Origin of the sequence: Thermus sediminis (assembly GCF_003426945.1) — a bacterium.
GTDB classification, from domain to species: Bacteria; Deinococcota; Deinococci; order Deinococcales; family Thermaceae; genus Thermus; species Thermus sediminis.
Window position 1 is genome coordinate 1,592,523 of record NZ_QURO01000004.1, and the last position, 52,912, is coordinate 1,645,434.

The window sequence follows — 52,912 nt, forward strand, 5'->3', positions numbered from 1 at the left end:
CCTTTCCGCAAGCTCCCCCACCCGGTTGGCGAAGGCCAGGGCCTCCTGGAAGTCCTTGAAGCGGAAGGCCTTACAGAGACGCTTGGGGTTTTCCCGCTCCTCCCAGTCCATGCCCTAAGGGTAAGGGAAAACCCCCGGGCCCATGGTGCCCGGGGGAGGATTCTGGTTGCGGGGGCGGGATTTGAACCCGCGACCTTCGGGTTATGAGCCCGACGAGCTACCAGGCTGCTCCACCCCGCGCCGCCATCCCTAACTATAGCCTGGGGGAAGGGGGTATGTCAAGCACCTTGCCCGGGTTCAGGAGCCCCTCGGGGTCTAGGAGGGCCTTGAGCTTTCGCATCCATTCCAGGGCGGCCCCGTGCTCCTTGAGGAGGAACCTCTTCTTCCGGAGGCCCACCCCGTGCTCCGCGGTGCAGGTGCCCCCGAGGGCCAGGGCCCTTTCCACGAGCCTTTCCGCGTAGGCCTCCGCCTTGGGGTAGGCCTCGGGGAGGACGGGGATCAGGGTGTGGAAGTTCCCGTCCCCCACGTGGCCCAGGATGTTGCCCGCTAGGCCCATCTCCGCCATGAGCCCCTGGGCGTGGGCCGCCATCTCGGGGAGGCGGGAAAGGGGGACGGCCACGTCGGTGATGACGAACTGGTGGCCGGGGTAGAGGTGGACCAGGGCCCAGTAGGCCTGGTGCCGGGCCTCCCACTGCCTCTTCCTCTCCTCCTCCGTCTTGGCGGCCTCCACCGAAAGGGCCCCCGCCTCCCGCACGAGCTCTTGGGCCAAGGCGCTTTCCGCCCCTAGGGCCTCCTTGGTGGAGGCGTGGAACTCCAGGAAGAGGGCCGGGCGCTCGGGGAAGGCCGTTCCCAGGTAGCGGTTCAGGGCCCCCATGGCGAGCTCGTCCAGTAGCTCCAGCCTGGCCACGGGAAGCCCCGAGGCCATGACCCCCACGCTCGCCTCCACCGCCTCCCTCACCCCGGGGAAGAAGACCCTGAGGGTGTGGACGTGCTCGGGGAGGGGGTAAAGCCTTAGGGTGAGGCGGGTGATGACCCCCAGGGTGCCCTCCGAGCCGATGAAGAGGTCCTTGAGGTCGTACCCCGAGGCGGTCTTGCGCACGGGCCTCCCCAGCTCCAGCACCTCCCCACCCGCCAGGACCACCTGGAGGGCGAGGACATTGGCCCGCATCCCCCCGTAGCGCACGGTGGTGGTTCCGCTGGCGTTGGTGGCCGCCATGCCGCCTATGGAGGCGTCCGCCCCCGGGTCCACGGGGAAGAAGAGGCCCGTGCCCTTCAGGGCCTCGTTCAGGGCCTTGCGGGTGAGGCCGGGCTCCACCACGCAGAGGAAGTCCTCCGGCCTCACCTCCAGGAGGCGGTTCATGCGGGAGAGGTCCAGGCTGATGGCCTCGCGGACGGGGTAGAGGTGGCCCTCGAGGCTCGTCCCCGCCCCAAAGGGGATCACCGCCACCCCGTGCTCCCGGGCCCAGAGGAGGGCCTTCCTAACGTCCTCCACGCCCTCCGGGTAGACCACGGCCAAGACCGGCCTCGCCTCGGGGTAGCCCTCGTCCTTGCCGTGGCGCAGGCGCTCGCTCTCCGAGAGGTCCACCTTCCCCGGGAAGAGGCGCTTCAGGGCTTCCAGCTTTTCCATGCCCCTGAGTTTACGCCGCCTTCCGCCTCCCCAAAAGGGCCGCGAAGCCTAAGGAGTAGCCACCTCGCCGGGAGGAGGAGGTGAAGCCCCGCCCCAGCCAGGAACCCCACCGCTACCCGGCCCTGGGGCTTCGGGGGGCCCCAGGGGAACCTACGGGGGTCCACCCACTTCCCTCCGGCCGAGGAGGGTCCAGGCGGCCAGGGCCAGGAGGAGAAACCCAAGCCCCACTCCTAGATAGACCCCCTCCAAACCCACCTCTCTTCCCAGTATCCCTGCCAGAAGGGCACCCCAAAGTCCGGCCATACCCGCAAGGAATCTCATTCCCCCACCTGTCCGGCCCAGCAGGGCGTCCGGGGCCAGGGCCTGCCTTAGCACCACCTCTTGGACCCCCAGGAGGATGGCGCTTGTCCCCAGGAGGGCCACGAGGAGCAGGCCCAGGGGAAGGGGGGGCTTGAAGAGCAAACCCAGGATGGCCCCGGCGTCCATGAGGAAAAGGAGGCTAAGCACCCTTTGCGACCTTTTGCCTCTGATTTTCCCTGCCAAAAGCCCTCCTAAGGCCCCCCCAAGGGAGAAGGCGGCACTGAGGAGCCCATACCCTACGGGTCCGTACCCGGCTTGGAGGGACCAGAGGGGAAGGAGAGCGAAGGGCATGACCCGGAGGAAGCTGGCCCCAAGGACCATTCCGGCTAGCCGACGAAAGAAGGCTTCCTGGTACAGCCACCTCAGGCCGGCCAGCACCCCCGGGGGGGCTTTTCCAAGGGGCGGTATGGGAGGGAGCCTAGCGGCGAAGTGAAGGGCCACAAAGCCTAGCGCGCCCCCGAAGAAAAAGGGCCAGGAGGGATTCTGGACGAAGAGGAAGGCGCCCAAGGGGGCGCCCAGAAGGTCGGCAAGGAGACTTGCCGTGTAAAGATGCCCATGAGCCTTCTCCCGTTCCTGCGGCACGAGTCTAGGGACCAGGACCCGGACCTCCAGAAGAAGCTCAAGGATGTTGCCTACCAGGTAAAGGCCGAGAAAGGTCCATGGACCAATGAGGCCGAGGCTTGTTCCTAAAAGAAAGCGCAGGAGACTGCCAGAGAGAAGTCCGAAGGTTAGGGCTTTTTTGCGGTCTGTCCGATCTAGAAGGTAGCCTGTGAAGAGGGCCAAGACGGAGGCACCCCAACCGATGGCGTGTTGCAGACCCAGGTAGAAGGGGTTGTCTAAGCGAGCGAGGTAGAGGGAGGCCGCAGCACCTACGGTCCCCCCAGCGCAGCTGGCCAAAAACAGGTTCGTGGCTAATAAGAACACGCTCAGCTAAGTCAAGAAACCCTCTACTTCCCGGACTACCCCATCAGCAGAGGAGCAAACGTACATTTTCTCCAAGTCCTGAGAGAACCTTACGCAAGTAGGCATCCTTAGCCCTCTCACAACGGAAGGCTGGAAGTGATAATTGCCAGGTTGAGCGGGGTCTACTTAAAATGTCCCGAACAGTGCCCGCAGTGTGTTCGGAAACCAAAAGCCTGCCGTCTGGGGTCCACTCCATGTGGGAGGGATTCTTCAAACCCCAGGCGAAGGGCCTCACGTGGACCCGCCGCGTCCGGCCGCCGACCTTGACCTCCTGCACTTCCTTGAGCATCTCCTTCACCCCCTTCCGGGTTAGCCACAAGGTAGCACGGGGGAGGTTACGCGAGGTTACGTGGAAGGGGTTCCACGACTGGCCTCCCGCGCAACCTCGCGTAACCGTAGGCTTCCTGCGTAACCTTCCTCGTGGCACCCTGGGGGCATGAGGGGCAAGGTTCGTGGGCTTCTCCTCTTGGCCTGGTTTCTCCTCCTGGCCTGGCTTCTCCTCCTGGCCCGGCCTTCCGGGCCCGCTTGGGCCTGCTGGGACCCCGACTGCTTCCCCCCGACCTCACACCCCGTACTCCCGGCGGAGCCTCGCCACCCGGGCCCGGGCGATGGGGAGGCGGGGGTCTTCGGGGGGTAGCCTCTGGCGAGGAACAGGCCGAATCCTAGGGAAGCAGCTCTACCCCGGCCCGCCTTCGCAGCTTGCTGTCCAAAGTGGCTATCCCGGCCCCTTGCCTGCGGGCGCGGTGGGCCAAGAAGGCGTCTACCAGGCTAAGCCCTCCCTTCCCGGCCTCCTCCAGGGCGGGGCGGAGGTCCTCCTCGTCTTCCAGAAGGACCCCCTCCCGGTCCAGCAGGTCCAAGAAAGAGGGCCCCTGCCGCTTCAGCCCGCCCCACCCCGTAGAAGAAGACCAGGGTGTAGAAGGCCTCGGCCACCACTAGGGGGTGGACCACGAGGGTGTAGCGTCCTCCTCGGCCCCGCGAAACACCTCCAGGGCTTGGGCGGCAAGCTCCGGAGGGTCCCCGGTCAGGAGGCGGAGCATCAGGGAGGTGTCCAGGTAGTAGGGCTTCAAGCCCCTTCCCTCCACGCCTCCTCCTGCGCCTGCCTCTCCGCCTCTTCTCCGGGGAACCCCCGCTTGCCCTTCAGGCGCCCGAGCAGGGCCTCCAGGGGTACGCGGCGCCGGGGGCGGAGGAAGGCCCCCCCTTCCCGGAGCTCAAAGACCACCTCCTCTCCCGGGCGGAGCCCAAGGGCTTCCCGGACCGCCTTGGGGAGGGTGATTTGCCCTTTACTGCTCACCCTGGACTTTACCATTCCCTTTTCACTTTACCACAGTTCCCTTTTTGGCACCAAAGAACCGCGCTTGCCGAAGAGGCCCCTGCCAAGGGGGACCTGCCCCTTACCGCCACCTCCTTCCCGCCAAGGGGGCAAGCGCGAGGAGGAGCCCCCCGGCCAGGAGGAAGGGAAGGGAAAGCCCCACTCCGGCCAGAAGCCCCCCTAGGGCCGGCCCTAAAGGGGCGAGGAGGCCGGTGAGGAAGAGAAACCCTCCCGCCACCCGGCCCCGAAGCTCCGGGGGGGCCTGGCTCAGGCGCGCTGCGCCCGCGATGGCGGCGAAGGCGGCGCTTCCTCCGCCCAGGAGGAGGCAAAGGGCCAGGAGTAGGGGCCAGGGGGGAAGTAGGGCCGCTCCCAGGAGTCCTAGGGCGGCGAGGAGGAGGAAAAGCCTTAGCGCCTGGCCCTCCCCCAACCGGGCTAGGGCCAGGCCCACCAGAAGCCCCCCCAGGGCGCTCCCCAGGCTCAGGGCTGTTCCCAGGAGGCCCAGGACCCAGGGAGCCTCTCCCAGACCCCGCAGGACCAGGAAGGGGAGGAGGCCGGCGAAGAGGGCAAAGGCCAGGCCCAAGGCCCCTTCGGCCAGGAGAAGCCGCCTCAGAGGGGGGCTTTCCCAGAGGAAGCGGACCCCGAGGAGGCTTCCCCCCTCGGGCCGCCCCGCGGGCCTTGCGGGGAGGGGAAGCGCCCGGTAGAGCCCGGCGGCCAGGAAAAGGAGGCCACCCCCCAGGGCCGTGGGAAGCCCCCGGCTCCGGGTGAAGAGGAGGCCCGCCAGGAGGTCGGAGAGGGCGTCGGCTAGGGTGTAGACGGCATTGAGCTGGCCCCGGGCCCGGGCTAGGGCCTCCTTGGGGAGGAGGTCGGCGAAGAGGGCCCCGGCGGCCACCATCCGCACCACTTCCAGCCCGGCAAAGAGGAAACCCAGGAGGTAGAGGAAGGGGAGGCTCGTGCCCGTGAGGAAGAGGGCCAGGCTAAGCAGGCCCTGCCCCAGGGCGGCCAGGACGAGAAGCCTTGGCCGGGGCCACCGATCCGTCCAGACCCCGGCGAGGAGGGCGAGCAGGGGTTCCGCCAGGAGCCGGAGGGCCAGGGCCAGGCTGGCCCCCAAGGGACCCACCGCCCCCAGGGCCGCCAGGGCCCCGTGGGCGAAGTAGAAGAACCCTGCTCCGAAGAGGCGGAGGGCCTCGAGGGCGAGGAGGACGCCGGGCATCATCCCTACCCTAGCCGGGAAGGGGGGTGCGCCGCTCCCCTCCAGGACACCTACATCCCCCGCAGGGCCTCCAGCCGCCTGGGGCTTAGGGGGCCCAGGGCCAGGCCCAAGAGGAGGAGGAGGCCCAGGAGGGCGAGGCCCAGGGGTAGGCGGGCCCCAAGCCCCCCCAGGGCCCCGGCCAGGAGGGCACCCAGGAGGCTCCCCGCGGAGATGAGGGCGATGGCCCCCGCCTGCACCCGGCCCAAGAGGGGCTCCGGGGCAAGGCGCTGCCGGTAGGCCCGCAGGTGGACCCCGCTCAGGGCGCCGCCTGCCCCGGCGAGGAGCGTACCCAGGGCCCCGAAGGGAAAGGGCAGGAGGAGGAGGGCAAGCCCCAGGGTCCTCAACCCGTGCCCGCCCCAGATCCCGAGGGAGGGCCCGACCCTCCCTGCCAGGAGGCTTCCCAGGAAGCCCCCGAAGGAGAGGCCCAGGGGGTAGAGGCCGTAGAGGACGGGGGGCGTTCCCTGGGCCAGGGCCAGGAGGGGCAGGAGGGCCAGGGCCAGCCCCGAGAGGAAGCCCAGGGCCAGGGCGTAGAGGGTGAGGGAGAGGAGCCTCCTGTCCGCGAGCAAGAAGGCGAGCCCCGCCAGGAGGGCCCTGAAGGTGAAGCCCTCTCCCTGGGCCGCCCGTGGGGGCGGGTAGGCGGGGAGGTTCCGGAGGAGAAGGCCCTCCCCCGCGAGGAGGAGGCCGCCCAGGGCAAAGGGGAGGGGCTTGGCCAGAAGGAGGAGGGGCGGGGCCAGGAGGTCCCCCAGGCTGTCCCCGAGGAGCTGGGCGGCCTGCAGCCTTCCCCCCTCCCGCTCCAGCCGGTTCCGGGCGAGGCGGACCAGGAGGGCGTGCCAGGCGGGGAGGTCCAGGGCCAAGACGGCCTGGAAGAGGAAGGCCAGGGGGATGAGGAAGAGGGGCTCCTTGGGGAGGAGGGCGAGGAGGCCCAGGATCCCGGCCCTGAGCCAGACGCCTACGAGGAGGAGGGCCCTGCGGTCCAGCCGGTCCAGGAGGAGGCCGGCGAGGAGGTCAAAGGGCAGGGTGAGGTAGGGGAGGGCGGCCAAGAGGGCCAGGGCCCAGGGACTTCCTTCAAGGCCCAGGAGGAGCCCGAGGCCCGTGAAGGCTAGGCTCCCCCCGAAGACGCCTAGGGACTCGGCGAAAAGATACTTCGTCTGCAAGCTTGTGTCGGGTTTAATCAGCGAACCCCTCTACTTGCCAGATTGCCCCACTTTGCGGTGAACAGACGAACATTCACTAGGAGCCTTCCATTCGGGGCCCACTCCATGTGGGTGGGCGCGTGCAGGTTCCAGGCGAAGGGCCTCACGTGGACCCGCCGCGTCCGGCCGCCGACCTTGACCTCCTGCACCTCTTTAAGCATCTCCTTCACCCCCTTCCGGGTTAGCCACAAGGTAGCACGGGGGAGGTTACGCGAGGTTACGTGGAAGGGGTTCCACGACTGGCCCCCCGCGTAACCTCGCGTAACCGTAGGCTTCCTGCGTAACCTTCCTCGTGACACCCTGGAGGCATGAGGGGCAAGGTTCGTGGGCTTCTCCTCTTGGCCTGGTTTCTCCTCCTGGCCTGGCTTCTCCTCCTGGCCCGGCCTTCCGGGCCCGCTTGGGCCTGCTGGGATCCCGACTGCTTCCCCCCGGCCTCACACCCCGTACTCCCGGCGGAGCCTCGCCACCCGGGCCCGGGCGATGGGGAGGCGGGGGTCTTCGGGGGATAGCCTCTCCAAGAGGGCCTCCCAGACCTCCAGGTCCTCCCCTAGGCGCTCGGCCAGGGCGAGGAGGAGGTCCGGCCTTCCGCTGGCCAGCACCGCCCCTCTTAGGGCCTCCTCCAGCTCCAGGCGGAGGGCCTCCACCCCGGGGGCCTGGCTCCAGGGGAGGAGGGGGCCCCGGTAGAGGGCCAGGGCCTCCCCCAGGTCCCCCCGGGAGAGGGCCCGGAGGAAGGCCGAAAGGTCCGAGGGGGGAGGGGTTTCCAGGCGGTAAGGAGGGGAGGAGACCCGGAGGCCCTTTTCCCGCAGGCGGTGGAGGAGGGCCTTCAGGGCCCCCAGGTTGGGCTCCCCGTAGAGGGCCTCCGCCAGGGCCTCCCCCGGTAGGCCCTCCTCGCGGGCGAGGAGGAGGGCCAGGGCCTCGGTGCCCCTGGGGCCCAGGGAGGGGAGGGGGCTTCCCCCGAGGAGGCGCAGGAGGGGCGTCTCGGCCGGGCCCAGGAAGAAGGCCCGGGCCTCTGGGCGGAGGCCGGGCCCGAGCTGGGGGGCCAGGGGGGCTTCCACCATCACCCCCAGGGCCTTCAGGCGGGCCTCGGCCAGGAGGGCGTAGGGGGCCCCGTCCTCCCGCAAGAGGCCGTGGGCGGCGAGGAGGGAGGCCTCATCCCCCTCCCCAAGCCCCCGGGCGAGGAGGTAAAACCCCCAGGGCCAGCCCTCCTGGCGGAGGAAGGCCCGGGCCCCCTCCAGGAGGAGCCGGAGCTCAGGGGGGTCCAGGGCCAGGGCCCCGAGGACGAGGAGGCTCGCGAGCCTCTGGGGCGCCAGGAGGGGGAGGAGGCCCCGGAGGAGGTTCCCAGCCCGCCTGGGGCTTCCCCGGAGGAGGTGGGCCAGGGCCAGGGTGTGCCCCGCAAGGAGGCGCACCCCGGGGAAGGGGTGGGGCAGGAAGGGCTCCGCCTCCTCCAGGACCTCGAGGAGGAGCTTGGTGCCGAAGAGGAGCTCCAGGCGCAGGTGGTGGAGGGTGGTCCAGGGGGAGGGGTCCTTGAGGCAGGCGAGGGCGGCGTGGGCCAGGGCCTCGGGCCGGCCCAGGCGCTCCAGGGCGATGGCCAGGGCCAGGCGGAGCCGGGCCTCCCCCTGGGCGCCTCCCCGGAAGCGGAAGAGGGCCTCCTCCAGGGCCAAGGCGCCCGCCCTTGGGGGAAGGGCCAGGCCCAGGTGGTAGAGGGTAAGGGGGGTCTGGGCCCTCTGGGCGGCCTCGAGGGCCAAGGCCCGGTAGGCGCCAAAGTTCCCCTTGCGGCCCTCCACGAAGCCCAGGAGGGCCAGGCGCTCGGCCTCCAGGGGGCCCTCCCGGGGGGTGAGGAGGAGGGCTTCGGCCTCCTGGTCCTCCCCCCTTTCCAGGAGGGCGAGGGTCCGGGCGAGGGGGCTTGGGTCCATGGAGAAAGCTTAGGGGATTCCTGGGGTTGTTTATGGGAAACACCTCACCCCAGATGTCCTCCCCCTGGGGGAGGAGATGGGGGCGGTTCCTTCCCCCGGCATGGGAAGGGGGCTTTGGTTGAGGGTTCCTCGCTCACCCGCTGCGCTGGTCTTTCCCTGGCGCGTCAACACCAAGGGGAGAGCGAGCCCACCCACCTGTTCCACCTGGGTCTGGCCCCCGCGCCCTGGGCGCCCGCACGGAAACCGCGCAACGCGACGCCCCGGCCTCGAGCGGGTTTGGCCCGGGGCCCCGCCCTGGCCCGCGCCACAGTGGGGCGCCTAGGCCTCGCCCCGGAGGATGGCCTCCATCTTGGCCAGGGCCTCCTCCGGCAGGTCCACCCCTGCCGCCCCCAGGCTCTCCCGGATCTGCTCGGGCCGGGTGGCCCCGGTGATGGCGCTACTGATCCCGGGAAGCCTCAGGACCCAGGCCAGGGCGAGCTGGGCCCGGGTGAGGCCGAGCTCCTCCGCCACCTCCTTGAGCCTGAGCACCTTCCTGCGGTTCTCCTCGGTGAGGAAGCGCTCGGCGAACTGGGGGTAGCGGGCGAAGCGGCTTTCCTCGGGGATGCCCCCATCGTACCGCCCGGCGAGCATGCCCATGGCCAGGGGGCTCCAGACCACCAGGCCCATGCCGAAGCGCTCCGCCTCGGGGAGGATCTCCCCTTCCACCCTTTCGCGGTAGAGCATGGAGTACTGGGGCTGCTCCACGACGGGGGGATGGAGGCCGTTTTCCCGGGCAAAGGCCACGGCCTCGGCGATCCGGGCTGCGGGCCACTCCGAGGTACCCCAGTAGAGGGCGTACCCCTTCTCCACAATCGTGTGCATGGCGTGGACGACCTCCTCCATGGGCACCTCGGGGTCGTAGCGGTGGGCGAAGAAGAGGTCCACGTAGTCGGTCTTGAGGCGTTTCAGGCTTTTGGTGATGCTTTCCAGGAGGTGCTTGCGGCTTAGGCCCCGGTCGTTGGGGTCCTCGGACATGGGCCAAAAGGCCTTGGTGGAGAGGACCAGGGTGTGCCGGGGGTAGTCCTTCAGGACCTCCCCCATGACCTCCTCGGCCAGGCCCTTGGCGTAAACGTCGGCGTTGTCAAAGAAGTTCACGCCCCCCTCGTAGGCGATCTGGACGATCTCCCGGACCGTTTCCTTGTCCTTCACCACATCGCCGAAGGTGACCCAGGCCCCTAAGGAGATCTCGGAGACCTTCAGACCCCACCGGCCCAGCTTACGGTAACGCATCCCGCCCATAGCGGTTGGAGTCTACCCCATGTTCCCGGGGATTGACCACCGGGTCAGTCTCGGGTCAGAGAAAGGAGGGGGCCAGCCCCTCCGAGGGCCTAGAACACCGCCTTCCGCAGGATGTCGCTCACCGAGACGATGCCGATCACCTCGCCCTGGATCACCGGGGCCCGGCGGATCCCGGTGTTGGCGAAGAGGCGGGCCACGTACTCCACGGCCAAGTCGGGGTTCACGGTGATGACGGGCTTGGTCATGATCTCGTGGACCTGGACGGTGGCCGGGTCCTTGCCATAGGCGATCACCTTGTAGACGATGTCCGTCTCGGTGACGATGCCGTAGGCGTCCTCCTCGTTGCGCCTTTCCACGATGAGGGCCCGGAGGCCAGTTTCCTTCATGAGGTTGATGGCCTCCTTCACCGTGGCCGAGCCCTGGATCTTGACCACCTCGGTGGTCATGATGTCCTTGGCCTTCTTCATACCACCACCCCCTTGCCCTAGGCTTGGGCAAGCCTAGGGTATACCAGCACCGGGGCACAGGGGTAGAGGCAAAAGCCCTTGCCGGCCTAGGCCTCCTCCACCTCGAGGACCCCCCCCTCGGCCTGGAAGCCCAGGCGCTTGTGGGCTCCGTCGCAGAAGGGCTTGTTGGCCGAGCCCCCGCAGCGGCAGAGGAAGACCCGGGGCCTTTCCAGGACCTCTTCCCTGTCCCCGATCCTCAGGCGGAACCCCTTTCCCTCCAAGCGGATGGGGCCGTTTTCCAAGAACTCCAGGCGCATGGCCTTAGGGTACCAGGCAGGCGAGGAGAGCGACAGAGGAATGGTATACTCTCGGCGTCTATGAAAAGGCTCTTTAGGGGTCTGGCCTGGTCCCTTTTGGCGGCGGGGGTTCTCCTGGCCCTTCTCCTCCTCGGGGGGTTTGTGTACCTGCGCTCCTCCCTGCCCCAGGCCCAGGGAAGGATGAGCCTAAGGGGGCTTTCCGCCCCGGTGGAGGTGGTCCGGGACGGGAAGGGCGTGGTGCGGGTCCGGGCTGCCTCCTTGGGGGACCTCTTCTTCGCCCAGGGCTTCGTCCACGGCCAGGAGAGGCTCTGGCAGATGGAGTTCCAGAGGCGGGTGGGCCAGGGGCGGCTCTCGGAGGTCTTAGGGGAGGCCACGCTTCCCCAGGACCGATTCCTCCGCACCTGGGGCTTTTACCGGGCAGCGGAGGAGGCCTATAAGAGGCTCTACCCCGAGGAGAGGGAGGCCGTGGAGGCCTACGCGGCAGGGGTGAACGCCTTCTTGAGAAGCGGCCACCCCTTGCCTCCGGAGTTCCTCCTCCTGGGCTTCCGCCCCGAGCCCTGGACGGGGCCCGACGTCCTGGTCTGGGCCAAGATGATGAGTTACGACCTCTCGGGGAACTGGGAAGAGGAACTAAGGCGCCACCGCCTCCTGGCCCGGGGGGTCAGCCCGGAGAGGCTTCTGGAGCTCATTCCCCCTTACCCCGAGGACGCCCCCACCATCCTGCGCTCGGAAGACCTCCGGCTTTCCCTCAGGCGGGAGGAGGCTCCCATAGCCCTCCTCCAGATGGCCCCGCCCCGCTTCCTGGAGGCCAGCAACAACTGGGTGGTCTCGGGAAGCCGCACGGTGACGGGAAAGCCCTTCCTGGCCAATGACCCCCACCTGGGCCTCCAGGCCCCAAGCCTCTGGTTCCTCATGGCCCTCGAGGCCCCGGGCTACCGGGCCATCGGGGCTAGCCTCCCCGGGGTGCCGGGCATCGTCATCGGCCGCAACGACCGCATCGCCTGGGGGGTGACCAACGTGGGGGCGGACGTGCAGGACCTCTACCTCCTGGAGGAGGTGGCGGGGGGGTACCGCTACCGGGGCCAGGTGGTCCCCTACCGGGTCCGGGAGGAGAGGATCCGGATCAGAGGGGGTAGGGAGGAGGTCCTCGTGGTGCGGGAGACGGTCTATGGCCCCGTGATCACCGACGCCCTCCAGGACCCCCCTAAGACCCCCATGGCCCTCCGCTGGGTGAGCCTGGACCCAGAGGACCACCTCCTCATGGCCTTCCTGGGGGTGAACCGGGCGAGAAACTGGGAGGAGTTCCTGGCCGCCCTAGAGGACTACTCCGCTCCCAGCCAGAACTTCGTCTACGCCGATGTGGAGGGCAACATCGGCTACGTCGCCCCCGGTAAGTTTCCCATCCGCCGGCCGGGGCACACGGGCATGGTCCCCGTGCCTGGGGACGGGAGCTGGGACTGGCTAGGCTACAGGCGCCCGGAGGACTGGCCCCGGGCCTTCAACCCTCCCCGGGGGTACCTCGTCACCGCCAACCACCGGGTGACCCCCGAGGGCTTCCCCTACGCCCTCACCTACGACTGGGCCGAGCCCTACCGGGCGAGGCGCATAGAGGAGCTCCTCCTCGCCAAGGAAAAGCTCTCCCTGGAGGAGATAAAGGCCATCCAGCTGGACCAGAAGAGCCTCCTCTACCGGGACTTCCGCCCGGTTCTGGAAGCCCTCACACCCCTTGCCGAGAGGAGCGTCCGCTGGCGGGAGAGGCTTTTGGCCTGGGACGGCACCATGGCCGCGGGCTCGGAGGAGGCCCTGGCCTTCGCCCTCTGGTACACGGAGCTCACCCGCCTGCCCGAGAGGGAGGTGGGGGAGGCCTTCTGGGACGAGCCCCGCTACCTCCTCAAAGCCCTTAGGGAGGGGGACAGGAACTGCGACCAGCCGGAGACCGAGTACCCCGAGACCTGCCTGGACTACGCCGCCCTGGCCCTGGAGCGGGCCCTGGACCGGAAGGAGGCCCTTGGGGCCAGGGCCTGGGGGGCGGTCCACCGGGCCACTTTTCCCCACGCCGTCCTCACCCATACCCCCCTGGGGCGCCTCTCCGACCGCGCCCTTCCCTTTGGTGGGGACCGGTACACGGTGAACGTGGGCCCCTTTGACCCAAAGACCTTGCGCATGGACCAAGGCCCCAGCTACCGCCAGATCGTGGACCTCTCCGATATGGAGGGCTCGCTTTTCGTCCACCCCATGGGCCAGTCGGGCCACTTCCTCTCCCCCCACTACGCTGACCTCCTCCCCCTTTGGGCCGGGGGCAGGTACCTCCCCATGCGCTTCGCCGGAGAAGGGCGGACCCTCCTCCTGGAGCCGGGGCGTTAGACGTCCTCTCCAAAGGCCAGCGGCCGGCCCAGGCGCTTGGCCAGGGTGGAGGCTTGGCTCGCCAGGCGGATCAGGTCGTCGGCGTTGGCAGCGGCGTTCTCCGGGTGCCGGTTCCGCCGCCTTCCCCCGGACAGGCCCAAGGAGAAGCCGATGGCCACGCCCTCTAGGGTTAGCGGCGGTTGCCAGAGGGCCTCGAGGTGGGGGAGAACCGCGGCCCGGGGCTTGGGAAAGAGGAGGGCGAACTCGTCCCCCCCGTAGCGGTAGGCCTCGCCCCCAAGCCCTTGGGCGAAGGCCTTGAGCCGTTCCGCCAGGGCCTTTAGGACCTGGTCGCCAAAGGGGTGGCCGAAGCGCTTGTTGAGGTCGCCGAAGCCGTCCAGGTCCACGAAGACCAGCGTAGGGTCCAGGCCCTGGGCCAGGCGGGCCTCCAAGGCCTGGCGGAGGAGGGGAGACTGGGGAAGGCCGGTGAGGGCGTCCATGCCCTGCCCCCCATGCCCTGCCCCAGGGCGTAAAGGAGCTGGGCCTTGGTCAGGAGGCCCAGGAGGCGGCCTCCCTCCACCACCAAGAGGCGCTCCACCCCCTTTTCCTCCATGAGGCCCTTGGCCTGGAGGAGGCTCGCCTTGGGCGAGACGGTGAGGGGGGCGGTCTGGCAGACGTCGGCCACCAGGCGGTTGGGGTGGGCCCCCCGCAGGTCCCGGGAGGTGACGATCCCCAGGATGGTCCCGTCTTCCACCACCACCAGGGAGCCGATCCGCCTTTCCGCCATGATCCGGGCCGCCTCCCTGACCCCCTGCCAGGGGCCGATGGTCAGGGGGTCCTTGGCCATCACCTCTTCCACCAGGAAGGGCATCGGGGTCTACTCCAACCGCAGGGTGCGGCTAGCCCGAAGGATCACCTCCACCTGGGCCCGGATCACCTGCTCCTCGGAGAGGAGGGGGGCTAGCTCCTCCGCAAGGGTTTCCGCCAGCAGGTTGGCCTCCAGGGCCTGAAGGAGGGCCTTGCGCACCAGGAAGGCCTCCACGGGCCCCTTCTCCAAGCGTAAGAGCTCGTACTGGCCGGGGGCCAGGCTGTCCGCCATGCGCTTGGCCGCCTCCGGACCGATGGGCGCCTGCCTGCCGATGAGAAGGGCGTCCCACAGGGGAGGGATTTCAAAAGCTTGGCCACTTAAACGGAGCTCCAGCTGGCGGCGCGTTTCTTCCTTGCCCTTGGCCATGGGGCCATTCTACCGGTTTTCTTCGCTGTTCTCCAACCTCTGGAAGTTTCCCAGGGCTTCCCGCACCCGTTCGTGCACCCAGTAGGCCTTGCGGCCGAAGAGGAGCTCCACCGCCTCGTCCACCCCCTCCACGGCGTAGAGGTGGAAGACCCCCTCTTCCGCCGCCCGCACCACCTCCTCCCTTAGGGTGAGGTGGGGGAGGTTGGCCTTGGGCAAGACCACCCCTTGGGTGCCGGTGAGGCCCAGGGTCCGGCAGACCCGGTAAAACCCCTCCACCTTCTCCGCCACCCGGCCCACGGCTAGGACCCGGCCCGTCTGGTCCATGGCCCCGGTCACCGCCAGGTCCTGCCTCAGGGGGAGGCCCGCTAGGGCGGAGAGCACGGCGAGGAGCTCGGCGAGGCCCGCGGAGTCCCCCTCTATCCCTCCGTAGCTCTGCTCAAAGACCAGGCTCACGGTGGCGGAGAGGGCCCCTACCTGGGCGTAGGTGCCCCGGAGGTACCCGGCCAGGGTGAGGACCGCCTTGTGGAAGACCTGCCCCCCCAGGCCCACCTCCCGGTCAATGGAGAGGACCCCCTCCTTCCCGGGACCCGCCTGGGCGGTGATGCGTACGGGGCGGCCGGTGGCCAGGGGGCCCTCCACCACCACCAGGCCGTTCACCTCCCCCACCCGCTCCCCCTGGACCTCGAGGGCCACCACCCCCTCCCTGAGCTCCCTCAGGTACACCTCCTCCTCCAGGCCGAAGCGCTCCTCCCGGGCCCTGACCGCCTTCGCCACCGCCTCCGAGTCCACGGGGCTTTTGAGGCTCTGGGCCTCCCGGGCCAGGTCCAGGAGGCGGTAGAGCCTGGCGTCCAGCCTGTCCTTGTGCCCGGCCAGGCGGCGGGCCTCGTCCGAAAGGGCCGCCAGGCCCTCGGGGGTGAGGGTCACGCCCTCCCTTTCCAGGAAGCCTCCCAGATAGGCCACGTTCTCCTCGGTGTAGGGGATCTCGGGGCTGAACTCCACCCGGAAGGGGAAGAGCTCCAGGAACTCCTCGTCCTCCTCCAGAAGGGCGATGACCTCCGGCGGTCCCACCAGGAAGACCTGGGCCTTGAGGGGGGCGGGCTTCAACCGGGGACCTTTCACCTCGGGCCTTGGGGCCAGGGGCTCCACCTCCCCCGTGGCCAGGGCCCGCTTGAGGAGGGGGTAGCTCCCGAGCTCCAAGACCCGGTGGGCCTCGAGGACTAGCACCCCCCCGGTGGCCCGCACTAGGGCCCCGGGGCGGAGGAGGCCCAGGTGGGTGGAGAAGACCCCTTCCCTGGCCTCGTACTCCAGGTGGCCAAGAAGCCTCTCCGGGGTGGGGGTGGGCTCGTAGACCACCCGTTCCCCCCCCTCCACCAGGAGCCTTGGGAGAAGGGCTTCTAAGGGAAGTTCCTCCTCCAGGGCGGCGGCTCGGAGCAGGGTTTCCAGAATGTGGTCCAGGTAGCGCCCCGCTTGGGGGAACCGGGCCTTCAGGGCTTCGGCCTTGGGGAGGAGGAAGCGCTCGGCGAAACCCCGCCTTAGGGCGGCCACCTCCGCCTGAACCCGTTGCCGCACATCCAAGTGGGCCAGGACGGCCTCCTCCAACTTGGCCGAGAGCTCGGGGGGGAGGGTCCCCTTCCCGGAGAGCCGGAGCTGCTCCCCCTCCTCCAACAGGGCGAAGCCGTAGCTTTGGGCCTCCTCGGCGAGGGCCTTTAGGAGGGTCTCGGTCTCCCTCTCGTGGCGGGACTCCACCAGGCTCTTGGCGTAGAGGAAGCCCTTCTCCCGGAAGAGGGCCGGGGTGAACTCGGAAAGGAGCTCCTCTACCCCGTCCACCAAGGCCCTTCCCTCCCCTTCGGGAAGGAGGAGGGGGAAGGCCTCCTCCCCCAAGGGGAGGTAGACCAGCTCCTCCTTGGGGAAGGTCCGGCCTTGGAGGTAGGCGAGGAGGCGCTTGCGCTTGCCCAGGCCGCTCGGCCCCACCAGGTAGCCGTGCCCCCCTTGGCGGAAGGCGGCCTCGAGGGCCCTAAGAGCCCGCTCCTGGCCGAAGAAGGGCGGGGCGGGCCTGGGGGGGGTGGGAGGGGTGAACCAGCGCAGGGTGCGCACCCGCATCGGGCCCACTATACCCGGACCCCGGCCCCTCTCGTCTTGGGGTAAACTGGCGGCAAAGGGGGGATTTGATGGTCAAGGTGGAGGTTTTGGGCATGATCCTGGCGGGAGGGCAGGGGAGCCGCCTCTACCCCCTGACCGCCAAGCGGGCCAAACCCGCGGTGCCCTTCGGAGCCAAGTACCGCATCATCGACTTTGTCCTCAACAACTTCGTCAACTCCGGCATCTACGCCATCTACGTCCTCACCCAGTACAAGGCCCAGTCCCTCACGGAGCACATCCAGCGCTACTGGCGTTTCGGAGCCTTCTTGTCGGACCACTTCATCCTCCTGGTGCCCGCCCAGATGTACCGCTACGAGGAGCTCGGGCCCGTGTGGTACCGCGGGACCGCGGACGCCATCTACCAGAACCTCCACCTGGTCCAGAACCACGCCCCGAAGGCCGTGGCCGTCTTCGGCGGGGACCACATCTTCAAGATGAACGTCCGCCACATGGTGGACTACCACTACGAGAAGCGGGCGGACATCACCATCGCCGCCTACCCCGTACTCGTGGAGGAGGCAAGCCGTTTCGGGGTCCTGCAGGTGGATGAGGAGTGGCGCCTCACCGAGTTCCAGGAAAAGCCCAAGGCCCCCAGGCCCATCCCCGGGAAGCCCCACCTGGCCCTGGCCTCCATGGGGAACTACATCTTCCGCACCGAGGCCCTTTTGGAACTCCTGGAGGCCGACGCCAGGGACGAAGCCTCCAGCCACGATTTCGGCAAAGACGTGATCCCCCGGGCCCTCAAGGAAGGGTATAGGGTCTACGCCTACGATTTCCACCGCAACCCCATCCCGGGCCAGGAGGGCCCCAACCTCTACTGGCGGGACGTGGGCACCCTGGACGCCTACTTCGAGGCCAGCATGGACCTGGTCAAGGTCGTACCGGAGTTTGACCTCTTCAACCCCGAGTGGCCCCTCCGCACCGCCAACCTCTTCAGCCCCCCCGCCAAGTTCGTCCACGAGACGGGGGAGAGGGTGGGGCGGGCTCTGAATAGCCTCCTGGCGGGCGGGGTGATCGTGAGCGGAGGGACGGTGAGGGAGTCCGTCCTCTTCCGCCGGGTGCGGGTGAACTCCTATAGCCTGGTGGAGCGCTCCGTGCTCTTTGAGGACGTGGAGGTGGGGCGCTATTGCCGCATCCGGAACGCCATCGTGGACAAGAACGTCAAGATCCCCCCCAACACCGAGATCGGCTACGACCCGGAGCTGGACCGGGCCCGGGGGTTCACCGTGACCCCCGAGGGGGTGGTGGTGGTGCCCAAGAGCTACCGCTTCTAGCCATGGAGAAGCACCCCGGAAAGCTCTTCTACCGCCTCTCCCGCCTGAGCCCGGGGGACCAGCTTCCCCTTAAGCGCAAGCCCCGGGCTAAGGTCTACGCCAACCCTTTGGAGACCCAGGCCCTGCCTCCCTTTCGCCAAGAGGGCGGTCCTCCCCTCTTCCGGGCCATGGCCCACCTCAAGCCCCTCCTCCCCGAGGTGGGCTCGGCCCTCACCCTGAAGGACCTCTCCCAGGTCCTCTACCCTCTGGCGGAGCGGGGAGGGGGGCGGGGCTTTCCCTCGGCGGGGGGGCCTACCCCCTCGAGGCCTACCTGGTGGCCTTCCGGGTGGAGGGGGTCTTCCCCGGGGTCTACCACTACTTCCCCAGGGAGCACCAGCTCTTCCAGCTCTCGGGCAGGGCTGAGGTGGGGGCCTGGTCCGAGGCCCTCTTGGGGCTTCCCCTGGGCCAGGCTTCGGCCCTCTTGGTCCTAACCCTTTACCCCGAGCGGAGCGAGGCCTTGTTTGGAATTCGGGGCTACCGGTATGCTCTTTTGGAGGCGGGCTATGCCGTGACCCTTGCCCTTCTCGCCGCGGTGGGCCAGGGTCTGGCCGCCTATCCCGCGGAGACCTTTTACGACGAGGCCGTGGCCCGGTTGTTGGGTTTGCCCGAGGGGGAGCACCCCGGGGTGGTCTTGATCTTGGGACGCTAGGGATCCGGGGAAGCATTATGGCGCGTATCCTTCTGGTGGAGGACGACCCGCAGGTGGGAGAGCTGGTGAAGCGTTTTCTGGAGAAGGAGGGGATGGAGACCCTATGGGTACGCTCGGGGGATGAAGCCCTGGTCCGGGTCTGGGAGGGGCGGCGGCCCGATCTGGTAGTCCTGGACCGGGGCTTACCGGATAGGGAGGGGCTTGAGGTTTTGAAGGAACTCCGCCTCTTTGACCCCCTCCTTCCTGTTCTCCTCCTCACGGGGCGGGTCGACGAGGCGAGCCGGGTGGAGGGGCTTTTGGAGGGGGCGGACGACTACCTGGGCAAACCCTTCTCCCTCAAGGAGCTCTTGGCCCGCATCAAGGCCCTCCTCCGCCGGGCGGGGAAGGAGGGGAGGCGGCGCTTCGGCCCCTTGGAGCTGGACTTGGAGGCCCACCAGGCCTTCTTGGATGGGGAGCCCCTGAAGCTTTCCCCCACGGAGATGAACCTCCTCCTCACCCTAGTCCAGGCCCCGGGCCGGGTCTACACCCGGGAGGAGCTCTTGGACCGGGTCTGGGGGCCTGACTTCCCCGGATCGGAGCGGGTGGTGGACGCCTACATCCGCCTCCTCCGCAGGAAGCTAAAGGACGACCCCCAGGCCCCCCGTTTCATTGAGACCGTGGTGGGGCTGGGCTACCGCTTCCTGGGGGAGTAGTGGAAAGGGTCTTCGCCTACGGTACCCTCAAGCGGGGGGAGAGGAACCACTTCCTGGTGGTCCCTTACCTCCACCGGGTCCTCCCAGGCCGGGTATGGGGGTTTCGCCTTTTCCACCTGCCCCAGGGGGAGAAGCGCCCCTACCCCTACCCGGCTATGGTCCCGGGGGAGGGGTGGGTGGACGGGGAGGTCCTCTTCCTGGACCTCGAGGCCCTACCCCTTCTGGACGAGCTGGAGGAGGAGGGGGTGGAGTACCGGCGGGTGCAGGTCCAGGCGGAGACCCCCGAGGGGCTTATCCCCGCCTGGGCCTACCTCTACCTGGGGGACCTCGAGGGGGCAAGGCCCCTTCCCCCCGGGGCCTGGGAGGGGTAGGTACCCTGCCGGGGCTTCCGCCCCGGCGGGGGCCCCAGAAGAGGCCGGCCCACGCCAGACCCGCTATGCTTAGCCTATGCGGGTCCTCCACGTGGCCCCCGAGGCCTACCCCCTGGTGAAGGTGGGGGGGCTCGCCGACGTGGTGGGGGCCTTACCCAAGGCCCTGAAGCCCCTGGGGGTAGAGGCGGAGGTCCTCCTCCCCTGGCACGGGGGCCTCGAGGCCAGGAGGGTGGGGGAGGTGGGCTTCCCCTTCGCCGGGCGGGAGGAGGTGGCCCCCTTGGGGGAGCGGGTGGAGGGGGGGGTACGCTTCCTCCTCCTCGGGGTGGAGGGCTTCGGACGGGAGCGGGTCTACGGCTACCCCGATGACCCCGAGCGCTACCTGCGCTTCGCCCTGGCAGCGGGCCGCCTGGCCCAGGGCTACCACCTGGTCCACGCCCACGACTGGACGGCGGCCCTCCTCGCCCTCCTTTTCCCCACGGTCTACACCATCCACAACCTGGCCCACCAGGGGCTTTTGGACCCCGGGGCCTTCTTCCACTGGACCGGTTTTCCCTGGAATCTATTCCACATGGAGGCCCTAGAGTACCACGGCCGGGTCAACCTGATGAAGGGGGGGATCGTCTTCGCCCGGCGGGTGACCACGGTGAGCCCTGCTTACGCCGAGGAGATCAAGACCCCGGAGTTCGGCATGGGCCTGGACGGGGTCCTCCGCCGCCACGCCCACAAGCTCCGGGGGATCCTGAACGGCCTGGACCTCGAGGCCTTTGATCCCGCCAAGGACCCCCACCTCCCCGCCCCCTACACCCGGGAGGACCCCTCGGGAAAGGCCCTGGCCCGGGCCCTCTTTTGGGAAAAGACGGGCCTCAAGCCCCCCGTCCTGGCCTACATAGGCCGGCTGGACCCCCAAAAGGGCCTGGACCTCCTCCTCGCCGCCCTCCCCCGCCTTCTGGAACTGGGCTTTAGCCTCTACGTCCAGGGGGTGGGGGAGGAGGGGCTGGCCCGGGCTTTCCGGGAGGCGGCGGCGGCCAACCCCGATAGGGTGGCCTTCCTGGAGGCCTATCACGAGCCCATGGCCCGCCTGGCCTACGCCGGGGCCGAGGCCCTTTTGCTGCCCAGCCGCTTTGAGCCCTGCGGCCTGGCGCAGATGATCGCCCAGCGCTACGGCACGCCCCCCGTGGCCCGGGCCGTGGGCGGGCTTAAGGACACGGTGGAGGACGGGAGGACCGGGGTCCTCTTCCAGAGCTACCACCCGGAAGGCCTCCTCTACGGCGTGCTCCGCCTCTTCCGCCTGGGGGCGGAGGAGGTGGGGCTTAGGGGGATGGGGAAGGACTTCTCCTGGGAGGGGCCCGCCAGGGCCTACCACAGGGTCTACCGGGAGGCCCTAGACTAGGGAGGGATGGCGGACCCCCTGGACCACTTCCTGGCCCTCCTAAGGCGCAAGGACTATGGGGGGGCCCGGGCCTATGCCGAAGGCTTCCCCGAGGGAGAAAAGGAGCGGCTTCTTAAGGGTTTAGACCTCCTGGAGAGGGCCCCCGAGGCCCTCGAGGACCCCCTTTTCGCCGCCGAGAAGGAGGTGGTCCTAGGGGTCAAAGCGGTGCGGGAGGGCAGGCGGGAGGAGGCAGAGGCCCGCTTCCAGAAGGCCCTCACCCTGGACCCCCTGCACCATCGGGCCCTCACCAACCTGGGGTCCCTCCATTTGGAAAGGGGAGAGGAGGAGGCGGCCCTGGACCTCTACGGAAAGGCCTTGAGGCTGGCCCCCGACGACCCCCTTCTCCACGAGAACCTGGCCGCCCTCTACAAGAGGAGGGGGGACCTGGACAAGATGGTGGCCCACATGAAGCGGGCTACCCGGCTGAGGATGACCCCCCCCGCCCCCCTAGACCCCCTCACGGGGGAGCGCAAGCGCTCCATCCGGATTCCCCTTTGGGCCCTATTCCTCCTCCTCGCCCTCCTCGCCTACCTTTTCCTCTACAGGCCGTAGAGCCTGGCCAGGGCAGGCCCTGCCCCTCGGCGGGGATCCTGGGCAAAACCCCCTGGGACCCCCTGGGCTCACCGGGCGGGCCAACAAGTGGCCGTGCGGTGCGCTATGGGGGCCGCGGCCAGGTGGGGGTCAGATGCCCCGCAAGACCTCCTCCGGGGAGAGGGGCTTGGGTTCGCGAAAGGTGATTTCCTCCCCCTCCCCTTCCTCTAGGACCGCCAACCCTGGGCTCAAGGCCTCGAGGCGGGCGAGAAGCCCCTGGACCAGGTCCTCCGGGGTGCTGGCGGCGGAGGTGATGCCCACGCTCTCCACCCCGGAAAGCCACTCGGGGCGCAGGTCCTCGGGGCCATCGAGGCGGTAGGCCCGCCCGGTGAGGCTTTGGGCCAGCTCAAAAAGGCGCATCCCGTTGGAGGAGTGGGGGCTCGTCACCACCAGGAAGGCCTGCACCTTGGGGGCGATGCGCTTCACCGCCTCCTGGCGGTTCTGGGTAGCGTAGCAAAGATCCTTCCTTGCCGGCACCAAGAGCTTAGGGAAACGCCCTTTTAGGATCTCAATGGTGGCCAGGGTGTCGTCCACGCTGAGCGTGGTCTGGGTGAGGACCACCACCTTCTCGGGGTCGGGCACGGTCACGGTCCGGGGGTCGGCCAGGCGGGGGTCCTTGCCCACATGGGTGTGCACCGCCACCAGGATGATCCTCTCCGGGGCCTCCCCGTAGGTGCCCCGGATCTCCTGATGGTCGGCGGAGTCCCCGATGAGGAGGATCCAGTACCCCTCCTTGGCGTAGCGCCGGGCCTCGGTGTGGACCTTGGTCACCAAGGGGCAGGTGGCGTCCAGGATGGTGAGGCCCATCTGGGCCGCCTCCTGGCGCACCTTGGGCGGGTGGCCGTGGGCGGAGAAGACCAGGGTGTTTGCAAGCCGCCGCCTCCGGCGAAGGTCCTCTATCTCCTTCAGGTCCTCCACAAAGTGGACCCCCTTGGCCTTGAGGCGCTCCACCACTGCCCGGTTGTGGACGATCTCGTGATAGACCACAAGCTCTCCCTGGTCCTTCACCGCCTCGGTCCAGCGCTCCACGGCCTCGATGGCCATGACCACCCCGGCGCAGAAGCCTCGAGGCCGGGCCAGGTAGACCCGTTTAAGCCCGGACATGCCTCCCATTCTAGGGCCTGGGCGGCCTTTCTTCTGTGGCTCCAAGGACCTTCATCACAAGGGCGGTGGCGAAGGGGGTCTTGGCCCTTTCCAGGGCCTTTTTGGCCGTTTCCCCCCCCTTGCCCCCCGGGCGGAACCCCTCCTGGGCCAGGGCTAGGAGGGCCAGGGCCGTAGCGGGGAAGGAGAGGCCCTCCTTTTCCAAGAGGCCAAGCCCTTCGCCATAGCGGTGGAGGGCCTCCCGGTACGCCCCCTTCAGGAGGGCCTCGCTTCCCCTCTGGAAGGCCCGGGCCGCGGCCAAGGGTCCCTCCCCCTCCACCCAGGTTTCCCCCGCTTCCGCAGAGCGGTGAGCGGCCTCCAGGAGCCTCTCCAGGGCGAGGAGGCGCTCCTCCTTGGGGAGGGAGGGGTAGTGGGCGGCAAAGAGGGGGGCGAACCAGGAGAGGAGGAGAGGGCGGCGCAAACGAAAGGTCTCCCCCTGGGCCTCCACCTCCTCCCCCAGGGCCTTGAGGAGGGGCACGAGGCGGGGAAAGCGGGCCCGCACCTCCTCCCTCAAGACCCCCCCTTTAAGGGCCAAGAAGAAGCGAAAGGCTTCTACTCCTTCCACGCCTCCACTTCCTTGTACTGCACCAGGGCGGCGAAGAGGGGAGAGGGGCCCTCGGCCACGGCGAACTTCACCTCCACCAGGACCACAGCCTCCGGCAGGTCCTCCACGAAGCGGTTCAGGCGTTCCTGAAATATGTCTGGGTCGTTCCCGGTGATCACTTTGAAGCGGACCCCTTGCATGGCCCCATTATGCCCTCCTCTCCACCAGGGCTGCGAGGAGGTCCACGAGGACCCTTGCCGCCTCCCGGTTGGGTAGGGCCTCCAGGAAAGGGGGGAGGGTCCTCAGCCCCTCCTCCTTGAGGCGTTGGGCCACCCTCTTGGTCCAGGCCAGGGCCCCAGAGGCCAGGAGCCTCTGCCAAAGCCACCGCACCTCCGCCTCGGGTTTCGCCTCCCGGGGAAGGCGCAAAAGGGCCTCTGCGCGGGCCCTTTCCTCCGCCGAGGCCTCCTCGAGGAAGCGGATGAGGATCAGGGTACGCTTCCCCTCGTAGAGATCCCCGGCCCGCTCCTTGCCGTAGGCCTCGTCCCCCTCGAGGTTCAGGATGTCGTCCACGATCTGGAAGGCCGCTCCTAGCCTAAGCCCCGCCTCTTCGTAGAGGGGAGGGGGCTCCCTCCCCGCCAGGAGGGCCCCCAGGCGCAGGGGGGCCACGGCGGTGTAGTAGGCGGCCTTGTTCTCCACCATGAGGAAGTAGTCCTCAGGGGTCAGGTCCAGCCGCCCCGTAAGGGTCCAGAGGAGGTCCAGGTGCTGGCCGTAGGCGGTGCGCCGCACCAACTGCTGGAACTCCAAGAGGACCTCAGGGCCGAAGGCCCCTTGGGCCACCCCTTGGGCCAGGAGGCCCCACATCTCCCCGTGCAGGGCATCCCCGGCGTTCAAGGCCAGGGGCATGGGGTGGAGGCGGTGGAGGGCAGGGAGTCCCCGGCGCTCCTCGGATCCGTCCTCTATATCGTCGTGGATGAGAACCCAGTTCTGGAAAAGCTCCAGGGCTTCCCCAGTGAGCAGGGCCGCCTCTTCCCCGGCTCCGTGGGCCAGGGCGCTGTAGTAGGTGAGAAGACCCCTTAGCATCTTTCCCCCGCGGCGGGGATATTCCTGGAGGAGATCCTGGTAAAAGGGGTCAGGATGGTGGAGGCGGTTTACAAGCCTCTCGCCAAGGAGTTTGCGCACTTCCTGGGGCGCGGATGCCATGCTATACACTTTAGGCCATGCGCGGCTACGCCCTGGGCCTCTTGGCCCTCAACCTCCTCACCCTGATCTGGGGCACCACCTTCGTGGTGGTCAAGGGGGCGGTGGCGGAGATCCCCCCAAGCCTCCTGGTCCTCCTTCGCTTCCTGGTGGCGGGGGTTTTCTTCCTCCCCCTCCTTTTCCGTCTGCCCCCGGGGGCTTGGGGACCAGGGTTGGAGTTGGCCCTCTGGCTCCTTTTGGGCTACGCCTCCCAGGCCATAGGACTCGAGCACACCTCGGCCAGCCGGAGCGCCTTTATCACCGCCTTGAACGTGGTCCTGGTGCCCCTCCTCCTCTCCCTGGTGGGGAGGCGGGTGGGTGGGGTATGGTTGGCCGCCTTCCTCGCCCTCCTGGGGGTGGGGTTGCTCTCCTACGACCCTAGGCAGCCCCCCCTCAACGTGGGAGATTTCTGGACCCTCTTCACTGCTTTCGCTTATGCCATCTACATCGTGCGCCTCGAGGTCTACGCCAAGGCCTTCCCCTCCTTGCCCCTCACCGCCATCCAGGTCCTGGGCACGGCCCTTTTCGCCCTGCCCTGGGCTTTGGCGGAGGGCCTTCGCCTGGAGGAGGTGCCCTGGGGCGCGGTCCTCTACCTGGGTGTGGCGGCCACAGCCCTCACCACCTGGCTCCAGACCTGGGGACAGAAATACGTGCCCGCGCCCCAGGCGGCCGTCCTCTACACCCTGGAGCCCGTTTGGGCTACGCTGTTTGCCTTCATGATCCTGGAGGAGAGGCTAGGCCCCTTGGGTTTCCTCGGAGCCTTTTTGGTGATCCTCGCCACCCTCCAGGCTATCCGCCGATCCCCAGCATGACCCGCTTGCGCAGGGTGGGGAGGGTGTTGCCGAAGGCGGGCTTGCGGTGGGTGGCGATGAGGATGGCGTCCACCAGGGCCTCCACGGGTTCCTCGGCGGCGAAGGCCCAGGAGATGTCCATCTCCAGGTCGGTGAGGAGGCAAGGCCTGAGCCTCCGGTCCGAGGTGAGGCGAAGCCTGGAGCAGTGGGAGCAGAAGGGCTCGGTGACGGGGTTGATGAAGCCCACCGTGCCTTGAGCCCCAAGAATGCGGAAGACCCGGGCCGGAGAGGAGGGGTCGTGGGGGACAGGCTCTAGGGGACCGTAGACGGCCTCAATGCGCCCTCGGGTTTCCTTTCCCGGCACGAAGCGGCGGCGGTACTCCTCGGGGTCGGAGTTGTCCAGGTGCATGTACTCAATGAAACGCACGTGCAGGGGGCGCTCCAAGGAGAGGCCTGCCAGGGGGACCACCTCCTCCTCGTTCATACCCCGGATGACCACGGCGTTCAGCTTCACCGGGTGGAGGCCTAGCTCCAAGGCGGTTTCCACGGCCTCCAGCACCCGCTCCACCTTCCCGCCCCGGGTGATGCGGGTGAAGACCTCGGGGGTGATGGCGTCCAGGGAGATGTTCACCCGGGTGAGGCCCGCCTCCAGAAGCTCCTTGGCCCTTTTGGCGAAGAGGAGGCCGTTGGTGGTGATGGCCACGTCCTCCACGCCCTCCTTCTCCCGGGCCTTGGCGATCATCTGGGGGAGCTCCTTGCGCACCAAGGGTTCGCCGCCGGTGAAGCGAACCGCAGAAAGGCCCAGGAGGGAGGCGGCCTCGAGGAAGTGGTCCACGTCCTCCACGGTGAGGGTGCCGGGGGGTTCGTAGAGATCAAGGCCCAGGGGATGGCAGTAGAGGCAGTGCAGGTTGCAGCGGGGCGTCACCGAGATGCGAACGTCCTTGATAACCCTGCCATAGTTGTCCAGTAGGCGCATGCTTCCCCCTTGGGGGCCAGGATATACCATCCCGGACTCGAGGAGGTCACGGGGGTTACAAAAGCCAACCCCCCAGGCCTTCCTGGGGGGTGTTTGTGGAGCGGGAGACGGGATTTGAACCCGCGACCCCGACCTTGGCAAGGTCGTGCTCTGCCAACTGAGCTACTCCCGCAAAGGCAAAACCCCCCGCACCGACCTACTCTCCCAGGACCCTGCGGTCCAAGTACCATCGGCGCTGGCGCGTTTCACTTCCGTGTTCGGAATGGGAACGGGTGGTTCCACGCCGCCATGGGCACGGGGGATTCTCCTGTTTTGCCTTTCAAACTCCCCACGCCCCCTTGAGGGGCGGGGGATCCCGGCCGGGGTGGCCCATCAGGGCAAAGGGTCAAGACCTCGGACGATTGGGACCGGTCAGCTCAACGCCTCGCGGCGCTTACACCCCCGGCCCATCCACCGGGTCGTCTTCCCGGGTCCTTACCGGCTTGACGCCGTGGGAGGCCTCATCTTGGGGCGGGTTTCCCGCTTAGATGCTTTCAGCGGTTATCCCTCCCGCACATGGCTACCCAGCCTATGCCCCTGGAGGGACAGCTGGGAAACCAGAGGTGCGTCCCTTCCGGTCCTCTCGTACTAGGAAGAGCCCCCCTCAAGCCTCCTGCGCCCGTGGCGGATAGAGACCGAACTGTCTCACGACGTTCTGAACCCAGCTCGCGTGCCGCTTTAATGGGCGAACAGCCCAACCCTTGGGACCTTCTTCAGCCCCAGGATGCGACGAGCCGACATCGAGGTGCCAAACCTCCCCGCCGCTGTGGACGCTCGGGGGAGATCAGCCTGTTATCCCCGGGGTAACTTTTATCCGTTGATCGATGGCCCTTCCACACGGGACCACCGGTTCACTAGGCCCGGCTTTCGCCCCTGCTCGGCTTGCAGGCCTCACAGTCAGGCCCCCTTCTACCCTTGCGCTCTCCAGCGGATTTCCGTCCCGCCTGAGGGGACCTTTGGGCGCCTCCGTTACCCTTTAGGAGGCGACCGCCCCAGTCAAACTGCCCGCCAAGCGCTGTCCCCAATCCCTTGGGTTAGGCCCCCAGCCGCACCAGGGTGGTATTTCACCGGCGCCTCCACCGCCCCCGAAAGGGCGGCTTCCCAGGCTCCCACCTATCCTACGCAGGCGCGACCAAGAGCCAACACCAGGCTGCAGTAAAGCTCCACGGGGTCTTTTCGTCCTGCCACGGGTAGGCCGCATCTTCACGGCCAGTTCAATTTCACCGGGTCCCTCGCCGAGACAGCGCTCCGGTCGTTACGCTTTTCGTGCAGGTCGGAACTTACCCGACAAGGAATTTCGCTACCTTAGGACCGTTATAGTTACGGCCGCCGTTCACCGGGGCTTCGGCTCGGGGCTTGCACCCCTCCCCTTGACCTTCCGGCACCGGGCAAGCGTCGCTCCCTATACCTCCCCTTACGGGTTCGCAGAGAGCTGTGTTTTTGGTAAACAGTCGCCAGAGCCTGTTCACTGCGGCTCCCAAGCGGCGCCCGAGGGCGCCACCAGGAGCACCCCTTCTCCCGAAGTTACGGGGCTAACTTGCAGAGTTCCTTGGCGAGGGTTCTCCCGCGCGCCTTGGTGCTCTCGCACCCGCCCACCTGTGTCGGTTTGCGGTACGGGTTCCCGCGGGTTGTGCTTAGAGGCTTTTCTCGGCTCCCTGGCTTCGGAGGGTTGTCACCCTCACGGGCTTCCCCACCACGCAGAGCCCCCGGGGGGCGGATTTGCCTACCCCCCACCCTGCGCTTCTGGCCGGGCTCGTCCATGGCTCCGGTCCCCCTAGCCTAGAGCGTCCCCCCATCGCACCCGCGGGAAGGGCCGGAATATTAACCGGCTGTCCATCGGCTACGCCTCTCGGCCTCACCTTAGGCCCCGCCTAACCCTACGCTGACGACCATGGCGTAGGAACCCTTGGGCTTTCGGCGAGGGGGATTCCCACCCCCTTTATCGTTACTCATGCCGGCATTCGCGCTTCCCTTGCCTCCAGCCGCCCTCACGGACGACCTTCGTCGGCATCGGGAACGCTCCCCTACCGCCTAGGGCCTAGGCCCTAGGCCCGCAGCTTCGGCGCTGGGCTTGAGCCCCGATCATTTTCGGCGCAGCGCCACTCGACCAGTGAGCTATTACGCACTCTTTAAAGGATGGCTGCTTCTAAGCCAACCTCCTGGCTGTCCTCGCAGCGCCACATCCTTTCCCACTTAGCCCAGACTCCGGGACCTTAGCTGGCGGTCTCGGTTGTTCCCGCGCTCGGACGCGGACGTTATCGCCCGCGCCCTCACTCCCAGGCTCCCCCTGGGACCCTTCGCAGTTTGACAGGGTTTGGTAGGCTGGTGGGCCCCCTAGCCCTATCAGTGCTCTACAGGCCCCAGTCAGCACCTGAGGCTGACCCTAAAGTCATTTCGGGGAGAACCAGCTATCTCCGGGTTCGGTTAGCTTTTCACTCCTAACCCCAGCTCATCCGAGGGGTTTGCATCCCCCACCGGTCCGGGCCTCCACTGGGTTTCACCCCAGCTTCACCCTGGCCAGGGCTAGCTCACCCGGTTTCGGGTCCACGGCCGCGGACTGCGCGGGCCGCACGCGGCCCGCCTGCGCCCTCTTCGGACTCGGTTTCCCTACGCCTCCGCCTCCACGGCTTAGGCTCGCCCACGACCGTGAGTCGCCGGCTCATGCTTCAATAGGCACGCCGCAACCCCCAAAGGGGCCGCGACTGCTTGTAAGCCCACGGTTTCAGGCTCTATTTCACTCCCCTCCCGGGGTTCTTTTCACCTTTCCCTCACGGTACTGGTGCGCTATCGGTCACCCGGAGTACTTAGCCTTAGGCGGTGGTCCGCCCAGATTCCCCCATGGCTCCACGAACCACAGGGTACTCGGGTACCCTCACCTATCCCCCCACCTTTCGCCTACGGGGCTTTCACCCTCTTTGGCGCCCCTTCCCAGGAGGCTTCGGCTAGGCTAGGGATTCGGCATCCGAGGGCCCCACGACCCCGCCCGGACCAGCCGAGCGGTTTAGGCTCTTCCCCTTTCGCTCGCCGCTACTCAGGGAGTCGCTTTCGCTTTCCTCTCCTCTGGGTACTGAGATGTTTCAGTTCCCCAGGTTCCCCCCGCACAAAGGCGGTGGCCCGTGTTCCCACGGGCCGGGTTCCCCCATTCGGACATCCAGGGATCAAGGCCCGCTACCGGCTCCCCCTGGCTTATCGCAGGTAGCCACGTCCTTCCTCGGCTCGGGTGCCAAGGCATCCACCGTGGGCCCTTAGCATCTTGACCCTTCATGGACCACGCGGCGCGTGGCCCGTGGCTTCCATCCATCCACCCCGGCTTTCAAGATCCCCCGCCGCCCGTTGGGCAGCGCAAAGAGGAGTCTACCAAACCCCAAAAAAAGTGTCAAGGGGGTGGCCCGACCTCCACTTGCCCCCCGAGTTCCGACGGACGGAGATGTTTGGGGACTTCCCTTCACCCACAGACGCTTTGCCCTTGCCGGGTGGCCGGGGGTGAGGGAGGGAGCGGGGGTGGGGCACGCCATCCGGGGAGGGCGAGGGGACCGCCCTGAAGCCTGGCCGAGAGGGGGGAGGTGAGGCCCTTGGGGGCCTACTGCGGGCCGAGGGGTCTTGGGGGGCTACCGGGTGGACGTGGTGGGGGTTGGGGACCCAGACCCCGCGGCTTTTGGCCTTGGCCTGCACTGGGGATGGTGATGGGGGAGGCCCTGCGGGGAGTGGCGACGGGGGAAAGGGGGGGTTGGGCGGGGTAGGGGCGGGGGATTCTGGTCTCTTTCCCTCTTGGAGGCGCCTGGCCGCCTTCCCATAGCCCAACGGCGGGAGCTTGGCCATCTGGCGGTGCCGCTTGCTTCCACCGTAGCCCTTTGGAACAAGGGAAGCCCAGAGCACAGTATCTTGACGAGCGAGCTTTGTCCCGCTAAGCTAAACTTTGCGTGCGAGGGCGATTAGCTCAGCTGGTCAGAGCGCACGCCTGATAAGCGTGAGGTCGGTGGTTCAAGTCCACCATCGCCCACCAAAAGCCCCAGGCCGAAAGCCTGGGGTTCCCTGTTAGGGATCAGCTCTGAGGACTTTCTCGGCGCGCCACCCAGGTGTCGGCGATGAGGTCGTGCCAGGCTTGGCGCCTAGGGTGAAAAAAGGCCCAGACGTAGCCGAGCCCCAGGGGGAGGATGGAAAGGGTCTTGCCCACGACTTCCCGCATGAAGGCGGTTAGCCAGTCCACGGGGTTGCCGTCGGTCTTGACTACCCGGATGCCGAGCAGCATCTTCCCCGGAGTGGCCCCATAGAGGGCGGTGAAGACCACGTAATAGGCCCAGCTGGGGAGCGCGTTAAAGGTGAAGTTTTGCAAAGGGGTAGGGTTGGCCAGATCCACCCCTCCTAGGGCCATGACTAGGACGACGAGGGGAGCCAGGATCAGGCCGTCCACGAGGTAGGCCACGAGCCTCCGCCAGGGGCTGGCGGTCACCACAGGCCACCCCCCAGGTAGCGGTACTCCAGGCGGAAGTAGGTTTGGGATAGGGCTTCCCAAAGGGCCTGGGTTTCCGAGGCCAAGCCGAAAGGCAGTCCATCCCCCAGGAGTTCCCCAAGGAGGCCCCTAGGCTTCCGGTAGCGCACGAGGCGGAACTCCTCCAGCCCCGCCAGTTCGGCGGCCCTCCTGGCAGCGTCCTCGAGGTAGCCCTCCTGGTCGGCGAGGCCCAGGGCCACGGCCTGCTCGCCCGAGTAGATGCGCCCGTCGGCCAGGCGGTAGACCTCCTCTAGGGGCATCCCCCTCCCCTCCGCTACCCGCTTCACGAAGAGCTCGTAGGCTTCCCGCATGTAGCCTTGGATGATGGCCCTTTCCTCCGGGGTTAGGGGTCTCAGGCCTGAGGCCATGTCCTTGAGCCTCCCCTCCGTCAGGACCTCTACCTCAATCCCCAGCTTGGCCAGGAGCCCCTGGACCTGGGGCAGGGTAGAGATGACCCCGATGGAGCCCGTGATGGTGGTCGGAGCGGTGAAGATCTCCCGGGCAGCGGTGGCGGCGTAGTAGCCCCCGCTGGCGGCCACCGTGCCCAGGCTGGCCACCAAGGGTTTTGCCTGGGCCAGGTTCCTTAGGGCCCGGTGGATGGCCTCGGTCTCCGTGACCCCGCCCCCGGGGCTATCCACGTAGAGGACCACGGCCCTAACCCTCGGGTCCTCCTGGGCCTGGCGCGTCTGAGAGAGGAAGTCCTCCAGGGCCCTGCCGCCGGGGATGGCGCCCCTGAGTTCCAGGAGGAGGACCCTCTCCCCCCGGCCGAAGAGGGTGGTCTCCTGCCAGCGTCCCTTGGCCCTCTCAGGCGCGGTCAGGCGGCCCAGACCCACGGCCAACAAGGCGATGGCCAGGGAGAAGAGGAGAAGGGCAACCCAGCGCTTGCGGTTCATGCCCCCAGGTTAGCACGGAGTATGCTGGGGCCCGTGCTGAGGGTGGTGGTGAGGCCAGGGAAGGAGCGGAAGCTCAGGAACTTCTACCCCAACGTGTACCGGGACGAGCTCCTCGAGGCCCCCGAAGAGGCAGGGGTGGCGGAGGCCTATGGGGCCGATGGGGCCTTCCTGGCGGTGGGCTATTACGATCCCCGCTCCCGCATCCCCTTCCGGGCCTTCCGCTTTGACCGGGGGCCCTTGGATCGCCGCTTTTTCCGGGAGCGGTTCGCTAGGGCCCTTAGGAAGCGAGAAGGGCTAGGCTCAAGCCACCGCCTGGTCCACGGGGAGGCGGATGGGCTTCCCGGCCTGGTGGTGGACCGCTTCGGCGAGGTCCTGGTCCTCCAGGTGCGCTCCCGGGGGATGGAGGCCCTCCGGGAGGCCTGGTTTCCTACCCTCCTGGAGGTGGTGGCGCCCAAGGGCGTGTATGAGCGGAGCGACGTGGAGGCGAGGCGGCAGGAGGGCCTGCCTGAGCGGGTGGGGGTGGCCTATGGGGAGGTGCCGGAGATCCTCTTGGTGGAGGAGGACGGCCTCCTTTTCCCCATTCCCCTGGCCCTAGCCCAGAAGACCGGTTTCTACTTGGACCAGCGGGAAAACCGCCGCCTCCTCGAGGCCATGGTGCGCCCAGGGGACCGGGTCTTGGACGTGTACAGCTACGTGGGGGGCTTCGCCCTCAGGGCCGCTAGGAAGGGAGCCTACGCCCTGGCGGTGGACAAGGACCTCGAGGCCCTGGCCGTCTTGGACCGGGCTGCCCTTAAGGCGGGGCTTCGGGTGGACATCCGCCACGGGGAGGCCTTGGAGGTCCTTAGGGCCCTGGAGGGTTCCTTTGACCACGTCCTCCTGGACCCCCCTACCCTGGTGAAGCGCAAAGAGGAGCTTCCCGCCATGAAGGGCCACCTGGTGGACCTGGTGCGGGAGGCCTTGCGCCTCCTTGCCTCTGAGGGCTACCTCTGGCTTTCCACCTGCAGCTACTACCTGAAGGTGGAAGACCTCCTGGAGGTGGGCCGCCGGGCGGCTTCGGATCGAGGAATGCGCCTCAGGGTCCACGCCGTCACCCACCAGCCCAAGGACCACCCCTGGAGCCTCCACGTCCCCGAGAGCCTCTACCTCAAGACCCTGATCCTCCAGGAGGACGCCCTCTAGCCGCTTGGACCTGTATGATGAAAAGGGAGCACCCCTGGGGTGCGAAAAAGGAGGGTCCATGGAAGTGGCACGGGGTCTGGAGGGCGTTCTCTTCACGGAAAGCCGGATGTGCTTCATCGACGGGGAAGCGGGCCGCCTCTACTACTACGGCATCCCCATCCAGGAGCTGGCGGAGAGGAGCACCTTTGAGGAGACCACCTTTCTCCTCCTGCACGGGAGACTTCCCAACCGAGATGAGCTGGGAACCTTTAAAAGGGAGTTGGCCAGAAGGCGGGCCCTGCCCGGACATCTCCTGGAGTCTTTCCGACGCTACCCCACCTCAGCCCACCCCATGAGCTTTCTGCGCACTGCCGTCTCCGAGCTAGGGATGCTGGATCCCACCGAGGGGGACATCTCCCGGGAGGCTCTTTACCAGAAGAGCCTGGACCTCATCGCCAAGTTCGCCACCATCGTGGCTGCCAATAAGCGCCTCAAGGAGGGCCAAGAGCCCGTCCCCCCTAGGGAGGACCTCTCCCACGCCGCCAACTTCCTCTATATGGCGAGCGGCGTGGAGCCTTCCCCCGAGCAGGAGCGCCTCATGGATGCGGCCCTGATCCTCCACGCCGAGCACGGCTTCAACGCCAGCACCTTCACCGCCATCGCCGCCTTCTCCACGGAAAGCGACCTCTACTCGGCCATCACCGCCGCTGTGGCCTCTTTGAAGGGCCCCAGGCACGGGGGGGCCAACGAGGCGGTGATGAGGATGATCCAGGAGATCGGTACCCCGGAAAGGGCCCGGGAGTGGGTTCAGGAGAAGCTTTCTAACAAAGAGCGCATCATGGGCATGGGCCACCGGGTATACAAGGCCTTTGACCCCCGGGCCGGAGTCCTGGAGAAGCTAGCCCGCCGCGTAGCGGAGAGGCACGGTTCCTCCACGGCCTACCAGGTCCTAAAGGTCGTGGAGGAGGAGGCGGGGAAGGCGCTCAACCCCAGGGGCATCTACCCCAACGTGGACTTCTACTCCGGGGTGGTCTACTCCGACCTGGGCTTTGGCCTGGAGTTCTTCACCCCCATCTTCGCCGTGGCCCGCATCTCCGGCTGGGTGGGGCACATCCTGGAGTACCAGGAGCTGGACAACCGCCTCCTGCGCCCCGACGCCAAGTACACCGGGGAGCTGGACAAGCCCTACGTCCCCATTGAGGCCCGCGGCTAGCCCCACCCCATCCGGGGGCCCCGTAAAGCCTTCAGGGGCGGCCTTTGCCCGCTTTAACGGGTTCTGGGTTTAAGGGGAATCCTGGGTTTCTACAGGCGGCAGAAGGCCTGGTAGTCTATGAGTTCCCGCTGCGTGGGGCTTTCCCCGCAGACGGGGCAGGTGGGATTGCGCCGCACCTTGAGCCTACGGAAACCCGCTTCCAGGGCGTCATAGAGCAGAAGGTATCCAGATAAAGGCTTGCCGAGTCCAAGGAGGATCTTCAAGGCCTCGACTGCCATCAGGGCCCCCACCGCGCCCGGGAGAACCCCGAAGACCCCGGCCTCGGCGCAGGAGGGCACGGCACCTGGGGTGGGAGGCCTGGGGAAGAGGCAGCGGTAGCAGGGGCCCATCTCCCCCTCCGCCGTGGGGTGGTGGAAAAGGGCCACCTGGCCGTCAAACTGGTGGATGGCCCCAAAGACCAAAGGTTTGTTCAAGAGGACGCAGGCATCGCTCACCAGGTAGCGGGTGGGGAAGTTGTCGGAGGCGTCCACCACCAGGTCGTAACCCTTCAGGATCTCCAGGGCGTTTTCCGAGGTGAGCCGCACCGGGTAGGCCTCGAGGCGCACCAGGGGATTGAGGGCGGCAAGCCTCTCCTTGGCCACCAGGGCCTTGGGCCGGCCCACGTCCTCCGTGGCGTAGAGGACCTGGCGGTGGAGGTTGGAGAGCTCCACCTGGTCCATCTCCACGATCCCCACCCGGCCCACCCCCGCCGCCACCAGGTACTGGAGGACGGGCACCCCAAGCCCCCCGCCCCCACCACCACCACCGAGGCCCCCTTTAGCCTCTCCTGCCCCTCGGGGCCCACCCCGGGCAGGATCATCTGCCGGTGGTACCGGTCCAGCTCCTCCTTGGTCCACATCTAGGCCTCCCGGGTGCCGAAGCCGGGGGGGAGGAAGTCGGGGTAGTCGGGGTTGCCCTTGCGGTCCGGCGCTTGGGGGACGAGGTCCGAGGGGTGGGGCTCCCCCTTGCGGCAGTAGGGGCAGTCGTGGCGCACCTTGTAGCGCACGGGCTTGGCGGGGATGCCCAGGGCGATGGCGTGGGGGGGGATGTCCTTGGTGACGATGGCCCCGGTGCCCACCATGGCGTCGTCCCCGATGCGCACCCCCGCCAGAATGGTGGCGTGGTAGGTGATGCGCACCCCGCTGCCGATGATGGTCTCCTTCAGGGTCACGTCCGGGGAGGCCAGGACGTGGTGGGTGTGGCTGTAGACGTTCACGTAATCGGAAAGGGAGGTCCTATCCCCGATCTTGATCCCCCCGATGTCGTCCAGGAGGACGTGGCGGTGGACCACCACCTCGTCCCCCAGCTCCAGGTTGTAGCCCACGGAGAACTCCACGTTCTGGAAGAACTTGGGGTTTTTCCCCACCCGCTTGAAGATGAAGGGGGCAAGGGCCCTGCGGATGGCCACCCCGGAGTGCACGGACTGGCCGATGGGGGTGAGGTCCAGGACCTTCCAGAACCAGAGGAGGGGCTTCGCCTTCTGGAACTTCTCTTGGTCTGTGGCGGCGTAGTGTTCGGCCTCAAAGGTGATGCCCTCGGGATCCAGGGCCATGGCCGCCAGGGGGTTCACCTCCGAGAGCTCCTCGTAGGGCCTGGCGTAGAGGAGGCGGGCAAGCTCCTCGCGGACCAGGGCGTTCCGGTCCACCCCCGGGTCGGCAAGCCTTTCCACCAGGCCCCCGATGAACCGGTCCAGGGCCTTTTGGTGGAAGGAGGTGATGGTCTTGGGGAGCAGCCAGGGCATAGGCCTATGGTAAAGGGAAAGGGGTCCTCAGGGGAGGCCGGGCTCAACCTACCGAGGCCCGGTAGCCCAGCTCCCTCAGGGCCTCGGGGTCCTTGCGCCAGTCGGGGTAGACCTTGACCTCGAGGTCCAGGTAGATCCTGCGGTTCAAGAAGACCTCCAGCTGCTTTCTCGCCGCCTGGCCGATCTCCTTGAGCTTCCGTCCCTCTTCGCCGATGACGATGCCCTTTTGGGAGGGGCGCTCCACGTAGAGGAGGACCTTGATGTAGAGGATACCGTTTTCCCTCTCCGCCACCTCCTCCACCTTGGTGGCGATGGCGTAGGGCACCTCGTGCCAGAGGCGCTTCATGGCCTCCTCCCGCACGATCTCCGCCACCCACTCCCCGAAGGTCTGGTCGCTTTTGGCGTGGTCCTCGGGGTAGTAGAAGGGGCCTTCGGGCATGAGGGCGAGGAGCTCCGCCTTAAGCCCGCCCACCCCCTTCTCGTCCAGGGCGGAGAGCATCCGGGGTAGGGCCTCGGGCAGGAGGGCGTGGTAGGCCTTCAGGGCCTCTTCCGGGTACTTGGCCTCGTCCAGCTTGTTGCCCACGAGGAGGATGGGGACCTTGCCCACCAAGGGCTTTAGGGCCTTGGCCACCAGCTCGTCCTCCGGGGTGGGGGGGTGGCGGAGGTCGGCCACCCACACCACGGCGTTCACGTCGGCCAGGGCCTCGTAGACCTCCTGGTCCATGAACTCCCCCAGGGCGTCCATGGGCTGGTGGAGGCCCGGGGTGTCCACGAAGACGATCTGCCGGTTCCCCTCGGTGAGGATACCCCTTAGGCGCTTCCGGGTGGTCTGGGGCCTTGGGCTTACGGGAGCCACCTTGATGCCCAAGAGGTTGTTGAGGAGGGTGGACTTGCCCACGTTGGGCTTGCCCACGATGGACACGAATCCGGAATGGGTTTTCTCTTCCATGGCGTTTAGGTGATCCCGGCCTTGGGATTTGCCCATAGGGGCAGGGGCCGGACCTTCCAGGTTTTTCAGTATACTCCAGGCCGTGGACCCCTTGGCCCTGGCCCTCCTACCGGGGATCGGTCCCAAAAGGCTCCAGGAGCTTTTGGAGGAACCAGATCCCAGGGCAGCCCTAGAGGAGCGCTTCCCCCAGCTTTTGGAAAAGCTTCCCGAAGCCCTGGGGCAAGCGGAGGCGGAGAGGCAGAGGGCAAAGCGCCTTGGCCTCCGCATCCTAGGCCTTTGGGAGGAGGGGTTTCCCGAGGGCCTAAGGCGCCTTCCCCAGCCCCCCACCCACCTCTACCTCAAGGGGGCCCTGCCGGAGGAGGGGGAGGCGGTGGCCATCGTGGGCACCAGGAGGGCGGCCCCTTGGGCCCTTTCCTTTGCCCGCAGGCTGGCCCGGGCCCTGGCGGAGGCGGGGGCGGCGGTGGTCTCCGGCCTGGCCCGGGGCATTGACCGGGAGGCCCACCTGGGGGCCCTCGAGGCCGGGGGGCGCACCCTGGGGGTCTTGGGGAGCGCCCTGGACCGCATCTACCCGCCGGAGCACCGCCCCTTGGCGGAGAGGATGGACCTCCTCTCAGAGTTCCCCTTGGGCACCGGCCCCAAGCCGGAGCACTTCCCCCGCAGGAACCGCCTCATCGCTGGGCTCTCCCGGGCGGTGATCGTGGTGGAGGCCCCCCTGGCGTCCGGGGCCCTCATCACCGCCCGCTACGCCCTGGAGCTGGGCAAGGAGGTCCTGGCGGTGCCGGGCCGTCCCACGGACCCGGGCTCCCAAGGGGCCAACCGCCTCATCCAGGACGGGGCCTACCCGGTCCTCGCCCCGGAGGATGCCCTCTCCTACCTGGGTTTTTCCGGGAGGCGCAAGGAGGCCCCGGAGCTTTCCCCGGAGGAGGCCCAGCTTTACGAGCTCCTCCGCCAGGGGGAGGCCTTGCCCGAGCACCTGGCGGAGGCCCTAGGCCTGAGCCCGGAGGCCGTCCTCGCCCTCCTCACCCTCCTGGAGCTTAAGGGCCTGGCCCAAGCCCTTCCCGGGGGGCGGTATGGGGTTGCCTGAGGGGCCCTTGTTCCAGGGGCCAAGGCCAGCGCCAAAAAGGCAAACCCCTGCCGGGGTAAGGCCTTTGGCAGGGGTCTCCCTTCCTTGCTACTTAGCCTTGCTGTAGAGCTTCTTGGCGATCTCGTAGAGTTCGGCGGGGTGGAACTCGGGGGCAAACTCCGCAGCGTCGTGGCCCGGGTCAAAGACTGGGCCTCCCGCAGGAGGTCCATCCACCACCACCACCTCGCTCCCGTCCTCGGGGGAGGGGCCGGTCCAGATGAGGCCTAGGTCCTTGTAGTCCTCCTGGCTGAAGCGGTAAAGGTTGCGGTGGAAGCCCAGGTCCATGAACTTCTTGGCCTCGGGGAACTTGCTGTTCTCGATCCTGGGGATGGGCAGCATCTTGGTCATCTCTACCCCAGTGAGGCTCTCCAGGGCCTTACCGTAGGCGGCGGCGTGGACCCCGCCCCGCACCAGGAGGTAGCCGATCATCTCCCGGGCCACGGGGTTATCCGTCATCTCGTAGACCCTGAGCTTGTGGGTGCGGGCGGCCACCTCCAGGAAGAAATTGTGGAGGAGATCCAGGATCAGGTTGCCGCTGGTGAAGACGTACTCCCCGTGCCAATGCTCCCCCATGGCCCCCATCACCAGGCTGTTGGCCCCGCCGGCGATAAAGTGGGCGGCGTTGCGGGCGTCCTTGGCGAAGCCCAGGGGGGCGGTTACCGGGTCTACCCCTTCCTCCAGATCCTTCCCGGGGTTCTTAGCCAAGAGGGAGTTGATGGTGGCGGCCACGAGCTCAATGTGCCCCAGCTCCTCCGTGGCGATGTTGGCGATGAGGTCGTAGTAGGGCTTGAGGGCCTTTTTGCCCCGGAAGTTGAAGGACTGGTACATGTAGTTCATCAGGGTGGACATCTCTCCAAACCGCCCGCCCAGGAGGGCCTGGACGGCGGCTGCGGCGTTGGGGTCTTGCTCCTTGGGCATGGGAAGCTCTATCTGCAACCGGTCAATCCTCAGGAACATACCCTTCACCTCCTGCCTGGTGCACCCAGGCACCTCTCACCCTAGATCGGCCAGGTCCATAAGTCCAATAGATTTTGTTGGGCAGTAAAATAAACCATGTTTATGAACGTTACCTTAGACCGACTGCGTTATCTGGTGGCCCTGGCCGAGGAAAGAAGCTTTACCCGTGCTGCGGAGAGGGTCTACCTTAGCCAGCCTGCCCTAAGCGTGCAGATCCGTAAGCTGGAGGAGGCCTTGGGAGCCAAGCTCTTTGACCGCCGCAGGGGAGAGCTCACGGAGGTGGGGCAGGCGGTGGTGGCCCAGGCCAGGAGGGTTTTGGAGGAGGTGGCGCGGCTAGAGGCCCTAGTCAAGGGGGATGAGGGGTGCTTCCAAGGGCCCTTCCACTTGGGGGTCATTCCCACCCTGGCCCCCTACCTTTTGCCCCACCTTCTTCCCCGCTTCGGCGCCTTGTACCCTGTGCTAGAAATTTCCGTTTGGGAGGAGCTTACCCCTTCCATTCTGCGGGGGCTGTTGCAGGGGCGACTGGATGCGGGGCTAGTGGCCACGCCCGAGAAGGGGCCAGGTATCCAGGCCGTACCCCTTTTTGAGGAGACCTTTCTGGCCTATCTGTCCCCCACCCACCCCTTATACGCCCAAGACTCCATTCACCCTCTAGAGATCCCCCTCGAGGACACCTGGGTTCTGGCCGAGGGGCATTGTTTCCGCGACCAGATCCTCGCCGTATGCCGTCCGGGCCTGGGGCGGAGGCGCCTGGAGTTCCTGAGCGGAGACCTGGAGACCCTTGTCCTCTTGGTGGACGGGGTGGGCGGGCTCACCTTCCTTCCCGAGGTCGCCCTCTGGACGCTCCCCCCGGCCAGGTGGGCCCACCTGCGCCCCCTGGCGCCCCCGGGGGCGGGGCGGACCGTCTACCTCCTCCTGCGGGAAGGGAGCCTCAAGGCTCCCGCGGCCCTGCGCCTGGGGGAGGAGGCCAAGGCGGTCTTCCAGACCCTGCGGCTGGCCGCAAGGCCTTCCCAAACCCTTATGATGGGGGCGGAGGTTAGCTATGACCAAGCCTGAGGCCAAAGGGGGGGATGTCCAGATCCGAGCGGGCCTCATCTGGTTCAACGGCAAGCTGGTTCCCCAGGAGGAGGCCAAGACCAGCGTCCTAAGCCACGCCCTCCACTACGGCACCAGCGTCTTTGAGGGGATAAGGGCCTACGAGACCCCCAGGGGCCCGGCCATCTTCCGCCTAAAGGAGCATGTGCGGCGCCTCTTCCACTCCGCCAAGGTCCTCCGCATGGAGATCCCCTACACCCCGGAGGAGCTAGACGAGGCCATCCAGGAGGTGGTGCGGCGAAACGGCTACAAGAGCTGCTACATCCGCCCCCTGGCCTGGATGGGGGCCAGGGCCCTGGGGGTGAACCCCCTGCCCAACAACCCCGCCGAGGTCATGGTGGCCGCCTGGGAGTGGGGGGCCTACCTGGGGGAGGAGGCGGTGCGGAGGGGGGCTAAGCTCATCACCAGCTCTTGGGCCCGCTTCCCCGCCAACGTCCTACCGGGGAAGGCCAAGGTGGGGGGGAACTACGTGAACTCCGCCCTGGCCAAGATGGAGGCCCTGGCCGCCGGGGCCGACGAGGCCCTCCTCCTGGACGAGGAGGGCTACGTGGCCGAGGGGAGCGGGGAGAACCTCTTCTTCGTGCGGGACGGGGTGGTCTACGCCCTGGAGCACTCGGTGAACCTCGAAGGCATCACCCGGGACTCCGTGATAAGGATCGCCCGGGACCTCGGCTATGAGGTCCAGGTGGTGCGGGCCACCCGGGACCAGCTCTACATGGCCGACGAGGTCTTCATGACCGGGACCGCCGCCGAGGTGACCCCGGTGTCCATGATCGACTGGCGGCCCATCGGGCAGGGCACCGCCGGACCCGTGGCCCTGAGGCTTCGGGAGGTCTACCTGGAGGCGGCCACCGGGCGGCGGCCGGAGTACGAGGCCTGGCTCACGTATGTGAATGGGCGATAGGCGGTTGCGCAAAAGCGCGGAGGGCTACCGGGCGCGCATCCGCGAGCACCAGGCCAAGATAGGAGGATGCCCAAGGCAGAAGCCTGGAAACGCATGCGCAAGGAGCGCTTGCGGGAGGTTCTAGAAGTTCTCCTGGATGGGCCCGAAGAGGCCCAGAGCGCTTGGAGAAGGGCCAAGGGGAATTCAGGAGACGAGGAGGCCTGAGGGGAGCTTCAGGGGTGGGTCTCCGTGCTCGGGGTAAAGGCCAAGTCCCTGCAAGAACTCCTGGAGGAGGCCTTCCTCACTTCCTGAGCCAGTCCGCGAGCACCTTTTGGTAGAGCTCGGGGTCCAGGCGGGGCCTGTCGTAAAGCCCCGCCATGAGCCTCTGCCGCTGGGCCTCAAAGAGGATCACCGCCGCAGCCACGGAGACGTTGAGGCTCTGCACCATGCCCAGCATGGGGATGTGGACGAGGCCGTCCGAGAGGGCCAGGGCCTCCTCGGAAACTCCCCACTTCTCCGCCCCGAAGACGATGGCGGTGGGCCTGGTGTAGTCCACCTCCCGGTAGTCCTGGGCCCCCTCCCTTAGGGCGGTGGCGTAGATCCGAAAGCCCCTCTCCCGGAGGTGCCGGAAGGCCTCCTCCGTGCTGGGGTGGACCCGGAGGTAGACCCATTTGTGGCTTCCCCCGCTGGTCTCGTTGAAGGTGGGCACACCCCCCGTGGGGTTCACGGCGTGGGCCTCGAGGACCCCCACCGCGTCGCAGGTGCGTAGGATGGCGGAGAGGTTGTGGGGCTTGTGGACGTTTTCCAGCAGGGCCGTGAGGTCCGGCTGCCGCCGCCTAAGGACCTCCTCCAGGCGCTTCTGCCTTTGTGGCGTGCGCTCCCTCATGGGTTCCGCAAATGGGCGATGAGGGGCTTCAGGAGGTCCCGCTTCAACTTCAGGGCCTGGCGGTTCACGATGAGCCTGGCGCTGGAGCGGGCCAGGACCTCCACCTCCTCTAGCCCCGCCGACCTCAGGGTGGCCCCGGTCTCTACCACGTCCACCACGGCATCCGCTAGCCCCGTGACCGCCGCCAGCTCGATGTTGCCGGAAAGCTCCACCACGTCCGCCACCCAGCCCCGCTCCTTGAGGAGCCGGGCGGTGAAGAGGGGGTACTTGGTGGCGATGCGGCGGATGGGCCCCTTGTCCCCGGGGCGGCGGATGAGGGAAAGGCGGCAGGCCCCAAAGCCCAGGTCCACGGGCTCAAAGAGGTCCCGGCCCGAGTCCAGGAGGATGTCCTTCCCCACCACCCCTATCTCGGCGATGCCCAGGTCCACGTAGACGGGCACGTCCTTGTTGCGGAGTTCCAGAAGGGCGATGCCCCCTTCCTTCCCGTGGAGGAGGGCCCTCTCGTCCAAAACGGGGGGGAGGTCTAGGCCCGCCCTCTTTAGGGCCTGGTAGGCCTCCCCGAAGATCCGCCCCTTGGGCAGGGCCACGGTGAGGAGGTTCCGCCTCATTCCACCCTCCAAAGCTGCTCCCCCTGGGCCAGGTAGGGGATGCCCCGGGCCTTGGCGTGGGCCACGGGGTCCTCGCCGTGGAATAGCTCCACCCGCCTCTCCTTGGCGAAGCGGCGGAGGGCTTTGAGGTCCAGGGCCAGGACCTCCGGGGGGGCTTCCCCCTGGGGGAGCTTGAGGGCCTCCAAAAGCCTCTCCACCCCCAGGGCAAAACCCGCTGCCTTGGGCAGGAGGGCCCCGTCGTACCGCCCGCCCCCCAGGAGGGGGAGGCCGAAGCCCGGGGTGTAGGCCCGGAAGAAGATCCCCGAGTAGTACTCGTAGCGCCGGGCCATGCCCAGGTCCAGGAGCACGGGCCTCCCCAGGAGGTCCAGGGCCCTCCGCAGGTTCTTCAGGGCCTCCCTGGCCCTCTTTGGGAGGGGGAGGCCTTCCGCCTCCTTCAGGACCTCCTCCTCCCCGTAGAGATCGGGGAGGGCGAGGAGGGTCTTCCTGGCCTCCTCGGACACCGGGTAGCGGGCGAGGAGGGCCTGGAGTTCAGGCAGGTTCTTGCGGTGGATGGCCTTTTGGGCCTCCCTTTGGGCCTCCTCGGGGAGGCCGGAGGCCCGGAGTACCTCCCCCACCAGGCTGGGGAGGCCCACCTCCACCACCCCTTCTACCCCCAGGGCCTCGAGGGCGGCGAAGGCGAGCTCCAAGACCTCGGCGTCGGCCAGGGGCCCCGTGGCCCCGATGAGCTCCAGGCCCACCTGGGTGTACTCCCTTAGGCGCCCGAGCTCCGCATCCGCCTCCCTCAGCCATAGGGACCCGGCGTACTGGAAGCGGTGGACCCCCTCTTGGAGGTGGGGCCTGAGGAGCTTCGCAAGAAGGGTGGTGAACTCGCTCCTCAGGGCCAGGACCTCCCCGGTCCTGTCCACCAGCTTGAAGGACCTCTGGGCCAGGGGGTGGAGGGGGTCAAAGGCCTCGAGGGCGGGGAGCTCCACGGGCTCATACCCGTAGCGCCGGAAGAGGTCCTGAAGCCTGCCCATGGCCTCGGCCTTGAGCCGGGCCTCCGGGGGGAGGAGGAAGCGGGTGCCCTCAGGGATCATTCCTTGATCAGGATCTCCACGGAGAGGAGCTTGTCCCTGGCCCCCGTGGCCAGGGGGCCCTCCGTGGGATTGAGGCGCCTCACCACCCCCATCCCCTCCACCACCTTTGCGAAGAGGGTGTACTGGCCCGTGAGGTGGGGGGCGGGCCCTAGGGTGATGAAGAACTGGCTCCCGTTGGAGTTGGGGTCCTGGGTGCGGGCCATGCCCACCATCCCTTCCCGGTCGTAGGCCAGCCCCGGGGCGATCTCCAGGCCAAAGGTGTAGCCGGGGCCGCCCCGCCCGGTGCCCGTGGGGTCCCCCGTCTGGGCCACGAAGCCAGGGATGACCCGGTGCCACTCCACCCCCTCAAAGTAGCGGTGGAGGGCCAGGAAGACAAAGGAGTTCACCGTGTTGGGGGCTTCCTTTTCCAGAAGGTCCAGGAGGATCTCCCCCTTGGTGGTCCTGAGCCTTGCGTAGTAGTCCTTTCCGGGCTCCAGGACCGCCTTGGGGGCGGAAAAGGTGCGAACGGGGGTTTCGGAGAGGTAGGGGAGGGGCTTCATGCTCTCACCTCGGCAAGCGCTGAGGAAGAGGGCGAGGAGAAGGAAAAGGCGCGCGGCCATAGCCTACACCCGGGGCAGGGTGATGCCCCTTTGGCCCTGGTACTTGCCCTGGCGGTCCCGGTAGGTGACCTCGGGCTTAGGGCCTTCCAGGAAGAGGAGCTGGACGATGCCCTCCCCAGCGTAGACCTTGGCGGGCAAGGGGGCGGTGTTGGAGATCTCCAGGGTCACGTGCCCCTCCCAGCCGGGCTCCAGGGGGGTGACGTTGGCCACGATGCCGCACCGGGCGTAGGTGCTCTTGCCCAAGGCGATGGCGATGACGTTCTCCGGCATGCGGATGTACTCCACGCTCCGGGTGAGGGCGAAGGAGTTGGGGGGGATGATGACCTCCTCCCCCTCGTACTCCACAAAGCTTTTGGGGTCAAACCCCTTGGGGTCCACCACCGTGGAGAAGAGGTCCGTGAAGATCCGCCACTCGGGGGCAGCCCGGAGGTCATAGCCGAAGCTGGAAAGGCCGTAGCTGATGACCCCTTCCCGCACCAGGCGCTCCTCAAAGGGCTCGATCATCCCCTTTTTCGCCATCTCCCGGATCCACCAGTCCGGCTTCACCATGCCCTCAACTATACCCGTTAGACTAGCCTCATGCGGAGGCTTTGGCCCTTCCTTCTCCTCCTCGCCGCCTGCGGCACCCAGGACCCCACCGGTCTGGGGGCCGAACCCCTGCGCCTTACCGCCACCAGCCTGCCCCCCGCCTACCTGGGAGAAAGCTACCTCCACGCCTTTAGCGCCGAGGGCGGGGTGCGGCCCTACAGCTTTGCCTTGGAGGGCAGGCTCCCCCAGGGCCTCACCTTCCAGGGGGGGCGGATCAGCGGCGTGCCCCGGGAGAGGGGCCAGTTTCCCCTCACCCTCACCCTCGAGGACGGGGCCAAGAACAGCCGCACCGCCCGCCTCACCCTCACCGTCTCCGACCCCCCGCCCCCCAGGCTCACCCTGGTCCTGCCCCCGGCCCAGGTGGAGGGGCCCTTCCTCCTACTGGGGCGGGTGGAGGTGCGGGAGGCTCTGGGCTTCCAGCTGGAGGTCCGCCTCCAGGACCTCGCCCCGGAGCTCGCCAGCTTCCGGGGGGCCAGCCCCGCCTACCTCCTGGACTACGACCCCGAGACGGGCCTCCTGCGCCTGGACATGGCCTTCCCGAGGCCCCTTAGGGACCAGGAGGCCTTCCGCCTCCTCCTCACCCCGGCCAGGCCCCTCACCCCCAGGCTCTCCCCCCGGATCGTCCTCTACGACAGGGAGGGGAGGGCCCTGGGCCAGCCCCTTCCCCGGGGCAAGCCCTTCGCCGAGCTCCTGGCCCTTGCCCAGAACTGGGGCAGGGAGGGGAGGGAGCTCAAGGGGGACCTGGACGGGGACGGGAAGGTGGGAGAGGGGGACCTGAGGCGACTAGGAGAAGGGTACTTCCCGAGAGAGGCCCCGCCTCGGGAGGCCAGGCCCGAAGGTGGGGACTAGAGGGCTCGCCGGATGGCCTCGGCGTCCTCCTGGCGGTAGCCAAAGAGGGTGACCTCGAGGGTATCCGGGGCCTTCTTGATCTCCTCCAGCATGACCCGGGCCACCTCTCCCACAGGAAGCCCCCCCACTCCGGTCCCCAGGAGGGGGAAGGCCAAGGTCTTCAGGCCCAGTTCCACCGCCTTCTCCAGGGCGCTTCGGGTGGCCTGGCGTACGGTCTCCAGGCTTGCGGGCTCGTCCCCTAAGACGGCGGCGTGGATCACGTAGCGGGCCTTGAGGTTCCCCGCCCCGGTGACCGCCGCCTCACCTACGCGGATCTTGCCGATCCTGTCGCACTCCTCCTGGATGGAGGGACCCCCTTTCCTCAGGATAGCCCCCGCCACCCCCGCCCCTAGCTTCAGGTAGTTGTTGGCGGCGTTGACGATGGCGTCCCCTTGGAACTCGGTGATGTCCCCCTCCGCGATCCGGATACGGGCCATGGCCTTATTTTCACGTAGAATGGGGCCTGATGTCACGGGACCTCTTGGGCCTCGAGGGGCGGATCGTCATGGTGACCGGAGCCGGGCGGGGCTTTGGCCGGGCCATCGCCCACGGCTACGGCCGGAACGGGGCCACGGTGATCGCCGTGGACCCCGACGTGGAGCTAGCCACCGCGGTGGCCTCGGAGGTGGAGGCCTTGGGGACCACGGCCATCCCCATCCGGGGGGACATGAGCGTGGTCTTGGACGTCACGGGTACCTTTGAGAAGGTGGAGGAGCTCTTCGGCCTTCTGGACGGCATCGTCCACGTGACCACCGCCGAGAGCAAGACCCCCTTCGTGGAGCTATTGGAAGGGGAGTGGTACGACCTCATGAGCCAGGACGTGAAGTCCAGCCTCTACGTCCTGCAGCAGGGGCTAAGGCACCTCTCAGGAGGCGGTTTCGTCACCTTGGTCCTGCCTCCATCGGTGCGCATAGAGCCCCACACCCTCTCCGTGCGCAAGGCGGTGGAGGGACTCATCGAGGGGGCCAGCCGCACCTTCCCCGGGGTGCGGGTGAACGGGGTGGTCCCCTCACGGGATCCCGTGGCTGAGGCCCACGACCAGGCCCTGGTGCGGGCGGCCTTGGCCTTGGGGTCCATGGTGGCCGAAGGGGTGCGGGGAGTGGTCCTCGAGGTCCAGCTGCCCGAGCCCCCGGTCTCCCCTGAGGTTTACGGGATGCCCCACGAAGTGCTATGAAGTGTCCTTATTGCGCCCATCCCGACACCCGGGTGGTGGACTCCAGGCCCTCCGACGAGGGGGCTGCCATCCGCAGGAGGCGGGAGTGCCCCTCTTGCGCCCGCCGCTTCACCACCTACGAGCGCACCCAGCTGGAACCCCTCATGGTGGTCAAACGGGATGGGCGCAAGGAGCCCTTCAACCCCGACAAGCTCTTGAGGGGTCTGCTCCTCGCCTGCGAGAAGCGCCCCGTGGACCACGAGGCCTTGAAGCGCTTCGCCTACACCTTTGAGGACCAGGTGACGGGCCCGGAGGTCGCCTCCGAGGAGATCGGCCTCAAGGCCATGGCCTTCCTGCGGGACCTGGACCAGGTGGCCTACATCCGCTTCGCCTCCGTATACCGGGAGTTTGACTCCGTGGAGCGCTTCATAGAGGAGATCCGCCACCTCTCGGGGGTTGACAAAGAAGAGGGGCCTTGATAGGATAGCCTTTGCTGCGCGGGCCAAGGCCCAAGCAGGGGGATCTTGATAAGGGGAGAACACAGGGCCAAAGCGAGTGCACAGGCGCCTTAGCGGCGTTTTCTTTTGGAGAGTTTGATCCTGGCTCAGGGTGAACGCTGGCGGCGTGCCTAAGACATGCAAGTCGTGCGGGCCGTGGGGTTTCTCACGGCTAGCGGCGGACGGGTGAGTAACGCGTGGGTGACCTACCCGGAAGAGGGGGACAACCTGGGGAAACCCAGGCTAATCCCCCATGTGGACGCATCCTGTGGGGTGCGTTCAAAGGGCGTTGCCCGCTTCCGGATGGGCCCGCGTCCCATCAGCCAGTTGGTGGGGTAAAGGCCCACCAAGGCGACGACGGGTAGCCGGTCTGAGAGGATGGCCGGCCACAGGGGCACTGAGACACGGGCCCCACTCCTACGGGAGGCAGCAGTTAGGAATCTTCCGCAATGGGCGCAAGCCTGACGGAGCGACGCCGCTTGGAGGAGGAAGCCCTTCGGGGTGTAAACTCCTGAACCCGGGACGAAATCCCCGGAGAGGGGGCTGACGGTACTGGGGTAATAGCGCCGGCCAACTCCGTGCCAGCAGCCGCGGTAATACGGAGGGCGCGAGCGTTACCCGGATTTACTGGGCGTAAAGGGCGTGTAGGCGGTCCAGGGCGTCCCATGTGAAAGGCCACGGCTCAACCGTGGAGGAGCGTGGGATACGCTTGGGCTAGACGGCGGGAGGGGGTGGTGGAATTCCCGGAGTAGCGGTGAAATGCGCAGATACCGGGAGGAACGCCGATGGCGAAGGCAGCCACCTGGCTCGTTCGTGACGCTGAGGCGCGAAAGCGTGGGGAGCAAACCGGATTAGATACCCGGGTAGTCCACGCCCTAAACGATGCGCGCTAGGTCTCTGGGGTATCTGGGGGCCGAAGCCAACGCGTTAAGCGCGCCGCCTGGGGAGTACGGCCGCAAGGCTGAAACTCAAAGGAATTGACGGGGGCCCGCACAAGCGGTGGAGCATGTGGTTTAATTCGAAGCAACGCGAAGAACCTTACCAGGCCTTGACATGCTAGGGGACCTGGGTGAAAGCCTGGGGTGCCCCGTGAGGGGAGCCCTAGCACAGGTGCTGCATGGCCGTCGTCAGCTCGTGTCGTGAGATGTTGGGTTAAGTCCCGCAACGAGCGCAACCCCTGCCGTTAGTTGCCAGCGGTTTGGCCGGGCACTCTAACGGGACTGCCTGCGAAAGCGGGAGGAAGGCGGGGACGACGTCTGGTCATCATGGCCCTTACGGCCTGGGCGACACACGTGCTACAATGCCCACTACAGAGCGAGGCGACCTGGTGACGGGGAGCGGATCGCGGAAAGGTGGGCGTAGTTCGGATTGGGGTCTGCAACCCGACCCCATGAAGGCGGAATCGCTAGTAATCGCGGATCAGCCATGCCGCGGTGAATACGTTCCCGGGCCTTGTACACACCGCCCGTCACGCCATGGGAGCGGGTTCTACCCGAAGTCGCTGGGAGCCTTAGGGCAGGCGCCGAGGGTAGGGCTCGTGACTGGGGCGAAGTCGTAACAAGGTAGCTGTACCGGAAGGTGCGGCTGGATCACCTCCTTTCTAAGGAGCCAGGGTCCTGTGTTCTCCCCTTTTCAGGATTCCTTGGGGGCGCCTTCGGGCGCCCCTTTTTTGGCTAGAAGCGAGGCGAAGGTGCGCAGGAAGGGACAGGTGGGGAGGGCTAGGAGGCGGGTGGTTTCCGCTGGGGGTGTGGTCCTCAAAGGGGATCCACCCAAGGTGTTGGTGGTTTCCCTGAAGGGAGGGCGGGTGTTCACCCTACCCAAGGGCCAGGTGGAACCGGGGGAACGTTATCCGGAGACCGCCACGCGGGAGGTACGGGAGGAAACGGGGGTGGAGGCGGCCCCTCTGGCCCCCTTGGGGAAGGTGCGCTACTATTTCACGGTCAAGGTCAAAGATGAGCCCGTCATCGTGAGCAAGGAGGTGCACTACTTCCTCATGGCCTACCGCGGCGGGGAACCCAGGCCCCAGCTTTCCGAGGTGGAGGCCGCCAACTTCCTTCCGGTGGCCGAGGCCTTGGAACGCCTGTCCTACGCCAACGAGCGGGAGATGTTAAGGAAGGCCTTCCTGCGCTTCCGGCCCAAGTAGTAGGGCCAAGGCCGCCTCCTCAGGGGAGAGTTCCCCTTTAGCCACCCGGGCCACCAGGGCCTCGGCGGCCTGGGTCTTGCGGCGGCCCCACTCTTGGATGACGCTTTCCACCTCAAAGCGGGTCCGTTCCAGGCGGTGGCTCTCTAGGAGGCCGTGGGCCACCAGGTGGCGGTGGTGGGCCTCGAGGCCCTCAAACAGGGCCTCCACCCCTTCCCCGGTGGCGGCCACCGTGGGGAAGATGGGGGGGCGCCAGCCCCCGGGCCGGGGAGGGGAGAGTTCCAAAGCCCCCTTGAGCTCCTGGACTAGGCGCTCCCCCCCGGGGAGGTCAAACTTGTTCACGGCGAAGAGGTCGGCGATCTCCATGACCCCCGCCTTGAAGGCCTGGATCGCATCCCCTGCTGCCGGGGTGAGGACGAGAAGGGTGGTGTCCGCCACCCGGGCGATGTCCACCTCGCTCTGCCCCACGCCCACGGTCTCCACGAAGATCCGGTGGAAGCCGAAGGCCTCCAGGAGGTTTAAGGCGGCCACCGTGGCGCCGGCAAGCCCTCCCAAGGCCCCCCTCGAGGCCAGGGAACGGATGTAGACCCCAGGGTCCTGGTGGTGGCGCATCATGCGGATGCGGTCCCCCAGGATGGCTCCCCCGGTGAAGGGGCTAGAGGGGTCCACGGCCAGGACCCCCACCTTCTCCCCCCGCTTGCGGGCCTCCAGGATCAGGCGGTCCGTGAGGGTGCTCTTGCCGGCCCCCGGGCTTCCCGTGATCCCCACCACCTTGGCCTGGGCCTGGCCCCGTAGGCGTTTCAGAAGGGCCTGGCCCAAGGGGTGGCCCGCTTCCGCTAGGGTGAGGGCCCGGGCCAGGGCCCGGATCTCCCCCTGGCGAAAGCGGGTTTCCAGCTCAGAAAGCTGGGCTTCCTCGGCCTCGGTCATGCCGCCATTCTACGCTTTTTCGCAAGAGCGTTCTATTCCGCCAGGGCGACGCAGGCCACCTCCACCCTTACCCCCCGGGGCAGGGCCTTCGCCGCCACCGTGGCCCGGGCGGGGTAGGGGGGAGTGAAGTAGCGGGCGTAGACCTCGTTGAAGCCGGGAAAGTCCTCCATATCCGCCAAAAAGCAGGTGGTCTGGACCACGCGGGAGAGCCCCGAACCCGCAGCCTCCAGCACCGCCTTCAGGTTTTCCATGACCCGCTCGGTTTGGGCCCGGATATCCCCCTCCACCAAGGCGCCTTCGGGGGTCAGGGGAATCTGACCGGATACGAAGAGGAAGCCCATGGCCCGCACCGCCTGGGAGTAGGGGCCGATGGCCTGAGGGGCCCTTTCCGTGCGAATGGCCTCCATGGCCCTATCCTACGCCAAAGCGGTAAAGCCTTCCCGAGAGGTTTACCACCAGGACCTCTTGGCCTAGGGGCAAAGGAGGGACCTGGACCGGGCCCAGTCCCGTGGCCTCGAAGACCACCTGGCCCCGCTTGTCCACGGCCAGGAAGCGCCCCTCCTCGGTGGCCAGGAAGACGTGCCCGCTGGTGTAGCTGAGGCCCGCCGTCACCTTGCCCACCTCGAGGCTCCACACCTCCTCCCCCGTCCTCTGGTCCAGGCCCCTTAGGACCCCGTCCCAGGCGGCCACGTAGACCCGCTCCTCGTCCAGGGCCAGCCCACCCCAGACCTCCCCCTCCAGATCCACGTTCCAGAGGGTCTCCCGGGTCAAGGGGTCAAAGGCGTAAACCTCCCCCTCCCAGGTGGGGATGAAAAGCCTTCCCCCGTAGGCGGCCACGGGGGCGTGGATGGGGCCGGACCTCACCTTGTAGCGCAGGGCGCCGGTTTCCGGGTCCAGGGCGTAGAGCCAGCCGTTCTCCGCCCCCACGAAGAGGAGGCCCCGGTAGAAGGTGGGGCTTGCGGAGAGGTGCCCCCCGGCGTGGAAGCGGAAGAGGGGCTGGCCCTTTTGGTGAGCGTAGAGGGTCCCATCCCGGCTGGCGATGTAGACCCTCTCTCCCAGAACCAGGGGGGCGGCGGTGACCTCGGCCCCCGTGGTGGCGCTCCACTCCAAGACCTGGCCCCGGAAGCGGCGCACTTTGCCGTCAAAGCCCCCCAGGTACACCCCGCCCCGGGCCACAGGGGGGCTAGAGGCCGCCTCGGGAAGGGGTTGGCGGCGTACCTCCCCCGTGAGGAGGTCCACCTCCACCAGGTGCTTCTCCACCCCCAGGTAGACCCGTCCCCCTGCGTAGACCATCTCCCCCGGCCAGGCGGTCTCCCCCCCCAGGTCCACCTTAGCCTTGAGGCCGAGGCGGCGGGGGTCTGGCCCTAAGGGGTAGTGGCCGGAGCGGCTGGCCCCGGCGCGGGGGGTGGCCAGGCGCAGGGCCTCGAGGTCCCGAAGGGGCCCTTGGAAGAGGGAGGGGTGGCCTGGCCTCTCCTCGGGATGCTTGGCCAGGAGGCCCAGGACCGCCTCGCTCACCCCTTTGGGGATGGCAGGGTTCAGGGCCTCCGGGGGCTTGGGCTCCTCGTAGACGTGCTGGAAGAGGATGGCCTGGTCGTTGTCCCCTTCAAAGGGGGGCTTGCCGGTGAGGGTGCGGTAGAGGACCGCCCCGAAGCTGTAGAGGTCTGCCTTGGGGGAGAGGGGGAGGCCCTTGGCCTGCTCGGGGGCCATGTAGGTGGGGGTGCCCAGGGTGTAGCCGGTGCGGGTGAGGTGGCGGCTTTCCTGGAGGATGTAGGCCAGGCCCAGGTCCATGACCTTGGGATAGCCCCCCTTGGTGAGGAGGATGTTCTTGGGGGTGAGGTCCCGGTGGAGGATGCCTTGGGCGTGGAGGTGGGCCAGGGCCTCCAGGACCCGGGAAGCCGCCCTTAGGATCCGCTCCCCTTCCGGCCCCTCCTCAAAGGGGCCTAGGGCGTCAAAGGTTCCCCCGTCTAAAAGCTCCATGACAAAGTAGGGCCGCCCCTCCTCCTCCCCCAGGTCCAACACTTGGACGATCCCTGGGTGAAAGAGGCGGGAGAGGGCCCGGACCTCCAGGAAGAAGCGTTCCCTCTCCGGAGGGAGGGCCTTGGGGTGGAGGACCTTCACCGCCACCTGGCGCCCCAGGCGCTCGTCCACTGCCCGGAAGACCTCGGCCATGCCCCCCTGGCCCAGGGGGGTCTCGAGGCGGTACCGCCCGCCCAGGACCACGGCCGTCATTTTATTCTTCCTCAGGCTCCAGGCGCTTTAGGAGCTCGGCGAGCTCCTCTTTGTTTCCTTCCAGTTCCTGCGCGATCTTGGCGATGGCCAGGCGCACCACCTCGGACTTGGAGACCAGGCGCTCTGGGCTGGAAAGGGCATAGGCGGCCCGGGTGAGGAGGGCGTCTTGCTCCTCGGAGATCACCACCTGAAGCCGCTTTTTCTCCTTCTTGGGCATATCCCCCTTGGGGCCAAGTGTAGCAGAGGGCGCATGGGCTTGACAATGGGGTATTGGGGCCTTATCTTCACCTTGAGTAAGGTGTGTATGATGCACAAGGACCCGGGGAAGGGCACCAGGAGGATCCTGCGCGTGGAAGGTGGGGTTCCCCTTTCCGGGGAGGTCCGCGTCTACCCCGCCAAGAACGCCGCCCTGCCCATCCTGGCCGCAAGCCTCCTCACCCCCGAGCCCATCACCCTGCTGGAGGTGCCAAAGCTCAGGGACGTGGAGGTGATGCTGGAGCTTCTTTCCCACCTGGGCACCCGTTACGCTTGGGAGGGCCGCGCCCTTCACCTCCACACCCCGGAGATTACCCGCACCGAGGCTCCCTTTGAGCTGGTGGGCCAGATGCGGGCCAGCTTCATCGTCTGGGGAGCGCTCCTTGC

The 52,912-nt window shown here is 67.6% G+C and carries 56 protein-coding genes, 3 tRNA genes, 3 rRNA genes and 2 pseudogenes (2 of these 64 only partly in view); 22 read left to right on the forward strand and 42 right to left on the reverse strand.

The window, feature by feature from the left end; translation table 11 throughout:
- The 4 genes from ATI37_RS09180 to ATI37_RS09195 all read right to left on the reverse strand — a co-directional run.
- Window positions 1–111 carry the 5' portion of a 4a-hydroxytetrahydrobiopterin dehydratase gene (locus tag ATI37_RS09180; RefSeq protein WP_117238088.1) on the reverse strand. The gene continues 129 nt to the left of window position 1, outside the view, so the window shows 111 of its 240 coding nt (coding positions 1–111); it begins with the start codon at window positions 109–111; its stop codon lies off the left edge, out of view.
- 52 nt (window positions 112–163) lie between these two features.
- Window positions 164–240, reverse strand: a tRNA-Met gene (locus ATI37_RS09185).
- A gap of 13 nt (window positions 241–253) precedes the next feature.
- Window positions 254–1,627, reverse strand: a complete 1,374-nt coding sequence (locus tag ATI37_RS09190; RefSeq protein WP_117238089.1) for an FAD-binding oxidoreductase — start codon at window positions 1,625–1,627, stop codon at window positions 254–256.
- Window positions 1,628–1,777: 150 nt separating this feature from the next.
- Window positions 1,778–2,911: an MFS transporter gene (locus tag ATI37_RS09195; protein ID WP_198665541.1), complete on the reverse strand. Its 1,134-nt coding sequence runs from the start codon at window positions 2,909–2,911 to the stop codon at window positions 1,778–1,780.
- A 475-nt stretch (window positions 2,912–3,386) separates the two neighbouring features.
- On the opposite strand from ATI37_RS09195, the gene ATI37_RS09205 reads away from it, so the two are divergent.
- Complete coding sequence (locus ATI37_RS09205; RefSeq protein WP_117238090.1) at window positions 3,387–3,587, forward strand: hypothetical protein; 201 nt, start codon at window positions 3,387–3,389, stop codon at window positions 3,585–3,587.
- A 25-nt stretch (window positions 3,588–3,612) separates the two neighbouring features.
- Here ATI37_RS09205 and ATI37_RS12160 read toward each other — a convergent pair whose 3' ends face one another.
- The 10 genes from ATI37_RS12160 to ATI37_RS09250 form a co-directional block, all read right to left on the reverse strand.
- Window positions 3,613–3,807 carry a PIN domain-containing protein gene (locus ATI37_RS12160; RefSeq protein WP_232822482.1) on the reverse strand — a complete coding sequence of 65 codons (195 nt, stop codon included), beginning with the start codon at window positions 3,805–3,807 and terminating at the stop codon, window positions 3,613–3,615.
- 75 nt (window positions 3,808–3,882) lie between these two features.
- On the reverse strand, window positions 3,883–4,017 hold the full coding sequence (locus tag ATI37_RS12495) for a PIN domain-containing protein (RefSeq protein WP_269801876.1): 135 nt from the start codon (window positions 4,015–4,017) through the stop codon (window positions 3,883–3,885).
- On the reverse strand, window positions 4,014–4,256 hold the full coding sequence (locus tag ATI37_RS09215) for an AbrB/MazE/SpoVT family DNA-binding domain-containing protein (protein ID WP_117238091.1): 243 nt from the start codon (window positions 4,254–4,256) through the stop codon (window positions 4,014–4,016). The genes ATI37_RS12495 and ATI37_RS09215 overlap by 4 nt, the downstream gene beginning before the upstream one ends.
- Before the next feature lie 85 nt (window positions 4,257–4,341).
- Window positions 4,342–5,472, reverse strand: a complete 1,131-nt coding sequence (locus ATI37_RS09220) for an MFS transporter (RefSeq protein ID WP_232822484.1) — start codon at window positions 5,470–5,472, stop codon at window positions 4,342–4,344.
- 47 nt (window positions 5,473–5,519) lie between these two features.
- A complete protein-coding gene (locus ATI37_RS09225; RefSeq protein WP_117238093.1) occupies window positions 5,520–6,662 on the reverse strand; it encodes an MFS transporter in 1,143 nt (380 codons plus the stop codon).
- Between the two features lie 17 nt (window positions 6,663–6,679).
- Complete coding sequence (locus ATI37_RS09230) at window positions 6,680–6,871, reverse strand: hypothetical protein (RefSeq protein WP_232822535.1); 192 nt, start codon at window positions 6,869–6,871, stop codon at window positions 6,680–6,682.
- A 264-nt stretch (window positions 6,872–7,135) separates the two neighbouring features.
- Window positions 7,136–8,614 carry a hypothetical protein gene (locus tag ATI37_RS09235; RefSeq protein WP_117238095.1) on the reverse strand — a complete coding sequence of 493 codons (1,479 nt, stop codon included), beginning with the start codon at window positions 8,612–8,614 and terminating at the stop codon, window positions 7,136–7,138.
- Between the two features lie 318 nt (window positions 8,615–8,932).
- Entirely contained in the window at window positions 8,933–9,892 is a 960-nt protein-coding gene (locus ATI37_RS09240) for an aldo/keto reductase family protein (protein WP_198665542.1), read from the reverse strand.
- 89 nt (window positions 9,893–9,981) lie between these two features.
- Entirely contained in the window at window positions 9,982–10,359 is a 378-nt protein-coding gene (locus tag ATI37_RS09245; protein ID WP_117238097.1) for a CBS domain-containing protein, read from the reverse strand.
- Between the two features lie 86 nt (window positions 10,360–10,445).
- Entirely contained in the window at window positions 10,446–10,655 is a 210-nt protein-coding gene (locus ATI37_RS09250; protein ID WP_117238098.1) for a CDGSH iron-sulfur domain-containing protein, read from the reverse strand.
- A 60-nt stretch (window positions 10,656–10,715) separates the two neighbouring features.
- Between ATI37_RS09250 and ATI37_RS12165 the strand changes: the two genes are divergently transcribed.
- Window positions 10,716–13,019 (forward strand): penicillin acylase family protein, encoded by a 2,304-nt coding sequence (locus ATI37_RS12165; RefSeq protein WP_232822485.1) that lies wholly within the window; start codon window positions 10,716–10,718, stop codon window positions 13,017–13,019.
- Here ATI37_RS12165 and ATI37_RS12170 read toward each other — a convergent pair.
- From ATI37_RS12170 to ATI37_RS09265, 4 genes are read right to left on the reverse strand one after another with little or no spacing between them, the layout of a single operon-like run.
- Complete coding sequence (locus ATI37_RS12170) at window positions 13,016–13,447, reverse strand: GGDEF domain-containing protein (protein ID WP_232822486.1); 432 nt, start codon at window positions 13,445–13,447, stop codon at window positions 13,016–13,018. The genes ATI37_RS12165 and ATI37_RS12170 overlap by 4 nt on opposite strands.
- A complete protein-coding gene (locus ATI37_RS12175; RefSeq protein WP_232822487.1) occupies window positions 13,336–13,866 on the reverse strand; it encodes a CBS domain-containing protein in 531 nt (176 codons plus the stop codon). Before ATI37_RS12175 ends, ATI37_RS12170 begins: the two co-directional genes overlap by 112 nt.
- A gap of 6 nt (window positions 13,867–13,872) precedes the next feature.
- A complete protein-coding gene (locus ATI37_RS09260; protein WP_117238099.1) occupies window positions 13,873–14,229 on the reverse strand; it encodes a hypothetical protein in 357 nt (118 codons plus the stop codon).
- Window positions 14,230–14,238: 9 nt separating this feature from the next.
- Window positions 14,239–16,329: an AAA family ATPase gene (locus tag ATI37_RS09265; RefSeq protein ID WP_117238100.1), complete on the reverse strand. Its 2,091-nt coding sequence runs from the start codon at window positions 16,327–16,329 to the stop codon at window positions 14,239–14,241.
- 68 nt (window positions 16,330–16,397) lie between these two features.
- Between ATI37_RS09265 and glgC the strand changes: the two genes are divergently transcribed.
- The 6 genes and pseudogenes from glgC to ATI37_RS09295 all read left to right on the forward strand — a co-directional run bounded on the left by glgC (window position 16,398) and on the right by ATI37_RS09295 (window position 21,374).
- Window positions 16,398–17,642 carry a glucose-1-phosphate adenylyltransferase gene (glgC, locus tag ATI37_RS09270; RefSeq protein WP_117238101.1) on the forward strand — a complete coding sequence of 415 codons (1,245 nt, stop codon included), beginning with the start codon at window positions 16,398–16,400 and terminating at the stop codon, window positions 17,640–17,642.
- A gap of 2 nt (window positions 17,643–17,644) precedes the next feature.
- Window positions 17,645–18,330, forward strand: a pseudogene (locus tag ATI37_RS09275) (SagB/ThcOx family dehydrogenase).
- 17 nt (window positions 18,331–18,347) lie between these two features.
- The gene (locus ATI37_RS09280; protein WP_117238102.1) at window positions 18,348–19,022 is read left to right on the forward strand and encodes a response regulator transcription factor; all 675 of its coding nucleotides are present in this window, start codon (window positions 18,348–18,350) and stop codon (window positions 19,020–19,022) included.
- A complete protein-coding gene (locus ATI37_RS09285) occupies window positions 19,022–19,393 on the forward strand; it encodes a gamma-glutamylcyclotransferase family protein (RefSeq protein ID WP_117238103.1) in 372 nt (123 codons plus the stop codon). Before ATI37_RS09280 ends, ATI37_RS09285 begins: the two co-directional genes overlap by 1 nt.
- 76 nt (window positions 19,394–19,469) lie before the next feature.
- On the forward strand, window positions 19,470–20,783 hold the full coding sequence (locus ATI37_RS09290) for a glycogen synthase (RefSeq protein WP_117238104.1): 1,314 nt from the start codon (window positions 19,470–19,472) through the stop codon (window positions 20,781–20,783).
- A 6-nt stretch (window positions 20,784–20,789) separates the two neighbouring features.
- A complete protein-coding gene (locus ATI37_RS09295) occupies window positions 20,790–21,374 on the forward strand; it encodes a tetratricopeptide repeat protein (RefSeq protein WP_117238105.1) in 585 nt (194 codons plus the stop codon).
- A gap of 129 nt (window positions 21,375–21,503) precedes the next feature.
- Here ATI37_RS09295 and ispH read toward each other — a convergent pair whose 3' ends face one another.
- The 4 genes from ispH to ATI37_RS09315 are packed head-to-tail and all read right to left on the reverse strand — an operon-like array spanning window position 21,504 to window position 24,297.
- Window positions 21,504–22,526, reverse strand: coding sequence for a 4-hydroxy-3-methylbut-2-enyl diphosphate reductase (gene ispH / locus ATI37_RS09300; RefSeq protein ID WP_117238106.1), 1,023 nt, complete (start codon window positions 22,524–22,526; stop codon window positions 21,504–21,506).
- Between the two features lies 1 nt (window position 22,527).
- On the reverse strand, window positions 22,528–23,118 hold the full coding sequence (locus ATI37_RS09305) for a hypothetical protein (RefSeq protein ID WP_117238107.1): 591 nt from the start codon (window positions 23,116–23,118) through the stop codon (window positions 22,528–22,530).
- On the reverse strand, window positions 23,106–23,297 hold the full coding sequence (locus tag ATI37_RS09310; protein ID WP_117238108.1) for a hypothetical protein: 192 nt from the start codon (window positions 23,295–23,297) through the stop codon (window positions 23,106–23,108). Before ATI37_RS09310 ends, ATI37_RS09305 begins: the two co-directional genes overlap by 13 nt.
- Window positions 23,298–23,304: 7 nt before the next feature.
- Entirely contained in the window at window positions 23,305–24,297 is a 993-nt protein-coding gene (locus ATI37_RS09315; RefSeq protein WP_117238583.1) for a polyprenyl synthetase family protein, read from the reverse strand.
- A 17-nt stretch (window positions 24,298–24,314) separates the two neighbouring features.
- Here ATI37_RS09315 and ATI37_RS09320 point away from each other — a divergent pair, with 17 nt between their 5' ends.
- Window positions 24,315–25,145 carry a DMT family transporter gene (locus ATI37_RS09320; protein WP_117238109.1) on the forward strand — a complete coding sequence of 277 codons (831 nt, stop codon included), beginning with the start codon at window positions 24,315–24,317 and terminating at the stop codon, window positions 25,143–25,145.
- On the opposite strand, the gene moaA is transcribed toward ATI37_RS09320, so the two are convergent.
- The 4 genes from moaA to ATI37_RS09340 all read right to left on the reverse strand — a co-directional run bounded on the left by moaA (window position 25,123) and on the right by ATI37_RS09340 (window position 29,398).
- Window positions 25,123–26,100 (reverse strand): GTP 3',8-cyclase MoaA, encoded by a 978-nt coding sequence (gene moaA / locus ATI37_RS09325; protein ID WP_117238110.1) that lies wholly within the window; start codon window positions 26,098–26,100, stop codon window positions 25,123–25,125. The genes ATI37_RS09320 and moaA overlap by 23 nt on opposite strands.
- A gap of 96 nt (window positions 26,101–26,196) precedes the next feature.
- Window positions 26,197–26,272 (reverse strand) — tRNA-Gly (locus tag ATI37_RS09330).
- Window positions 26,273–26,283: 11 nt separating this feature from the next.
- Window positions 26,284–26,400 (reverse strand): 5S ribosomal RNA (rrf, locus tag ATI37_RS09335).
- A gap of 81 nt (window positions 26,401–26,481) precedes the next feature.
- Window positions 26,482–29,398: ribosomal RNA gene (locus tag ATI37_RS09340) — 23S ribosomal RNA — on the reverse strand.
- Between the two features lie 667 nt (window positions 29,399–30,065).
- Between ATI37_RS09340 and ATI37_RS09345 the strand changes: the two genes are divergently transcribed.
- A tRNA-Ile gene (locus ATI37_RS09345) sits at window positions 30,066–30,142 on the forward strand.
- 39 nt (window positions 30,143–30,181) lie between these two features.
- Here the strand turns inward: ATI37_RS09345 and ATI37_RS09350 are convergent.
- A complete protein-coding gene (locus tag ATI37_RS09350) occupies window positions 30,182–30,592 on the reverse strand; it encodes an RDD family protein (protein WP_117238111.1) in 411 nt (136 codons plus the stop codon).
- Window positions 30,586–31,521: a signal peptide peptidase SppA gene (sppA, locus tag ATI37_RS09355; protein ID WP_117238112.1), complete on the reverse strand. Its 936-nt coding sequence runs from the start codon at window positions 31,519–31,521 to the stop codon at window positions 30,586–30,588. Before sppA ends, ATI37_RS09350 begins: the two co-directional genes overlap by 7 nt.
- Window positions 31,522–31,542: 21 nt before the next feature.
- Between sppA and ATI37_RS09360 the strand changes: the two genes are divergently transcribed.
- Together ATI37_RS09360 and ATI37_RS09365 are read left to right on the forward strand one after the other, a co-directional pair.
- Complete coding sequence (locus tag ATI37_RS09360; protein ID WP_117238113.1) at window positions 31,543–32,700, forward strand: class I SAM-dependent rRNA methyltransferase; 1,158 nt, start codon at window positions 31,543–31,545, stop codon at window positions 32,698–32,700.
- A gap of 58 nt (window positions 32,701–32,758) precedes the next feature.
- Complete coding sequence (locus tag ATI37_RS09365; protein ID WP_117238114.1) at window positions 32,759–33,892, forward strand: citrate synthase/methylcitrate synthase; 1,134 nt, start codon at window positions 32,759–32,761, stop codon at window positions 33,890–33,892.
- Window positions 33,893–34,101: 209 nt separating this feature from the next.
- Here the strand turns inward: ATI37_RS09365 and ATI37_RS09370 are convergent.
- From ATI37_RS09370 to era, 3 genes and pseudogenes are all read right to left on the reverse strand, one after another.
- A pseudogene (locus tag ATI37_RS09370) lies at window positions 34,102–34,790 on the reverse strand (HesA/MoeB/ThiF family protein); the annotation flags it as partial.
- Window positions 34,791–35,672: an acyltransferase gene (locus tag ATI37_RS09375; RefSeq protein WP_117238115.1), complete on the reverse strand. Its 882-nt coding sequence runs from the start codon at window positions 35,670–35,672 to the stop codon at window positions 34,791–34,793.
- 43 nt (window positions 35,673–35,715) lie between these two features.
- Window positions 35,716–36,621: a GTPase Era gene (era, locus tag ATI37_RS09380; protein ID WP_117238584.1), complete on the reverse strand. Its 906-nt coding sequence runs from the start codon at window positions 36,619–36,621 to the stop codon at window positions 35,716–35,718.
- An 82-nt stretch (window positions 36,622–36,703) separates the two neighbouring features.
- Between era and dprA the strand changes: the two genes are divergently transcribed.
- A complete protein-coding gene (gene dprA / locus ATI37_RS09385) occupies window positions 36,704–37,705 on the forward strand; it encodes a DNA-processing protein DprA (RefSeq protein ID WP_117238585.1) in 1,002 nt (333 codons plus the stop codon).
- Between the two features lie 87 nt (window positions 37,706–37,792).
- On the opposite strand, the gene ATI37_RS09390 is transcribed toward dprA, so the two are convergent.
- Window positions 37,793–38,701 carry a manganese catalase family protein gene (locus tag ATI37_RS09390; RefSeq protein WP_117238116.1) on the reverse strand — a complete coding sequence of 303 codons (909 nt, stop codon included), beginning with the start codon at window positions 38,699–38,701 and terminating at the stop codon, window positions 37,793–37,795.
- Between the two features lie 102 nt (window positions 38,702–38,803).
- Here ATI37_RS09390 and ATI37_RS09395 point away from each other — a divergent pair, with 102 nt between their 5' ends.
- The 3 genes from ATI37_RS09395 to ATI37_RS12180 all read left to right on the forward strand — a co-directional run bounded on the left by ATI37_RS09395 (window position 38,804) and on the right by ATI37_RS12180 (window position 40,904).
- Window positions 38,804–39,757, forward strand: a complete 954-nt coding sequence (locus ATI37_RS09395; RefSeq protein ID WP_117238586.1) for a hydrogen peroxide-inducible genes activator — start codon at window positions 38,804–38,806, stop codon at window positions 39,755–39,757.
- Entirely contained in the window at window positions 39,744–40,700 is a 957-nt protein-coding gene (locus ATI37_RS09400) for a branched-chain amino acid transaminase (RefSeq protein WP_117238117.1), read from the forward strand. The genes ATI37_RS09395 and ATI37_RS09400 overlap by 14 nt, the downstream gene beginning before the upstream one ends.
- A 66-nt stretch (window positions 40,701–40,766) precedes the next feature.
- On the forward strand, window positions 40,767–40,904 hold the full coding sequence (locus ATI37_RS12180; RefSeq protein WP_232822488.1) for a hypothetical protein: 138 nt from the start codon (window positions 40,767–40,769) through the stop codon (window positions 40,902–40,904).
- A 76-nt stretch (window positions 40,905–40,980) separates the two neighbouring features.
- Here the strand turns inward: ATI37_RS12180 and trmH are convergent, their stop codons facing one another.
- The 5 genes from trmH to dcd are packed head-to-tail and all read right to left on the reverse strand — an operon-like array spanning window position 40,981 to window position 44,397.
- Window positions 40,981–41,565 (reverse strand): tRNA (guanosine(18)-2'-O)-methyltransferase TrmH, encoded by a 585-nt coding sequence (trmH, locus tag ATI37_RS09410; protein ID WP_117238118.1) that lies wholly within the window; start codon window positions 41,563–41,565, stop codon window positions 40,981–40,983.
- Window positions 41,562–42,173: an ATP phosphoribosyltransferase gene (gene hisG / locus ATI37_RS09415; RefSeq protein ID WP_117238119.1), complete on the reverse strand. Its 612-nt coding sequence runs from the start codon at window positions 42,171–42,173 to the stop codon at window positions 41,562–41,564. The genes trmH and hisG overlap by 4 nt, the downstream gene beginning before the upstream one ends.
- Entirely contained in the window at window positions 42,170–43,249 is a 1,080-nt protein-coding gene (locus ATI37_RS09420; protein WP_117238120.1) for an ATP phosphoribosyltransferase regulatory subunit, read from the reverse strand. Before ATI37_RS09420 ends, hisG begins: the two co-directional genes overlap by 4 nt.
- On the reverse strand, window positions 43,246–43,848 hold the full coding sequence (locus ATI37_RS09425) for a peptidylprolyl isomerase (RefSeq protein WP_117238121.1): 603 nt from the start codon (window positions 43,846–43,848) through the stop codon (window positions 43,246–43,248). The genes ATI37_RS09420 and ATI37_RS09425 overlap by 4 nt, the downstream gene beginning before the upstream one ends.
- A gap of 3 nt (window positions 43,849–43,851) precedes the next feature.
- Window positions 43,852–44,397 (reverse strand): dCTP deaminase, encoded by a 546-nt coding sequence (gene dcd / locus ATI37_RS09430; RefSeq protein ID WP_117238122.1) that lies wholly within the window; start codon window positions 44,395–44,397, stop codon window positions 43,852–43,854.
- Between the two features lie 30 nt (window positions 44,398–44,427).
- On the opposite strand from dcd, the gene ATI37_RS09435 reads away from it, so the two are divergent.
- Entirely contained in the window at window positions 44,428–45,285 is an 858-nt protein-coding gene (locus tag ATI37_RS09435) for an Ig domain-containing protein (protein WP_117238123.1), read from the forward strand.
- Here ATI37_RS09435 and ATI37_RS09440 read toward each other — a convergent pair.
- Window positions 45,282–45,761: a macro domain-containing protein gene (locus ATI37_RS09440; RefSeq protein ID WP_117238124.1), complete on the reverse strand. Its 480-nt coding sequence runs from the start codon at window positions 45,759–45,761 to the stop codon at window positions 45,282–45,284. The genes ATI37_RS09435 and ATI37_RS09440 overlap by 4 nt on opposite strands.
- Window positions 45,762–45,790: 29 nt before the next feature.
- On the opposite strand from ATI37_RS09440, the gene ATI37_RS09445 reads away from it, so the two are divergent.
- The 4 genes from ATI37_RS09445 to ATI37_RS09460 all read left to right on the forward strand — a co-directional run bounded on the left by ATI37_RS09445 (window position 45,791) and on the right by ATI37_RS09460 (window position 49,117).
- On the forward strand, window positions 45,791–46,498 hold the full coding sequence (locus ATI37_RS09445; RefSeq protein ID WP_117238125.1) for an SDR family NAD(P)-dependent oxidoreductase: 708 nt from the start codon (window positions 45,791–45,793) through the stop codon (window positions 46,496–46,498).
- A complete protein-coding gene (gene nrdR, locus ATI37_RS09450) occupies window positions 46,495–46,956 on the forward strand; it encodes a transcriptional regulator NrdR (RefSeq protein ID WP_117238126.1) in 462 nt (153 codons plus the stop codon). Before ATI37_RS09445 ends, nrdR begins: the two co-directional genes overlap by 4 nt.
- 102 nt (window positions 46,957–47,058) lie before the next feature.
- A 16S ribosomal RNA gene (locus ATI37_RS09455) occupies window positions 47,059–48,574 on the forward strand.
- 90 nt (window positions 48,575–48,664) lie between these two features.
- On the forward strand, window positions 48,665–49,117 hold the full coding sequence (locus ATI37_RS09460; RefSeq protein WP_117238587.1) for an NUDIX hydrolase: 453 nt from the start codon (window positions 48,665–48,667) through the stop codon (window positions 49,115–49,117).
- On the opposite strand, the gene meaB is transcribed toward ATI37_RS09460, so the two are convergent.
- From meaB to ATI37_RS09480, 4 genes are read right to left on the reverse strand one after another with little or no spacing between them, the layout of a single operon-like run.
- A complete protein-coding gene (gene meaB / locus ATI37_RS09465; protein ID WP_117238127.1) occupies window positions 49,082–50,041 on the reverse strand; it encodes a methylmalonyl Co-A mutase-associated GTPase MeaB in 960 nt (319 codons plus the stop codon). The two genes, ATI37_RS09460 and meaB, sit on opposite strands and share 36 nt — an antisense overlap.
- A gap of 32 nt (window positions 50,042–50,073) precedes the next feature.
- Window positions 50,074–50,448: a RidA family protein gene (locus ATI37_RS09470; RefSeq protein WP_117238128.1), complete on the reverse strand. Its 375-nt coding sequence runs from the start codon at window positions 50,446–50,448 to the stop codon at window positions 50,074–50,076.
- Between the two features lie 4 nt (window positions 50,449–50,452).
- A complete protein-coding gene (locus ATI37_RS09475; RefSeq protein ID WP_117238129.1) occupies window positions 50,453–52,270 on the reverse strand; it encodes a protein kinase domain-containing protein in 1,818 nt (605 codons plus the stop codon).
- Window position 52,271: 1 nt separating this feature from the next.
- A complete protein-coding gene (locus ATI37_RS09480; RefSeq protein ID WP_117238130.1) occupies window positions 52,272–52,487 on the reverse strand; it encodes a transcriptional regulator in 216 nt (71 codons plus the stop codon).
- Between the two features lie 87 nt (window positions 52,488–52,574).
- Between ATI37_RS09480 and murA the strand changes: the two genes are divergently transcribed.
- Window positions 52,575–52,912, forward strand: partial view of a UDP-N-acetylglucosamine 1-carboxyvinyltransferase gene (gene murA / locus ATI37_RS09485; RefSeq protein WP_117238131.1) — the 5' end (the start) only. 964 nt of this gene lie beyond the right edge of the window; the window shows 338 of its 1,302 coding nt (coding positions 1–338); its start codon is at window positions 52,575–52,577; its stop codon lies beyond the right edge, outside the window.

What these genes read in the sequence shown, in the direction of transcription:
- ATI37_RS09190 (WP_117238089.1), bottom strand. Translation starts at nt 1,627, where the DNA reads ATGGAAAAGCTGGAAGCCCTGAAGCGCCTCTTCCCGGGGAAGGTGGAC.
- ATI37_RS09205 (WP_117238090.1), top strand. Translation starts at nt 3,387, where the DNA reads ATGAGGGGCAAGGTTCGTGGGCTTCTCCTCTTGGCCTGGTTTCTCCTC.
- ATI37_RS09215 (WP_117238091.1), bottom strand. Translation starts at nt 4,256, where the DNA reads ATGGTAAAGTCCAGGGTGAGCAGTAAAGGGCAAATCACCCTCCCCAAG.
- ATI37_RS09220 (WP_232822484.1), bottom strand. Translation starts at nt 5,472, where the DNA reads ATGATGCCCGGCGTCCTCCTCGCCCTCGAGGCCCTCCGCCTCTTCGGA.
- ATI37_RS09235 (WP_117238095.1), bottom strand. Translation starts at nt 8,614, where the DNA reads ATGGACCCAAGCCCCCTCGCCCGGACCCTCGCCCTCCTGGAAAGGGGG.
- ATI37_RS09240 (WP_198665542.1), bottom strand. Translation starts at nt 9,892, where the DNA reads ATGGGCGGGATGCGTTACCGTAAGCTGGGCCGGTGGGGTCTGAAGGTC.
- ATI37_RS09245 (WP_117238097.1), bottom strand. Translation starts at nt 10,359, where the DNA reads ATGAAGAAGGCCAAGGACATCATGACCACCGAGGTGGTCAAGATCCAG.
- ATI37_RS09250 (WP_117238098.1), bottom strand. Translation starts at nt 10,655, where the DNA reads ATGCGCCTGGAGTTCTTGGAAAACGGCCCCATCCGCTTGGAGGGAAAG.
- ATI37_RS12165 (WP_232822485.1), top strand. Translation starts at nt 10,716, where the DNA reads ATGAAAAGGCTCTTTAGGGGTCTGGCCTGGTCCCTTTTGGCGGCGGGG.
- ATI37_RS12175 (WP_232822487.1), bottom strand. Translation starts at nt 13,866, where the DNA reads ATGCCCTTCCTGGTGGAAGAGGTGATGGCCAAGGACCCCCTGACCATC.
- ATI37_RS09260 (WP_117238099.1), bottom strand. Translation starts at nt 14,229, where the DNA reads ATGGCCAAGGGCAAGGAAGAAACGCGCCGCCAGCTGGAGCTCCGTTTA.
- ATI37_RS09265 (WP_117238100.1), bottom strand. Translation starts at nt 16,329, where the DNA reads ATGCGGGTGCGCACCCTGCGCTGGTTCACCCCTCCCACCCCCCCCAGG.
- glgC (WP_117238101.1), top strand. Translation starts at nt 16,398, where the DNA reads ATGGTCAAGGTGGAGGTTTTGGGCATGATCCTGGCGGGAGGGCAGGGG.
- ATI37_RS09280 (WP_117238102.1), top strand. Translation starts at nt 18,348, where the DNA reads ATGGCGCGTATCCTTCTGGTGGAGGACGACCCGCAGGTGGGAGAGCTG.
- ATI37_RS09290 (WP_117238104.1), top strand. Translation starts at nt 19,470, where the DNA reads ATGCGGGTCCTCCACGTGGCCCCCGAGGCCTACCCCCTGGTGAAGGTG.
- ATI37_RS09295 (WP_117238105.1), top strand. Translation starts at nt 20,790, where the DNA reads ATGGCGGACCCCCTGGACCACTTCCTGGCCCTCCTAAGGCGCAAGGAC.
- ispH (WP_117238106.1), bottom strand. Translation starts at nt 22,526, where the DNA reads ATGGGAGGCATGTCCGGGCTTAAACGGGTCTACCTGGCCCGGCCTCGA.
- ATI37_RS09310 (WP_117238108.1), bottom strand. Translation starts at nt 23,297, where the DNA reads ATGCAAGGGGTCCGCTTCAAAGTGATCACCGGGAACGACCCAGACATA.
- ATI37_RS09315 (WP_117238583.1), bottom strand. Translation starts at nt 24,297, where the DNA reads ATGGCATCCGCGCCCCAGGAAGTGCGCAAACTCCTTGGCGAGAGGCTT.
- ATI37_RS09320 (WP_117238109.1), top strand. Translation starts at nt 24,315, where the DNA reads ATGCGCGGCTACGCCCTGGGCCTCTTGGCCCTCAACCTCCTCACCCTG.
- moaA (WP_117238110.1), bottom strand. Translation starts at nt 26,100, where the DNA reads ATGCGCCTACTGGACAACTATGGCAGGGTTATCAAGGACGTTCGCATC.
- sppA (WP_117238112.1), bottom strand. Translation starts at nt 31,521, where the DNA reads ATGAACCGCAAGCGCTGGGTTGCCCTTCTCCTCTTCTCCCTGGCCATC.
- ATI37_RS09360 (WP_117238113.1), top strand. Translation starts at nt 31,543, where the DNA reads ATGCTGGGGCCCGTGCTGAGGGTGGTGGTGAGGCCAGGGAAGGAGCGG.
- ATI37_RS09365 (WP_117238114.1), top strand. Translation starts at nt 32,759, where the DNA reads ATGGAAGTGGCACGGGGTCTGGAGGGCGTTCTCTTCACGGAAAGCCGG.
- ATI37_RS09375 (WP_117238115.1), bottom strand. Translation starts at nt 35,672, where the DNA reads ATGCCCTGGCTGCTCCCCAAGACCATCACCTCCTTCCACCAAAAGGCC.
- era (WP_117238584.1), bottom strand. Translation starts at nt 36,621, where the DNA reads ATGGAAGAGAAAACCCATTCCGGATTCGTGTCCATCGTGGGCAAGCCC.
- ATI37_RS09390 (WP_117238116.1), bottom strand. Translation starts at nt 38,701, where the DNA reads ATGTTCCTGAGGATTGACCGGTTGCAGATAGAGCTTCCCATGCCCAAG.
- ATI37_RS09395 (WP_117238586.1), top strand. Translation starts at nt 38,804, where the DNA reads ATGAACGTTACCTTAGACCGACTGCGTTATCTGGTGGCCCTGGCCGAG.
- ATI37_RS09400 (WP_117238117.1), top strand. Translation starts at nt 39,744, where the DNA reads ATGACCAAGCCTGAGGCCAAAGGGGGGGATGTCCAGATCCGAGCGGGC.
- ATI37_RS12180 (WP_232822488.1), top strand. Translation starts at nt 40,767, where the DNA reads ATGCCCAAGGCAGAAGCCTGGAAACGCATGCGCAAGGAGCGCTTGCGG.
- trmH (WP_117238118.1), bottom strand. Translation starts at nt 41,565, where the DNA reads ATGAGGGAGCGCACGCCACAAAGGCAGAAGCGCCTGGAGGAGGTCCTT.
- hisG (WP_117238119.1), bottom strand. Translation starts at nt 42,173, where the DNA reads ATGAGGCGGAACCTCCTCACCGTGGCCCTGCCCAAGGGGCGGATCTTC.
- ATI37_RS09420 (WP_117238120.1), bottom strand. Translation starts at nt 43,249, where the DNA reads ATGATCCCTGAGGGCACCCGCTTCCTCCTCCCCCCGGAGGCCCGGCTC.
- ATI37_RS09425 (WP_117238121.1), bottom strand. Translation starts at nt 43,848, where the DNA reads ATGGCCGCGCGCCTTTTCCTTCTCCTCGCCCTCTTCCTCAGCGCTTGC.
- dcd (WP_117238122.1), bottom strand. Translation starts at nt 44,397, where the DNA reads ATGGTGAAGCCGGACTGGTGGATCCGGGAGATGGCGAAAAAGGGGATG.
- ATI37_RS09435 (WP_117238123.1), top strand. Translation starts at nt 44,428, where the DNA reads ATGCGGAGGCTTTGGCCCTTCCTTCTCCTCCTCGCCGCCTGCGGCACC.
- ATI37_RS09440 (WP_117238124.1), bottom strand. Translation starts at nt 45,761, where the DNA reads ATGGCCCGTATCCGGATCGCGGAGGGGGACATCACCGAGTTCCAAGGG.
- ATI37_RS09445 (WP_117238125.1), top strand. Translation starts at nt 45,791, where the DNA reads ATGTCACGGGACCTCTTGGGCCTCGAGGGGCGGATCGTCATGGTGACC.
- nrdR (WP_117238126.1), top strand. Translation starts at nt 46,495, where the DNA reads ATGAAGTGTCCTTATTGCGCCCATCCCGACACCCGGGTGGTGGACTCC.
- meaB (WP_117238127.1), bottom strand. Translation starts at nt 50,041, where the DNA reads ATGACCGAGGCCGAGGAAGCCCAGCTTTCTGAGCTGGAAACCCGCTTT.
- ATI37_RS09470 (WP_117238128.1), bottom strand. Translation starts at nt 50,448, where the DNA reads ATGGAGGCCATTCGCACGGAAAGGGCCCCTCAGGCCATCGGCCCCTAC.
- ATI37_RS09475 (WP_117238129.1), bottom strand. Translation starts at nt 52,270, where the DNA reads ATGACGGCCGTGGTCCTGGGCGGGCGGTACCGCCTCGAGACCCCCCTG.
- ATI37_RS09480 (WP_117238130.1), bottom strand. Translation starts at nt 52,487, where the DNA reads ATGCCCAAGAAGGAGAAAAAGCGGCTTCAGGTGGTGATCTCCGAGGAG.